Genomic DNA, 57,671 nt, shown 5'->3' with positions numbered 1-57,671 from the left:
GCGACGGTGTTGAACGAAAACGGGCATCAAGTGCGGGAAGCATCGTCTGGGAACGAGGCCATGCGATGTTTGGAACAAGAGCCTGTGGATCTCGTCGTCCTCGACATTAAGCTCGGCAAGGAGAACGGACTCGAACTGCTTCAAGAGATCGTGCATCGGCATCCGCGCGTGCCCGTGATTTTGCTAACGGCGTACACGTCCTTTCAAGACGATTACACCTGCTGGTTGGCCACGCGCTATATTGTGAAGGAGACGGATGTGACGACCTTCCTTCGTGAAGTCGAGCGAGTCCTCAACGCGACTCGCCTCACAGCGTCCTAAAGGGAGGCGACGATGAAAGGCCGACGAGAAGACTTGATTCGCTTACTCGAAGCCGAGCTGGATATCCTCGAAGGTGGGGGATATGGGCGCTCGGTACGCGAACCATGGAAGCCGCGACCGATGTTCCAGCATTCGGTCGTTTGCATCAACCACTGGTTCGTCCCCGACCATCCTCCGGAATGCCACGAGGGATGCGTCCTCTTGGATTTCGTCCCGGAGGAGCACCGCCAAGAGCATCTCCCCTGCCACTTCATCCCATTGAATGAGGCGGGGGAGACGGTCGCTTCGCTCGAACGAACGGGGGATGAAGAGCGGCTGCAGGAGGCGGTGAAACGCTGGCTTCGAGCGACGATCCAACGCCTCAAAGAGACACCTCCTGAAGAGTCGGAGAAGGAAGAGGAGGTCTCCTATTAACCGACGGTGCTTCGCGACACCGCGACGAGGCCAGAAACTCTCAGCCGAGGAGGGCCACAATGAAGAAGAGACTCGTCGGGGCATTCATGTTCGGCGCGTTACTGCTCTTCGCCATCTTGATCGGAAACGATCGGCCGACGGACGCTCAAGTTGCTGTGAGCACCGGAGTGCAGATTCAGATCCTGAGCGCCACGGTCTCTCCGGAACGACGAGTGGTCGTGACCTTCCGGTTGACCGATGATCGCGGCCAGCCTCTGGATCGGACCGGCGTGCGAACCGAAGGCCGAGTGGAGATCAACGTGATCCTCGCTCGCATCAACCGAGGAGATCGGCAATATACGGCTTACACGACGCGCTCGCAGACGGGGGCCGTGCTTGGAACCGTGTCGCAGGCGTGGGTGGACACCGGCGGGACGTTCTCGGATTCCCCGGATGGGACCGTCGTCTACACGTCGGGGACAGTCCTGCCAGCGACCTATGATCCGACGGTCACGCACACGGTGGGGATCTCGGCCGTGCGCGATCTCACGGCGACCTTGGGGAAGCGATTCGTGGCCAACGCGACCTTCGATTTCATTCCGGCCGGCGGCCGAGTCTCGACGGTCCGGGATGTGGTGACCACAGCAGCTTGTAATCAGTGCCACGATCAACTGCAAGCGCACGGGGGACGCTACGTGACCGTTAAAACGTGCGTCCTCTGCCATCAACCGCAGACAGTAGACCCGGACACGGGGAACACGACAGATTTCGAGGTCATGATCCACAAGATCCACCGCGGGCGCGATCTGCCGAGCGTGCGCGCAGGAAGGCCCTACCGGATCATCGGCTTCATGGGACGAGTCTATGATTTCTCCACGGTCGGATTCCCTCAAGACATTCGCAATTGCACGACATGCCATGCCGCCGGAGCGACGCAAGCCGATAGTTATCTCACGCAACTCTCGCGAGCGACCTGTGGGTCTTGCCACGACAACGTGAACTTCGCCACGGGAGAGAACCATGCCGGCATCATCCAACGCGACGACACGCGCTGCGGCCGCTGCCACCTCCCCACATCGGGCGAGGAGTTCGATCTCTCGGTAGCAGGCGCGCACGCGATCCCCTTTAAGTCTCGGCAGCTCCCGGGCGTCGTTTTCGAGATCACGGGCGTGACGGACACGGCACCGGGGCGCGCGCCGACCGTGCTCTTCAAGATTCGGGACCGCTCGGGTCGCCCCATCGCTCCGAGCGCGATGACGCGTCTGGCGCTCGTGCTCGGCGGGCCCACGACCGACTATGCATGGTGGGTGAGCGAGGATGCGCGCGGCGCCATCGGACCGGATCCCGAAGGGAATTACCGCTATACGTTCCGCACCCCTCTTCCGGCCGATGCGCGAGGGACTTACGTCGTGGGCATCGAGGGGTACCGGAACATCACGCTCAATCCGGGTCCGGCGGCTCCGGGGGATCCCGCGAACACGGTGCGCGATGCCGGAGATAACGTCGTCAGGTACTTCGCCGTCACTGACGCGCGGCCGATCGCACGGCGGCAGATCGTGGATCTGCGCAGTTGTCTGAAGTGCCACGATTCGCTTCGTACGCACGGGGACAATCGCAACAACAACATCGAGCACTGCGTCATCTGTCACAATCCGACCAGCACCGATGAGGTGCGGCGGCCCGCCGATCGAATGCCGCCCGAGAGCATTGATTTCAAGCTCCTCATCCACAAGATCCATCGAGGCGTGCAGTTGGAGCGCGAGTACACGGTTTACAATTTCGCGCGGCAGCCCGTCCCCTACAACGAAGTGCGCTTCCCGGCGAGCTTGAAGAATTGCCAGCTCTGCCACACGCCGGGAACGTATCTGTTGCCAGTGCGCGCCACGCGCGCGACGGTCACGCCGCGCGGTTTCCAGAACCCGACGCCGCCGACCTCGACCGCGTGTGTCTCCTGCCACGATAGTCTCTCGGCCGAAGCGCACGCGTTCATCAACACGACGGGATCAGTCGAGACATGCAACGTGTGCCACGGCGAAGGGAGGACCTTCGCCGTCTCGAAAGTCCATGCGCTTCTCGTCGGCGAGATTCGCTAGCGCACGCAAATGGACGAAAGGGTCCTTTCGTCGGGGTGCCCGGGAGGTCGTGGTTCTTCCTCCATGGCCGGGGAGTGAGACGGTGCTATAATGTCACGGGGGCGAGAATCAGGATAAGGAGGAGAGGATTGATGAAGCGAATCACGCACGGGATGCTGGCATTGCTCGTAGCAACGGGGGTTGCCCTTCCCTTGTGGGCGCAAGGGAAGGGAGATCCTAAGGTCGGGAAAGAGCTGCACATCAAACACTGCCAACGCTGCCATGGCGAGCAGGGAAAAGGTGATGGTCCCGCTATGAAGGCGGTCAGGACGGTGAAGCTCACGGACTGGACGAATCCGACAGCAATGGCCAAATACAGCGATCAGGACCTCTATAAGATCACGGCGGAAGGCGGAGCCGCGCTGGGGAAGTCCAAGCTCATGCCCGGGTATAAGGACAAGCTGAAGGAGAAGGAGATTTGGGACCTGGTCGCCTTCATCCGCTCGCTGGCGAAGAAGTGAGCCGCTGCTGAGGGGTTTCCGCACGCGTTCGCTCGACATGCGGAAGCCCCTCGCGACGCCTGCGACGCTGCGCTCTCTAGATGAGCGCAGCGATCCCTCCCACGATCCCGAAGGGGACTATGAGCAGAAAGAGGATCCCACGATTGAATCCCCTGCCCCATCGCCGCCCTTCCGGTCAACTCATGAACCCGCTTCGGCATATCGCACACCGCGTCGAGAGAAACTCTTCGGCGGGCTGAAGGAAAAGGCGATGGAGCGCATCATGCCGAGGATTCACGGCGTTGTCACGGGCGCGAGCTAAGTACCCTTCGCTCGACGGCAGAAAGTGGTGGATAACCGGCTCCATGTTCGGACGCAAGTGGCGGCAGCCACCGCCGCACGCCCAGACCGATGCCCACACGGGCAATGGCGAAGAGAACGAAGGCGAAGAAAAATCCCTCCGGGGTTCGCTTGAGGCGCTCATTCCTTTCACGCATGGCGTCTTTCCTCGCGCTCACTACTCGAACCGATTTGCGATTGGTCCATCGCCGTCGCGGCGACATCTACCTCGCCCTCGGCGGCGAAGACTGTGACCAAAGTCACAGCGGCGCTTCCTCACAGGAGGCCTGCGCCCATCCTAAAATCCTCGCACGCACACCGCACAACTGAGCGGGACCTGTGCGATCTCGCCCGCAATATAGGGTTTGGCAAACGACATCCCAGGCGGGCGATGGACGTCCTCTCGAAGACCAAAGAGCCTTGAGAGAGCGGGTGCCTGGCTGCACGGGCGAAGCTCTCGAAGTCCACTGCCGATCTCCAATATCGGGGAATCAGCCCCTTCATCGGGTGAAATTCCCTGCCATTGTCGCGAGAACGAGCTTCGAAGGGAGCGCTCGATTCACGCTGCAGCATTCTCGTCTCGGGAGTCCCCAAGCTCCCGAACCGGCGCTTCTTTTCCATACCCTGAGTGAGAAGGCCCGCTTCGGGTGTAATCCCCCACTCGGCATCGGTTATACTTGTGTTGGTCAACTCGATCATCTTGCGAGGAATAGGTCGGATTTCGGCGAGATAATCGAGGACGGCACGCGGCTTGCATACGCGATGTGAGCTCGATGACGAGAAGAACGGGGCAGATGAGGAAACCTCGTTGGCGCGAATGCGCGCGCGGTTCGTTCATTCTCGTTCTCTTGCTTGTTCTCTTGGCCCTCAGCTGGCCGACGTACGCGCAAACGTCCCGCCGCGCACCGGCTCCGCGGCCGAGCTCGGCCGAATGCTTGGCCTGTCACAATGATCCGAATCTGAGCAAGTCGGTGAACGGCCAGACCGTGAGCGTTCACGTCAGCGAGCGCGCGTTCAAGGCGTCGGTCCATGGCGCTTTCGAATGCGTGGATTGTCATACGGATGTTCGGGACTATCCGCATGAGCCGCCGCCGCAGAAAGTCTCCTGCGCCACTTGCCACCCGGACGCCGAAGCCGCCTATGCGGAGAGCCTGCACGCCAAGGCCACGCGAGATGGACGCGCGCGAGGGGCGAGCTGCACCGACTGTCACGGCAATGCGCACACGATTTTACCTTCGCGCGACCAACGATCGAAGACGCATCGTACGAATATCCCTCAAACCTGCGGGGCTTGTCACGGCGTGCAGTTCGTCGTGGAGCCTGCGGGGATCACCACGCAGCCGTTCTTCGCCTATCAGCAGAGCGTTCACGGGCGAGCGGTCGCGGCCGGATCCACGCGCGCGGCGGTGTGCACCGATTGCCACCACAGCCACGACGTGCGTTCGGGAGCAGATCCGAAGTCGCCTATCTTCAAATTCAATGTGCCAGGGACCTGCGGCCAATGCCATGCGAGCATCCGCGACGAGTTCATGGAGAGCATCCATGGCCAGGCCATTCGCCGAGGGAATTGGCAATCGCCCGTATGTACGGATTGCCACGGCATTCACCTGATCAAGCCGCATATTGATCCGACCTCCCCGGTCGCGCAACAAGCACTCGCGCGCACGACGTGCGGACAATGCCACGAAGGCGTTCGCCTGACGCAGGAATTCGGTGTGCCGGGTGGACGAGTGAGCACCTATCTGGACAGCTATCACGGACGCGCCTCGCGACTCGGCTCCACGGTCGTCGCCAACTGCGCCAGTTGCCATGGCGTCCATAACATCCTTCCCTCCTCCGATCCGCGCTCCATGGTGCACAAAGCCAATCTCGTGCGCACCTGCGGGCAATGTCATCCGGGGGCCAGCGAGAATTTCGCGCGCGTGAAGATTCATGCGGAAGTCCCCGTCTCCGAAGACATCGGGAGCATTGCCAAACAATGGGTGCGACGTCTCTACCTGTGGCTCATCGCCATCACCATCGGTTTGATGGTGTTGCACAATGGGGCGATGTGGCGAAAGAAAGCCCTAGCGCGGCGCGCGCTCGAGGACCGTTCGATCATTCGCCTGACGTCGCGACAACGATGGCAACACCTGCTCCTTCTGACGAGCTTCTTCACGCTCGTGCTCACGGGCTTCGCGTTGAAGTATCCGGATTCTTGGTTAGCGTGGCTGCTCGGTTCCAGCGAAGCCTTCCGTCGAATCGCCCATCGAGTGGCCGGTGTGGTGTTGCTCGGCGTTGGAGCCTACCACCTCGTCTACATTATAGCGACACCCGAAGGCCGACAGGTTTGGCGCGACATGCGCCCGGGGCGGAAGGACCTCGCCGATCTCATTCAAAACATGCGCTACTATTTCGGTCTAAGCCCCAACCGTCCGCTGTTCGATCGGTGCAGCTACATCGAGAAGTTCGAGTACTGGGCGCTCGTCTGGGGAACGATCATCATGGGCGTGACGGGATTGATGGTGTGGTTCAAGGCGCAGACGACGCGATGGCTTCCGGGATGGGTCGTGGACGTCGCCCTCGCGATCCACTTCTACGAGGCCGTGCTGGCGACGCTTGCCATCTTCATCTGGCACCTCTATCACGTCATCTTCGATCCGGATGTCTATCCCATGAACTGGGCATGGCTCGACGGGCGCGTCTCGGCTCGATGGTATCAGCATGAGCATCCGCTGGATTACGCGCGCCTTGCGACGGCCAGCCCGGCGGAAAACGTCGAGGCTGCTCCCCGTGATGTGGCTCCGGAAGGCGCGGCAGTCTCTGCCCACCCCCTCGCTCCTTCGGAAGACTTGGTGGAGGCTTCGGCAGAGGTCACGGGGAATCCGCATAGGGATCCCCCCGCTTCGGGAGAGGAAGCAAGATGATCGGTGGGATGATCAAACGTTTGAAACTATGGTTCTGGGACCTGATGCGCTTGGTGGGCCGAAACTGGATCACGGCTTTGGGAGGAACCCTCACGACCATTAGCGCCCTGCTCATCCTCGCGTTCATGATCCTCGGCCTGCTCGGCTTCTATGACACGCCGTACATCGGGATCATGGCGTTCCTCGTTCTGCCGGGAGTGTTCGTCTTCGGGCTCCTTCTGATCCCCGTTGGTCTGTATTGGGAGCGAAAGCGGATGCTCAAGCGCGGTGCTTCGACGAATCCAACTTCGCACGATCCCTATCCGTGCATTGATTTCAACCGCGCCTCGGTACGACGCACGGCCGGGATCGTGAGCATCCTCACGGTCGTCAATCTGTTCATCATCTCCCTGACGACGTACAAGGGCGTGACCTACATGGATTCGGTCGAATTCTGCGGCACCGTGTGCCACACCGTCATGGAACCGGAATATACGGCCTATCTCGGCTCGCCGCACTCCCGCGTGAAATGCGTCGAGTGCCACATCGGTCCCGGCGCCCCGTGGTTCGTGCGCTCGAAGCTCTCGGGCGTAGGACAGGTCTTCGCGACGGCGCTCAACACGTACTCGCGCCCGATTCCGACGCCGGTCGAAAACCTCCGTCCGTCGCGCGACACGTGCGAGCAATGCCACTGGCCGGAGAAATTCACCGGAGATCGGGTTAAGATCATCACGCGCTTCGCCGAAGATGAAGCGAACACGCCACTCAAGACCGTCCTCCTCATGCATATCGGCGGCGGCACGTCCGGCTACGGCGGCATCCATAGCTGGCACATCGCGCCGAACCGACAGACGATCTACATCGCCGCCGACAAGCAGCGACAGATCATCCCCTGGATTCAAGTGCGCGAGGCCGACGGACGCGTCACGGAATTCGTCGCCCAGGACGCGCAATTGACGCCTGAGCAACTGGCTCGTGCCGAACGTCGCGTCATGGATTGCATTGACTGCCACAATCGCCCGACGCACATTTTCAAGCTCCCGGATCAAGCGATGGACGAAGCCTTGGCCGCCGGCCGCATTGATCGCACGCTCCCCTACATCAAGAAACTCGGCGTCGAAGTCCTGCGCGCAGCGGCCAACACGTCGGGGGATGCGGCCGAAGAGATCGCTCGGCGCGTCCGCGCATTCTACCAGGAGAAGTATCCCGACGTCTTCCGCTCCCGCCGCGAGGTGATCGAGGCCGCGATCCGCGAGCTGCATGCCATCTACCGCCGGAATGTCTTCCCCTCGATGAAGGTGACCTGGGGGACATATCCGGATCACATCGGACACACGCGGTTCCCTGGCTGCTTCCGCTGCCATGACGAGCAACACGTGAGCAAAGACGGGCGGACCATCAGCCAAAGCTGCGACCTCTGCCATACACTTCTGGCCATCGAAGAGCCGAATCCGCCGATCTTGCAGCAGCTCAACATTCGGGAGAACGTCAACGGTGTGAGGTGAGTGATGACGACGCGCGCCCACTCCCTTTCGCGCATGAGGCGGGACCTCGGACGCGTCCTCCTGCGCCCCAGCGTTCTCGCCGCCGTGCTCCTTGGACTGACACTTGGCTTCGTCCTCGGCACCGAACGAACGGTTCGATCGAAACCGGGAACAGCGCCTCCTGAGCGGACTGACGTTGGTGCGCGGTGGACGTCATTCCTCTCCTCGCAACAACCGGAGAGCCCCTATGCTGGGTCCGAAGCCTGCAAGATGTGCCACGAAGACCTCTATACGCATTTCACGCGAACGGCACACTTTCTGACCATCACCAGTCCGAAATATAAGGAGGCGGAGAAAGGGTGCGAAGCGTGTCACGGGCCAGGTCGAGAGCATATCGAAAGCGGGGGCGATGCGACGAAGATCTTCTCGTTCCGCGGGCGCTCCGTCTCCGAACAGAACGCGCGCTGCATCACCTGCCATGAGCGGCAAGAAGAGCGGCATAATTTCCGTCAATCCGAGCATGGCTTGAGCCAGGTCGCGTGCACCGATTGCCACTCCGCGCATTCGCCAGCTCTCCTGGAGGACCTCCTGACAAAGCGCTTGCCCGAGCTGTGCTACGAATGTCACGGCGAGGTCCGCCAGGACTTCACCAAACCTTTCCGTCATCGCGTCCACGAAGGGGGGATGAGCTGCACGACCTGTCACAATCCCCACGGCGGGTTCAACGTGGCGCAGGTGCGCGACGTCTTGGGCGGGACGGACACGATCTGCCTGAAATGCCACACGGATAAACAAGGGCCGTTCGTCTTCGAGCACGTGCCGGTGAAGCTCGAGGGGTGCATGAGCTGCCACGTCCCGCATGGCTCGAACAATCCGCGACTCCTCACGCGCCCGCGCGTAGACCAGCTCTGCCTGGAATGCCATACGCTCACGCCGGGGATTTTGGGATCAGAACCGACCGCCTTTCACGACATTCGGCAACCGCGCTTTCAGAATTGCACGACGTGTCACGTGAAGGTTCACGGCTCCAACGTCAATCGCTTCTTCTTCCAATAGGAGGGGGAGATATGCGCGTTCCCAATGGCGAGGCCGATTCCGGCATTGCGCTTTCGGCATCCCGATTCACACCTCGCGCGAGGAGATGGGCCGTTCTCGCTCTGCTCATCAGCCTCTTCGGGCTGACGGCTGGAGAATCGCGTGCCCAGGAGAGCGCTGCCCAACCGGCGCAAGAAGGCCTCCGCCTGGGACGAATGATCGCGCAGAGCGAATTGGAATTCGGATGGCGCCAACTCTTCCTCGGAGGAAATCGCGATCTCTATCGCAGCCAGATCAACCTGGGTGAAGGAGCGCGCTTGCTCGGTCTCTCCTTCACCTCCCGATATCCGGAGAACACGGGATCGCTCTTCGATCTGCTCACCTACACGATGACGAGCTGGGGCGGCGATCCGTATAACGTCGCGAGCCTGCGCGTGGAGAAACGCGGCCTCTACCGTTTTGACTTCGGCTACAGCCGAATCGTGTACTACAACTTCCTGCCGACGTTCGCCAATCCTCTTCTGGGACGTGGAGAGCAACTCGGCCAGCACAGCATGAACACCGCTCGCCGCCGATCGGAATATCGCCTGACGCTCTTCCCCGATGCCGATTTCCGCATCCGTCTCGAATACGAGCGTAACGCGCAATTCGGCTCTGCGTTCACCACTTTCCCCACCGACTTGGATGAATTCGTGCTTCTGGATCCACCGCGCACGACGACGGACGATTATCGCGTGGGAGTGGATTTCCGTCTCGGGCGCCTGCACTTCACGGTGGAGCAAGGCTTTCGCGCGTTCAAAGACGATATTCACACGACTCAGCCCGAAGGGACGATCAATTTGGGGAATAGTCGGAATCCGGCCAATCCGACTTCGACCAACCCCCAACAGATCTTCCTGCAGACGTTCGCGCGCGACAGCGGGATTCGCGGCTTCGTGCCGACGACGCGCTTAGGGCTGCATGGGCATCTGCATCGCACGCTGCTGCTGAGCGGACGCTTCGCTTACAGCGACGCCAGCGTGGACTTCACGCGTCAGGAGCGGGCGACCGGCAATCTCTTCGACCTCTCCGTCCTTCGATACGTCACGGCGCAGACTTCGACGAGCCTCGCGCACGCTTCGCGTCCTAATGCTCTCGCCGACGCCAGCGTGAATTATCGTCCGCATCGGCGCCTCACCTTCACCAACACCGCGCGATTTCAGCATTTCACGATCGCCGGAGATGTGCGCACGCGCACGGAGCAACAGCTCGGCTCGAACCTGCGCGGCGCCCTTCCTTCGCCTCTCACGCGCTCGGTCGCGGAATGGTTCGGCGCGCGCACATCTGTGGATTCGTTCTCCAATTACGTCGAAGGCGCTGTGGAACTCACTCCGCGCATCGTCCTTCGCGCCGGCCATCGCTTCGCCCATCGGCGGGTTTCGTTTCACCGACCGGAAGCGGACGAGCGCGAGGAATCGGAGTTGAACGCGCATGCCGTCCTCGGTGGGCTCAGCCTCCGCGTGAGTCCCGCTTTTCGCCTCTTCACCCAAATCGAACGCGGCTCGAGCGACAACGTCTTCACCCGTGTGGCTCCACGTCGCCTCACGCGGCTTCGCACCCGTGCTCAATACCGCCCCCTCTCCTCGCTCACGTTCAGCCTCCAGCTTCTGGTGACCGACGCGCGCAATCCCAATCCGCTCGTGGATAACGTGCACCGAAATCGCGGCTTGACGCTCACGACCCTGTGGACGCCCAATGAACGCTTCGCCCTCTCACTCACCTACACGCGCGCGGATATCACGTCGGCGATCCTCGTCTTGCATCCGCGCTTGCGAACGATCGAATCCTCGCAATATGTGGCGAACGATAATTTCGTGGACGGCGACCTCATGGTCTCCCCGCTTCGCAATCTTCGGCTGGCCCTCGGGTATTCCATCGTGAATGCGCAAGGGACGCTCCCCCTCAACTTCCATCAGCCGCGGGGGATGATCGCCTACACGTTCCCGAAGCGGTTCACCTGGAGCGTCGGCTGGCGTTGGTACGGATACAATCAGAAGGGATTCGCCCTGGAGGACTATCGCGCTCACACGCTGACCGGCAGCCTGAAGATCGCGTTTTGAGGCGAGATCAAGGTGAGACCCCGAGAAGGACACGAAGGGCATACGTTCATTTTGATCTCGCCGGATCCGAGCCCGTGCGAAGGTTCGAAGAAGGAACCGAAGGTGACGTGAGTAATGGGAGAGCCCTCTTTCGCGCGGTTGCTCGTGGCGACCCCCCTCGAAGCGATGCGGCCCATCACTGGCGGATAAAGGCTCTCAGCGCGTTTCCCACATCGCGGGAGATCGCGCGCTTCGGGGAACGATGGCCTCCGAGGGAGGCTATTTCTTCCCCTCCCTCGGCTCGATGTAGCTGCGCCGGTGTTGGACCTCCAAGCGATCGTTATCGGGCTTGCCGTCGCCGTCCACATCCACCAAGACTTGAATCCGGCGTCGTTTCCCCTCGCGGCGAGGATTCGTCGGCGTATATCCGAGCGTGTATTGCGTGCGCAACATGACGGAGATGGATTCGAGCACGGAAGGCAAGGCGCCTTGAAATCGGACGCTATAGAAGCGGCCGCCCGTGACCTCGGCGAATGTCTTCAACGTATTCTGGGCTTGCAAAAAGGTGAGGCGCGATTCCGGCGGCAGCCGATGTTCGAGCAGAATATACGCCAACTCGCCGATGCCGATGGCATAGATGGGGACGCCCGCGTTCTCCACGATCCTGCGCGCCTCGTCGTAATTGATCTTGCTGAAGGTGTCGATCCCAATAGCGACGAGCAGGACGGCGGTGCGTCCTTCGATCTCCTGCAAGCCCGTGTACTCGGCACCGTCCAACTCTCCCCCGCGCAGGACGAAGTTCAAAGCATCGAAGAGATTGCTCTCGCTGAAGGCCGGATAGTTCCGAATGAGCAGATAGATGGCCTCGCGCAAGCGCGCCGGACTGTCGGTGAAATCCGTCAAGACCGCAGGCCGAATATCGAAGGCGACGATGGCGATGTAGTCGCCCGGCTTGACGAAGCGTGTCACGAAGAGCCCAGCGGGATTGATCACTTCCTCGCGGAACCACTCGATCTGCCGACTGTACTCGAGCAGCATCACGAGCGTGATCGGGGACTCCTCGCCACTGAACGTGACGATCTCCTGTTTCACGCCGTCCTCCAAGACGGTAAAATTCCCCCTCTTCAACCCGGTGTATACGCGCCCGGTTTTCTTGTCGAAGACCACGACCGGCACGGAGACCAGATCGGCTTTGAGGCGAATCGGTTCGCCCTCAGCCTGTGCCTCTTTCTGCGGCTGAGGGGAAGGTTTCTGCTCTTCACCGGATTGCGGTGTCGAGCTCGTGGGCTTTTGTGCATCCTCAGCGGGCTTCTCCACTGAGGGCGCCTGCGGTCGCTCGCGCCGTGGAGGGCGCCGACCGGCTTGCTCGTCCACGGTCGCCATGCTCCGAGAGGGCACGGACAAGACGCTCACCAAGGTGAACCCGATGAGGACGATCAGCGAGAGTGCGAAAGAAGGCATCCCGCGCGATCGTCGGATGTCGCCGGACGGCGTCCCGATCCTTCGTCGTCGGTTCATCATGGGCTCCTCCGTCGCCATAATGCTATCACCCCCGTCTGGGCGCGACAAGCAATGAGAGCACGCTTGACTTCCGAACTCGGCCCATGCCACTATCGGGTGCTTCGAATGCACGCGAGGTTGCCTGAAGAGGAGTGCAAACCTTATGAAGGTGTTCGTCATCGGTTCGGGAGGACGCGAGCATGCGATCGCATGGGCCTTGGCTCGAAACACGAGCATCGGGGAGATCGTCGCGGCGCCGGGGAATGGAGGCCTCGCCGAAATCGCTCGCTGCGTGCGCGCTGATGTTGGGAATCCGCGTGAGTTGGCGGACGTCGCCGAGGCTGAGGGCGTCGCTCTGACATTCGTCGGACCGGAGCTGCCGCTTGTGAACGGCGTCGTGGATGAATTCTCGCGGCGTGGGCTCAAGATCATCGGTCCGGATGCGCGCGCGGCCAGATTGGAGGGGAGCAAGGCGTTCGCCAAGGAATTCATGGCGCGACATGGCATCCCGACCGCGCGTTTCACCGTGTGCGATTCGGTCGCCGAAGCTCGTCGCGCGATCGCTGCTCGGCGATTTGATTTCCCCGTCGTGATCAAAGCCGATGGACTGGCAGCGGGGAAGGGCGTGAGCCTCGCGCATACGCCTGAGGAAGCCGAGGCCACGATCGAGCGGCTCATGGTCGAGAAGGCGCTCGGAGCCGCGGGCGAGCGCATCGTTCTGGAAGAATGCCTGACCGGACGCGAATGCAGCTTCCTGCTCTTCACCGATGGAGAGTTCATCGTGCCGTTGCCTCCGGCACAGGATTACAAGCGCGCGCAGGACGGCGATCAGGGGTCGAACACAGGTGGCATGGGGGCGATCTCCACACCGCATCTTCTCGATGAAGCGATGCGCGAGCGCATCCTTCGGGAAATCGCCTGGCCGACGATTCGCGCGGCCGCGCGCGAAGGTTTCCCCTATCGGGGAGTGCTCTACATCGGCCTCATGCTGACGCCCGAGGGCCCGCGCGTGCTCGAATACAACGTCCGCTTGGGCGATCCCGAAGCGCAAGCGATCCTGCCGCGATTGGAGAACGATCTGCTGGAGATCGGCGAAGCGCTCGCCGCCGGCGAACTCTCTCGTGTTCCCCTCCGATGGCGCGAGGATTCGACGGTCTGTGTCGTCCTGGCCTCCGGCGGATACCCGGGGACCTATCAAACCGGCTATCCCATCCGAGGACTGGAAGAGGCACGACGCCTTCCGGAGGTCGTGATCTTCCACGCGGGGACGACGCGCATGCCCGACGGATCATTCCTCACGGCTGGCGGTCGCGTCCTCAACGTCGTCGCAGGCGGTCGCACCCTCGCGGAGGCACGCTCACGCGCTTACGCGGCCGCTTCGCTCATCACCTTCGAACGGATGCACTACCGACGCGACATCGGCGCGGAATGGACGCCGGCATGAGCCCCTCGCAGAATGAGCAGAGCGCGCCTCCGAACACATAGAAAGCGCCGAAATCGAGAAGGCCCGGTTCGACCGCCTATCGAACCGGGCCGCGAGACCCCTTCTCCCGATCCACGAGCTAGAAGTTGAGCGTCGCGCGCAGATTGATCGTGCGATTGCCGGTCGGTGCGCCCACGACGCCGAACGTCGTGCTGAAGACGTTGGCATTAGGGAATCCCCACCGCGGATGATTCAGGACGTTATTGAAGCTGGCGAACAGCTCCAGGCGCGTCTTCTCCGCGAGCTGAAATTCCTTCGTGAGCGAGACGTCCCATTGGAACGTATTCCGATCGCGTAGGAAGATCAGTTGTCCGAACTCGCCTGGCGTGGAATTCGGGATCAGGAACTGTGGATTCGCTCGCCCATCTGGACCGACCAACCTTGGATCCACGGCGAGGCGCTGCAGATCGGTCATCCCCGCCCGACCCGTCAAGCGCTGGAGCGGCGCTTTGAACATCTTCTCGATCTGCTTCAGCGTGACTCCCGGAGCCAACCATACGCCACTGGCAGCCGGGTTGTTCGTGTTGTTGACCGTTTGGAACCCGCCGGTTAGTTGGATTGGCGCCCCCGTCTGGAACACGAAGATCGAGCCGAGCGTCCATCCCCCGATCACGGCATTGAGAACGCGATTATTGATGGACAGCCAACGTCCGCGCCCGATCGGCAAGTCGTACGTTCCGAAGGACTGAATGACATGGCGAATGTCGAAGGGCGAGACTCGCTTGTTCAAGCGAACGTTGCGCAAGGTCAGGAAGTCGAGGCTCTGATTCTGATTATCCACGGCGAGATTGGTGAGGCTCTTACTCCAGGTGTAGTTCGTCGTCCACGTCAACCCACGTCGTAGATGCTGCCGGAGCTGGATTTGCAACCCGTTGTAGCTGTGCCACCCCGTATCGTCCACATAGCCCAGACGTCCCGCGACGTACGGATTGGGCAAGAAGAAATTGATCGGGTAAGGACCGGGTGCGTTATAGCGGGGATCAATTCGCAAGCACGGGCTGAAGGCGCTCCCGAACATCCGGCATACGTAGTTCGGATTCGTGGCCAGCGTCGTCGCCAGCGCGCCGGCCGCTCCGGTTTGCAACTGGGTGATGAAGGTCGGATTTTGATACCCCGAACCAGGAGCAATGGGCGGAACTCCCCCGCGAGCCCCGAAAGCCGCATCGAAGATGGGCAACGGCACCTGACCCGGGAGCCCTCGATATTGGAAGCTATTGACGCCCGCTGCCTGATTGATGGCGAGATTCCGCTGCGCGTTCCTGAACTCCTCCAGAAATCCGTTCCTGAAGATATCCACCTCGTTCAAGTTGCTGGTGCGCCAAGAGAGCTTCGACGTGTTCCCCACATATCGGATTTCCAGCACCGAATCCTTCCACAGCTCGCGTTGGATGCCGAAGTTCCAGTTGATCGTGTACGGAGCGCGGAGCGTGGGATCGAAGCCATTGATCGTTCGCGCGAACGTCTGATCCGCCTGATTGACGACCTTTTTGTACTCGGTCGTGGTGAACGCGAATGAGGACACGGTCAAGGGATTCGCCACGATGTCCGAGAGCGTATAGAAGGCTGGCAGGTTCGTCTGCCCCGGTTGCCCTGGAATGAGGGTGATCGCGTTGATGAATTTCCCCACGTTGGGGCCCAGGTTGGCGGCGAAGAACTGCGTCCCTTCGTCATAGTAGACGATCCCATAGGACGCGCGGATGACGGTCTTCGCATCGCCCAAGAGCCTGCCCCAGAGGCCCGATGTTCGAGAGGGATTCCACGCGAAGCCGAAGTTCGGGGCGAGATTGCGCCAGTCGGTCTTGTACGGGATGCGCCCCACATAGAGCAGTGGCGCACCTCCACTCAGGACGCTCGCCATATCCGGGACGGCCGTGATCCCCTTACCGTCCTTCATCGGGCCCTGGATCTCCCACCGCAACCCGTAGTTCAGCGTGAGATCTCGTGTGACCCGCCAGCGATCCTGCGCGTAGACGCCCCCCATGAGAGAATTCGTCCACGTGTAGTTGATGAACCCGTCGTACCGGAAGGTATCCGGATTCACGACGCGGGTGAAGTTCGCGGCGGCCACTCGCCCCACCAAGAGGTTGTATAGAGCCAAGGGCTCTCCGAGCTGTGTGGGATTGATCCCTGGAATCGTCGCGGTCGTGAATGCCGTGGCCGCTTGCAATGGATCGCCGGAAGGCGTCCCCGTCGTGTACGTGGGCAGTGGGAAGACTTCGGCCGTGTCGTTCCACACGCTCCTCCGGAGACTGCCGCCGAGTGTGATCGTGTGCTCGCCCCGATGGAGCGTCAGCGTGTCGTAAATCGTCGTGATGTAGTGCCGTCCCGTCACGTTCTGTTGATCAATGAACGGAACCGTCACATTAAAGGGCAGTGTCGTGCCGATCCGCAGTGGCTTCCCGTCGAACTGATAGTAGAGACCATACTCGGCGCGTGTATTGGTATCGCCGCTATGCTGCACGCCATAGCGAAATTCATTGAACGTCCGTGAAGAGAAGGTAGACTGCAATGCCATGGACCAGATGAAGTAGCCCAAGCGGAAGGGATTGACGCGATTCACGCCCGGCACAGGAAGACGCCGTTGCCCCGGTTGCCAACTGTGGTAGTAGTTCCAGGTGAACGTGAATTGTTGCCCCGGTGTGATGTGGTAGTCGAATCGCACAGTGGGGAAATACTGATAGAGGTTGTTCTCCTCATCCCACGCATAGGTGTCTCGATTGAGATCATCATCGGGGATCCGCGTCGCGTACTTGGGGACTTCGTTGTGGAGGGCTAAGATGGCCTGGGTCACGCGATCCAAACGCGTGGGCAGGCCCCTGGCCGCCGCCAGCTCTAAGACGTTCACGGTTCGCACTTGGTCCGTCGTGCCGCTGACGATGTAGGCATAAATCCCGCGCTGCGCCTCCGGCGTTGGCACAGTGACCGTGCTCGCGACCCGCATGGGTTGCAACCGTCGCTCGAAGTTCACGAAGATGAACATCTTCTTCTTGAACGGACCGAAAGGAATCAAGGGGCCGCCAAAGTTCCCTCCGTAGTCGTGACGGCGAAATCGAACCCGCGGCAAGCCCTGGGCATTTCGAGCCCAGGTATTAGCATTGAACTTCTCGCTCTGCGGCTCGTAGAAGAGGCTACCGTGGTACTCGCTTCCGCCGCGTCGCGTCGTGAACTTAATGTTCGTACCGCTTTGTGCTCCGGAATCCGCACCTAATCCCCCGGTCTCAATGGAGACCTCCTCCACGGCCCCAAGTCGGACAGGAACAGTCATGTAGAAAACCGTCCCACCACTCTTATATCCGATGGAGGCATTGTTGATCCCGTCCACGGTGACGTTGAGCGCTCCACCCGCTAGATTGTTATACCGTGTGCTACCGCCCGTGGCCGGAGCAGCTCCTGGAGCGAGCCGCGCCAGCGCGAGCACATTGCTGCGATTGGCCAACGGCAACCGCGTGATCGTCTCCTTTGGGATCGTGCTCACCACCAATTGCGAGGTCGTCTCCAAAACGGGCGATGACCCGCCTACGACCTCGACGGTCTCGGTCATTTGACCGATTTCCAGGCGAATGCGCACGTCCGTCGTCTGGCTCGTCGAGACGATGATGTTGGGAACGACCGCCGTCTGGAACCCCGGCGCCGTCACCGTGATCTCGTACACCCCGCTGGCCAGGTCCGGGAAGAAGAACGTCCCTCGTTCGCTAGAGGTCGTCTCTTTCGTGATCCCGGTCTTCACGTCCTTCAACACCACTTTCGCATTCGGGACGACAGCCCCCATTGGATCCTCGATGACCCCGGAGACGGAACCGACAATGCGCAACTGCGCGAGGCCCGAAGGCCCGCTCAGCATCAGCGCGACGAACACGGCGAAAACGACGATTTTCCGACCCGACACCCCTCCATTGGTCGAAGAGGGGACAACCGGAAAGAAGGAGTGGAAGAGGCGGTGGATACTTTTCCAGTCACCCATGGTCGTCCCTCCTTAGTTGGTTATTGGTCTCCCGCCCGCCTTATTTAGCGCTCGCCGCCGATGTTGTCTTGAACGATCTGAAGATGAATTGAACAAAATTAAGGGAAAATTTTGGGAATTCCGCCGGGAGGGAAGGATGGACGACCCGCAGCGTTTCCGTGAAACGAAAGGTCATGGGGTGCGGGAGGGGACTTTTTTCGAACCGCTCTCAATGAAAGCCGACGCGGAGGTCCTGACGCGAAGGGATGACTCATTGCCGCTGCGGAATGCGTTCCGCTCGCTGCTTCAGGGTATGCTCGTACATGAGGCGCGAGATCTCTGCGATGAGTCGGTTGGCGCTTTGCTCCTCGGCTATCCCGCGCGTGAGGACGATGAGCACATAAGGTGGTCCCTCGGACGGATAGATGATCCCGGCATCGTGCGCGATTCGATGAATTGCTCCCGTCTTATGCGCCACGCGCGCGCTCGCCGGCAAACCGGCCGGGATGCCATCGTTGAACTCTTGATCGAGCAGGATGCGCACCATCTCCGCGCAGCTCTCGGGCGAGACGACGCGCCCTTCGGCGAGACGCCGAAAGATGACGAGCAACGCGCGCGCCGTCGTCGTGTTGTTGAGCCCCCGCTCGAACGCCCGGCGATCCTCCACGCCGCGGAGGACGCGCATCCCCGACGCACCGATCGCCTCCATCAATTCCTGCACGCGCGCGGCCGTGACGCGCTCGATGAGGAGATTCGTCGCCAGATTGCTGCTGCGCACGATCATGGCGCGCACCAATTCGCGGATCGGCACTGCGCGTCCGATCCTCTCATAGAGCGCGGGATCAGCGTCATTCTCCACGGCGAGGGAGAACGCGCTTCCATCGGCGAGACTCCGGAATTCGTTCTTGACGATGAGGTGATCGTCGAGAGAGAGCCGCCCCTCCTGCGCTTGTCGGAAGACCTCCATCATCACCGGTACTTTCATCGTACTCGCCGCATGGAACGGGTCGTCCGCTCGAAGGAGAATCTCCTCCCCGGTCGCGAAATCGTAGTAGGCCACGGCGACGGCTTCCGCGCCGCTGGCGGCGATCATCGCCTCAAGGCGTGTCCTCACGTCGGCTTGGCGAAAGGAGGCCGAAGGAGAAAGCCAGACCACGAGCAAAGCGATGGCGATCGCCCGCCGTCCGGCTCGCGAGCCGATCCCGGCTCCAACATGGCGTGCTGAGGCACTGTTCGGTCGCATCTGAATCCTCCATCGCTTCGGAGACCCGCTCGGTGAAAGGAGCGTACCACTGGTCCGGAGCGTCCGTCAACGTTCCCTCTTCCAGATACTCCCGCCATCCACTTTGTGATAAACTATGCTGGCGAATCCATCGTATGACGGATCGAAGGGTCTCCGTATAGGAGCCCGCGAAGCCTTAAGGAGGCTATGGCGACGATGTGGCAACGACTCAAGCGGCTCTTACGAGCCATCTTCGGAGGGCTCATCGAACGAGCGGAGGATCCGGAGCTGATCCTGCAGCAGGTTATCCGCGACATGCGCGACAAGCTCCCTCAGATGAATGAGAACGTCGCTCAAGTCATGGCCACGCAGAAGCTCTTGGAAAAAGAGGTCATGACTCTGGAGCGAGAGATCACGGAATTCGACGCCAAGATTCGCGCTGCCATCAAGCAAGGGCGAGATGATCTGGCAACAGCCTTCATCAGTGCGCTGCAGGAGAAACAGGTCGCCCTGGAGCGGTCGCGCCAGCAATTGGAGGCCGCCCGCCGCGCTTCGGAACAGGCGATTCGCTTCCGCGACAACTACATCTTGCAACTCAAGAAGCGACAGCAAGAAGCGATGCAACTGATCGCCGAGCATCGCCGCGCCCGTATTCAGGAGCAATTGGCGCAGACGATGGCCAGCTTCCAACTCGGCGATGAAGCCGGGACGTTCGAAGAGATGCGGGAGAAAGTCGCGCGGCGCGTTGCCGCGGCCGAAGCGAAGATGGAGCTGGCCGCGACGGGAGTCGAGAGTCAGATCGCCGAGATCGAGAAGGAAGCCCTCTCGATGCAGGTTCAGGATATGCTGATCGCCTATAAGCGACAGATGGGATTACTGCCCGAAGCCCCAGCTCCGGAAGCGGCTGCGCTCCCAGAGAAGACGCTCGGACCGGCCGAAGAGGAAGCGACGCGCTCCGAGCCGCTGAAGACCACGGAAGGATGAGCCGAATCCAACGAATCGCCACGCGCGCAGCTTTCCTTCAGCTCCGGCGATCCCTCGACGTCGCAAGGGACGGCCGAACGTCCTGCTGCGCCTGGCGTTGACGATCAGGAGTGGGGATCTCACGATGCCGAGAAGAATCGCTTACGTCTGGGAGGCGCTCAAAGAGCCGGTGAATCTCTGGGCGATCGTCGGCGTGCTCGCCGCGGCCGTTTATGCTCCGCCTCCTTTGGAGAAGCTCATCCTGCTCGGCGGCGCTGCCGCCGAGGTCCTTTATTTGCTGACGGTGCCGGCGACGACGGCCTATCAACGCTTGGTGGAACGCCGGCAGCGGCAACGCGCGGCCGCGGAACGCCAGCGGGCTCGCGAAGAGTTGATCAAATCGTTCGATCCGCGCGAGCGAGAAGCCGTGGAGTATCTCCGCTGGCTGAAGAAGCAGATCTACGCCAACTACATGCGTTTCACCCGTTCCAAGGACGTGCCCGCCGATATTCGCACGCTCGATGCGATGTGGGAACGCTTCGTGGATTTCCTCGATCTCTATCGGCGCTGCAAGACGCACCTCCGGGCGTTCAATCGTCAGGCCATCATGAACCAAATCGCCCAGGCGGAGCGTCAGTTGGCCTCGGCCGATGAGAAGACCCGGAAGGTGATCGAGAACAACCTGAACATCCTGCGGGCGCGCCTCGCTGAATATGAGAGCATTGAACGAGCGACGAAGCTCCTCGAAGCGCAACTTCAAACGATCGAGAATTTCTTCGGGCTGGTCAACGACAAAGTCATGACGATGTCTTCGGTCGAGAGCATCGCGGCGCTCGATTTCGAATCCGTGCTCTCGAGCATCGAGATGACGCGCTCGGTCCTGGAAGAGACGGCGCCGATCATGAGCGCCTTGGAGGCCCTGGAGCGCCAGCAAGCGCCGCCGCTGACGCCTGAGCGCCAATAGCGTCATGTCGCGACCAAAACCTTTTCTCTCGCTCGAAGAGATCGTGCGCCTGCCTCGTTGGGCGGGCGAATTGGTGCGAAAGTATTACGCTGGCGAAGCGAGTCATTTCCTCCTCCATCACAACATCTACGACCTCATTCCCGCCAACGGTCAATATGTAGATCTGCTCACGTTCCTGCAACGGAAGCTGCTCGGGAACAAGAACGTCGTTTTCTACAATCGGAGCGCGGGGATCACCTTCAGCTCCCCGGAGGTGGAGCGCCAATTCCTCGCTCACGCGCGCGTGGCCGATCCGTTGCTCGGCCGCGAGGCCCTGCGAGCGCTCCCTCGAGAGCCGAGTCGCGCTCTCCCGCTCATCGAGCGCTATCTCTTCCACGGCGATCAGGTCGCCGTCATCCTCACCTTCTTGGAGACGCTCGCTCCAGCCGGAGAGATCGGACACTTGAGCGGCGAGGATCGCCATGCCCTCGTGACGTTGCAGCGCTGGATCACCAGCGCGCGCCTCTTGCATTCGGACAACATCGTCATCCTCATCGCTGAGAGCCTCGCCGATGTCAACGCGCGCGTCCGACAGAATTCGCGCCTGGTGACGATCGAGATCCCCTATCCGGATGAAGCCGAACGCCTCGACTTCATCCGCCACTTCCGAACGCGTCATCCCCAAGTGAAGATGGAGATGGATGAGCGCCAACTGGCGCAGCTCACCTCGGGATTGAACCGCGTCCATCTGAACGCGCTCTTGCGAAGCGCGCAATTGGATCCGGACGGATTGACCTTCGAAGCGGTGCGATTGAAGAAGAAGGCGATCATCGAGAGCGAATGCTTTGGACTCATCGAATTCGTGACGCCCGAACACGGATTGGAGAGCGTGGGCGGGATGAAGAGCGCCAAGGAGTTCCTCCGCAGCATCGCCGAGACGATCCGCCAAGGGCGATGGGAGGAAGCGCCCATGGGCATTCTCATCTCGGGTCCCGTGGGGACGGGGAAGACGTTCCTGGCGGAATGCTTCGCGAAAGACTGCGGATTGAATGTCGTCGAGTTCAAGAACTTCCGGGAGAAGTGGGTGGGTTCGACCGAGGCGAACCTGGAGAAGATCCTCAGTTTGCTGCAGGCGCTAGCGCCCATCGTCGTGCTCGTTGATGAAGCCGATGCTGCGCTGGGGACGCGACGCACTGAGGGGGATAGTGGCGTGAGCGCTCGTGTCTTCTCTCGAATCGCGAGCGCGATGGGGGATACGCGGAATCGCGGGCGCATCCTCTGGATCCTCATGACCTGTCGTCCCGATCTCCTCCCCATTGACCTGAAGCGACAGGGCCGTTGCGAGGAGCACATCTCCCTCTTTTATCCGCAGAGTGAAGAGGAGCGATGGGAGATCGTGCAGGCCATGCTGCGGAAGAACAAGATTCGACACGCCATCGAAGATTGGTCGCCTATCACTCGGCATCCGCAGGAGCTCTCTGGCGCCGACATCGAATCCATGCTCATTCGCGCGCGCCGTCTGGCCCGACAAGCGCAGCGGGATGTCGTCCTCCCCGAAGATCTCGAACGCGTCGCCCGCGAATTCATCCCTGCGCGCGATGAGCTGGCGTTGGAATATCAAACGCTCGTGGCCATCTTGGAAGCGACCTCGCGCGAGATGATCCCACCGAAATACCGACACCTCTCCCCAGCGGAGATCAGTCGCCGCGTGGAAGAGTTGAAGATGCTCCTCGGCGAGTGAGCGGCGAGTCCTGTGAACTGGGACGCTTCTTGCGCCCAAGTGGCTTCCAAATGAGCCGGAGACATCCCTCGCGGGGATGAGACACCAGCTCCCTCCCTCTCGACGCGATTCGCCGAAAGTCTCCACGCTCCCACTGAGACTCTGCGCGCGGATAGCGGTTGCCCTCGGGCATGCCTCATGCATACAATTTGCGGCGACGAAGGAGGAAGGGCCGATGAAGAGCATGATGGCGATGAGCGCATGCTCGCTGGGCGTTCTGATGGTAATCCCCCTCTTCGCTTGGAAGACGATCGAATCGGGAACCGCCGCCCAAGACCGGTGGCAAGCCCGCTCGATGGTGATCTCGCGCCATGGCATCGTCGCGAGCGAGCATCCGTTGGCGTCGCAGGTGGGCGCGATGATCTTGGCGCGCGGGGGACACGCCGTGGACGCGGCGATCGCGGCTAACGCCATGATGGGGCTGGTCGCGCCGATGAGCAATGGGATCGGGGGCGATCTGTTCGCGCTCGTTTATGACGCGCGGACGGGTCGGCTCTACGGATTGAACGCCAGCGGATGGGCGCCATCGGGATTGACGATCGAATTCCTCAAACGCCAGGGGCATACGACGATGCCGCAGCGCGGCGTCCACACGGTGACGGTGCCGGGGACTGTAGATGGATGGGCGAAGCTGCACGCCCGCTTCGGGCGCTTGAAATGGGCTGATCTCTTCGCAGCGGCGATTCGCTATGCCGAGGAAGGCGTTCCCATCACGGAGCTGGTCGCCGCGCTATGGGCGGCCAACGAACGGCTGCTGCGCCAGGACGAGTCAGCCGCGCGAACATATTTGCCCGAAGGTCGCGCGCCGCGCGTCGGCGAAGTCTTTCGCAATCCCGATCTGGCGTGGAGCTATCGGCAAATCGCCACGCACGGCCCCGAAGCCTTCTACAAAGGTGAGATCGCGAGGCGATTGCTGAATACCCTCCGACGACACGGAGGGATGATGACGGCTGCTGATCTCGCGGAGTTCTCCAGCGAATGGGTTGAACCGATCTCGACGACCTATCGCGGATGGACCGTCTACGAGCTTCCTCCCAATGGGCAAGGCATCGCCGCTTTGATCATGCTGAACATCATGGAGCAATTCCCTCTGGGAGAGTTCGGACACAATTCGACGCGGGCGCTCCATGTTATGATCGAGGCGAAGAAACTCGCCTACGCGGACTTGATCCGCTATGTCGCCGATCCGCGCTTCGCGCGCATTCCTGTCTCCGGGCTTCTCTCGAAGGCGTATGCGCGCGAGCGCGCCCGTCGCATTGATCTCGCGAAAGCGCAATGCGAGGTCGAACCGGGGACGCCCGTGGATGCGGGGGATGAGACCGTGTATCTGAGCGTCGTGGACCGCGAGGGGAACATGGTCTCCCTCATCCAAAGCAACTACGAGAGCTTCGGATCCGGGCTCGTCGCCGAAGGAACGGGCTTCGCGCTTCAGAATCGCGGGGCGCTCTTCAGCTTCGATCCGGCGCACCCGAACGCGCTGGCGCCGAGGAAACGTCCGTTGCACACGATCATCCCGGCCTTCATGGAGCGCGGGAGCGTGCGCATCGCCTTCGGCATCATGGGTGGCTGGAATCAAGCGCAAGCGCATGCGCAGTTCGTCTCTAACATTGTGGATCACGGGATGAACATCCAAGAAGCGCTCGAGGCCGCGCGCTTCACCAAACGGACTTTCGGCGGCTGCGACGTGCAGATCGAAGCGCGCGTTCCCGAAGGGGTGCGCGAAGAGCTGCGGGCGCTCGGCCATCAGCTTCAAGTGCGTGGGGCTTACTCCTCACAAATGGGTGGTGGACAAGCCGTCGCGCGGGATTTCGCGACCGGGGTGAACTTCGGGGCTTCCGATCCGCGAAAAGACGGCGCGGCCATTCCGGAACCACTGCTGTGACGCTACGAGCGGCGCTCGGCCCCCACGCCTCTCGAATCGGAGGAGACTATTCCAGCCGTCGTCGGAATCGCCAGATGCTCACGCCGAAAACGGTCACCCCGAACGCTAGCAGTGCCACCATCTGCGGCCACAGGACGGCGATTCCCGTCCCCTTCAAGAACACCCCACGCACGATCTCTAAGAAATACCGCACGGGGTTGGCATAGGTGAGATATTGCACGAGCACGGGCATGTTGCGAATCGGAAAGGCGAATCCACTCAGCGTGAAGGCCGGCATGAAGAAGAAAAACGAGGCGAGCATCGCTTGCTGTTGCGTTCGAGAGATCGTCGAGAGGAGGACGCCCACCCCGAGTGTCGTCAAGACGAAGAGGATCGCTCCCAGCATGAGAACGAGCACGCTCCCTCGAAACGGAACGCGGAAGATGAGCAACGCCGCGCTCGTCACCAAGACGACATCAACGAGGCCGACGATGGCGAACGGTACGGTCTTCCCGAGGACGAATTCCACCGGACGAATCGGCGTCACGAGAAGTTGCTCCATCGTCCCCAGCTCGCGCTCGCGCACGATGGCCATCGCCGTGAGGATCAATGTGACAATGGCGATGATGTTGACCAGAACGCCGGGGACGAAATAATTCCGGCTGCGGAGATCGGGATTGAACCACACGCGCGTTCGCACATCCAGCTTGGGGACAACGATCGGGGCATCGCGGTCGAAGGCGAGCGCTCTCAGCGCGCGGTGTTCGCGCTCGGCCATCACCTCGTCGGCGTAGCGAAGGACGACGCGGGTCGCGTAGGTGGTGAGGATGGAGGCCGTGTTCGAGTTTGTCCCCTCAATGAGGATTTGCACGGCGGCCGTCTCCCCTCGCCTCACCTGCTCGGCGAAGCCCGGCTGCACGCGCACGAGCATGAGGATGCGCCCGCGATCCAGAAGCTCACGTCCCTCATCCTCGCGCGTTGGGGTGGCGACTATGCGAAAATGGGGCGATCCCTCAAAGGCCGCCCGCAAAGCGCGACTGGCCGGCGTCCGATCCCCATCCATCCACGCGATCGGCGCGCGCTCCACATCCAGATTGACGGCATAGCCGAAGATCATGAGCTGAATTACTGGCGGCAGAAACAGCAGGACGCGCATCCGCGGCTCGCGCAACGCCTGCCGCCACTCTTTCCGAATCATCTCCCAAAGGCGATCCCACATCTCACGCCAATCCTCGTCGCACGCGCCGTGTGGCGAGGGCGAAGACCGCTCCCGCGTATCCGATCAGAAACGCCACCTCCCCCACGAGCATCTCCAGGCTGATCCCCTTCAGAAAGAGACCACGCAAGATCACGATGAAATATCGCGCGGGGATGAGATAAGTCAGCCCCTGCACGATCGGCGGCATGTTCTCGATGGCGAAGATGAAGCCCGAGAGCAGGAAAGTTGGCAGGAATGACGTGATCACGCCCAATTGATACGCCAAGACTTGCGAGCGCACGAGCGCGGAGATGAACACCCCCCACCCAAGCGCGCCAAAGAGGAAGAGCCCCCCCATCAGGAGAACCTCAAGCGGATTGCCACGCAGTGGCACGCGAAAGAAGAAGACCCCCACCACGAGCGCGATGAGCAGATCGAGCACTCCGATGGTGAAGAACGCGAGCATCTTCCCGAGAACGATCTCAGAAGCTCGCACCGGCGTCGAGAGCAGTTGCTCCATCGTCCCCACCTCCCATTCGCGCGCGATGGTGAGCGAAGTGAGTAACGCGGCGATGATCATCAGGATGATGGCGATCAACCCGGGGACGATGTAATTGCGCGACCGAAGCTCGCTGTTATACCAGACGCGCACGCGCGGATCGAGCGGGGGCTTCATCGGCTGTCCCGTCGAACGCCGCAAGACGGACACTTGCCATTCCCCGGCATACGTCCGCAGCACGGTCTCCGCGTAGCCAAGAGCGATCGAAGCTGTATTCGAATCGCTCCCATCCAGGAGCAGTTGAATGGACGCCCGCTCCCCGCGAAGCCACCGGCGCGAATATTCGGAAGGGATCACGAGCGCCATCAAGCAACGGTTGCGATCCATCTCGCGCGCGATGCTCGCTTCATCTTCGACCATGCCGATCACCTCGAAGAAGCGCGAGCCGGCGAAGCGGGCGATCAACTCCCGACTCTGTGGGCTGCCGTCGGCATCTCGCACGAGCATGGGGATGCGATCAACGTCCAGGCGCAACGCATATCCGAACAGAAGCAATAAGACGACGGGCACGGCGAGCGCGAGCAGGAGACTCCTCGGATCGCGTCGAATGTGGAGGAACTCTTTCCGAGCGACCGCCCATGTCCGTCGCCACGTCACCGTTCGCTCCGCTCCTTCTCTTCGATCAGGGCTACGAAGACGTCCTCCATCGAAGGCGGGACGACTTCCAGTCGAGAGAGCGCGATCCCTCGGGCGTGCAAGAGTTGTCGAATCCGTTCGCTCGCCCGATGTGGATCGCGAACGCGAAGATGAAGACCGGGGCCAGAGAAAGCGATCTGTTCGACCGTCGCCTCCCGCTCGAGCGCCTTCGCGCTCTCCAACACATCCGAGGATTCGACGCGCAGGAACACCACCGAGGAGAGCGCTCGGGCGAGAGCGGCTGGGGCATCGAGCGCGACGATCCGCCCTCGGTGCATGAGGGCCAACCGATGGCACCGTTCCGCCTCGTCCATATAATGCGTCGTCACCAGGATCGTACGACCGGCCTCCGAGAGGCGCGCGATCATCTCCCAGAATTGACGGCGCGCGATCGGATCGACGCCCGCGGTCGGTTCATCCAAGAAGAGGATCGGCGGCTCATGCACGAGCGCGCAGGCGAGCGCCAATCGTTGCCTCAAGCCCCCAGGGAGCACGCGCACGAGCGCGCGCCGTCGCGCGGTGAGCCCCGCCATCTTCAGGACCTCCTCCAGGCGCTCGCGCCGGCGTTCGCGCGCGACGCCATAGAGGCCACTGAAGAACTCCACGTTTTCCTCGACGGTCAAATCCCCGTAGAGGGAGAACCGCTGCGACATGTAACCGATGCGCCGCTTGACGTGTTCGGCATGCGTCGGGACATCGAGGCCATCTACGCGCACCCGTCCCTCCGTCGGCAGGAGCAATCCGCAGAGGATGCGAATCGTCGTGGATTTGCCCGCACCGTTCGGCCCGAGGAGCCCGAAGATCTCTCCCCGCCGCACGCGAAAGCTGATGTGATCCACGGCGACGAACGCGCCGAATCGCTTAACCAATCCCTCGACCTCGATGGCCCAATCCTCTCCCCTCGATCCGCTCATGCGTCCCTCCTGAGTGGCTCGTGCTGGCGGATCAGAGCGATGAAGACGTCTTCCAAAGAAGGGACGAATCGTCGCACCGTCACCTCAGCGATCCCGTGGGCTTCCAGCGCGCGCTTGACAGTCTCCGGCGAAGCACACGTGGGATCGAAGAAGACACGAAGAGCGGCGCCGAAGAGTTCGACGCTCACGAGGCCCTCGCAGTGTTGAAGCACGCGTCGCGCCTTCGCGTGATCGGGCGTCAGGATCTCGCACCCCCGTTCAGAGAATTCGCTGCGCAGCGCTTCGGCTGGAGCGCACCTGAGCACCCGCCCGCGATACAGGAAGCCGAGGCGCGTCGCCCGCTCCGCTTCCTCGAGATAAGCCGTCGTGAAGACGATCGTCACTCCTTCCCTTCGCAACTCAGCCAGGAGCGCCCAGACGTCTCGCCGAGAGATCGGATCAATGCCGGTCGTCGGCTCGTCCAGAAAGAGGATCTGCGGACGATGTATGAGCGCACAAGCCAGTGCGAGCTTCTGTCGCATGCCGCCGGAGAGCTGATGGGCTCGGTATTGGCGAAACGGCTCCAAACGCGTCACGCGCAAGAGATCCCCCATGCGCGCTTCGCGCACTCGGGCCGGGAGACCATAGAGATCGGCATAGAAGCGCACGTTCTCCTCGACCGAGAGATCGTCGTAGATCCCGGGACGCTGAGCCACATAGCCGACGTGCTCCCGAATCAGCTCGCGCTGTCGGCGCACATCGTATCCGACCACCTCGATCTCCCCCGCCTCCGGCTCTAACACCCCGCAGAGCATGCGGAGCACCGTCGTCTTCCCCGCCCCATCGGGTCCCACGAGGCCGAAGATCTCCCCCCGCCGCACTTCCAGATCGAGACGCTCCACAGCCACTAACTCCCCAAAGCGCCGCGTCACCCCGCGTGCGCGAACGACGATGTCCGTGGAGATGCGTTCCATCGTGCTCCGGCCGCGTCTCCGCTTACGGACGCTCTAAGAGGATCTCGGCCGTGACCGGCATATTCACCTTGAGTTCCAAATTCGGGTTCTCGACCTCGATCTTGATCCGGTAGACGTAGCGGACGCGCTCTTCCGGCGTCTGAATCGGCTTAGGCGTGAACTCGGCCTCTGAAGCGATGAACGAGACGCGCCCCCAATAAATCCGATCGGGGAAAGAATCGGTCGTCACCCGAACGCGCGCGCCGAGCTTCACCCGTCCGAGGTCGCGCTCGCCGATGTAGGCCCGCACCCACGGGCGTCGTAGATCCCCGAGGGTGAGGATCGTCGCGCCCGCGGCGACGACTTCCCCCACTTCCGCTACCTTCGTCAACACGATACCGTCGAAGGGTGCCGTGACGACCGCCTCTCGCAACTGCGTCTCAATCAGTGCCAGCTCAGCGCGCGCGCGTTCGCGCTCGGCCTCGCGCATCGCCAATTCCTGCTCGCGGCGGCGCACCTCCAGACGCTGCGCTTCGGCCTGACGCATGGCCGCGCGCGCTCGCGCGACTTGCGCGCGCGCCGCCTCGATCTGCTCTCGCCGCGGTCCTTCCAGCAAAAGGGCCAATCGTTGCTCGGCCTGCTGGAGTTGAGCGCTCGCCTGTTCATAGCGCGTCCGCGCCTGGTCATAGTGCGCCGTCGAGATCTCATCGCGTTCATAAAGCGTCCGCGCGCGCTCCCAATCTCGCTGCGCGCGCTCCCATTCGGCGCGAGCCGCTTGTACGGCCGCGCGCGCTTGCTCGATCTCCTGCGTGCGGGATCCCGCGAGCAACTCCCGAAGTTGCGCTTCGGCTTGTTCGAGGGCGGCCTGCCGCTCGACGATCTGTGCCTCGACGGTCTCACGCAGATGAGCGATCGCCGTGCGTAGTTGCGCCACTTGCGATTCGGCGATACGGAGAGCAGCCACCGCGCGATCCCGCTGCCGTTCCAGAGTCTCGCGATCGAGCCGCGCAAGCACCGCTCCCCGCCTTACCATTTCTCCCTCGCGCACGGGAAGCTCCACGATCCGCCCCGAGACCTTGAAGGCGATCTCCACCTCCGTCGCCTCCACGTTTCCGAAGACGAGGATCCGATCTTCCAGCCCGCGCCCCCGCCAGATCAAGAATCCGCCAAGGATTCCCCCTCCCCCGAGTCCCACCAGGAGCACGATGAGCCATCGTCGTCTCATATCGGTAATGCGTCCACGAGATCTTCCTTCGCGCGATCGGCGACGAGCGCCCTCTCATCCCCCCTCGACAGCTCGCCCCACCATCTGGCGATATTGCAAGCGATAGAGTCGCGCATAGAGGCCATCTCGCCGCAATAGCTCCGCGTGCGTGCCGATCTCTCGGACGCGCCCTTTGTGCAATACGATGATCTGATCGGCTCGCTGAATCGTCGAGAGCCGATGCGCGATGATCAGACTCGTGCGCCCGACCAGCAGCGTCTCCAGGGCCTCGTGGATGAGCCCCTCCGTGCGCGGATCCACGCTGGCTGTCGCTTCATCCAAGATGAGGATCGGTGAATCGAAGCAGAGCGCTCGCGCGAAGGCGATCAATTGCTTCTGCCCCGTGGACAAGCGCGCGCCTCGTTCGCCCACCTCCGTGTCATACCCCCTCGGCAAGCGCTCGATGAGTTCCTGCGCGTGAACGCGACGCGCCGCTTCGCGCACCCGCTCTTCCGAGAAAGTCGTCTCGCCCAAGCGAATGTTCGTCACGATGTCGCCCGAGAAGAGGAAGACATCTTGCGGCACCAAGGCGAAAGCGCGCCGCAAGGCCTGCAGGTCCCACTCGCGGATGTCCACGCCATCGAGTAAGATCGCTCCTCGCTGCACGTCATAGAAGCGAAGCAGCAAGTGCGCGATCGTCGTCTTGCCCGCTCCCGTCGGCCCGACGAGGGCGACCGTCTCCCCAGGGCGCACCTCGAAGGAGACGTCGCGCAGGACCCACTCCTCCCCTTCATACGCAAACCACACGTGACGAAATGCGAGGTGCCCCCGCACATGCCGCGGCCGATATCCTCCTCGCGAGACAATCCCCACAGGCGTATCGAGCAAGGCGAAGATGCGCTCGGCGGCCGCCATCGCCGATTGCAAGATGTTGTACTTCTCGCTCAGATCGGAGATCGGCTGGAAGAACCGCTGCGAGAGTTGCACGAACCCGATCAACGCGCCGAGCGTCACCGAGCCGGCCAAGACCTGATGCCCGCCGTACCAGATGATGAGGGCGATTCCGATGGCGCCCACCAGCTCCACGGCTGGGAAGAAGACGGCGTAGTAAAAGATCGTCTCCAGATGAGCGCGACGATGATCGGCATTGAGGCGATCGAAGCGCTCGAAGCTCCGCCGCTCTTCATTGAAGAGCTGGACGGTCGCCATGCCGGTGATGTGTTCTTGCAAGAATGCATTGATGCGGGCGATGCGCGTGCGCACTTCGCGATATGCTCGACGCGCGTTCGTTCGGAACCACATCGTCACGAGGACGAGCAGCGGAAGGACCAAGAAGGCGGCCAGCGCCAAGCGCCAGTTCAAGTAGAACATGAGGCCGACGATTCCCAGCAGTAGGAAGATGTCCTGGACGAAAGCGACCACGCCGGCCGTGAACAGCTCGTTCAGCGCATCCACGTCCGTCGTCAAACGCGTCATCAATCGGCCCACCGGATTGCGATCGTAAAATCGCACGTCCACCCGCTGCAGATGATCGAAGATTTGCTGCCGGAGATCGAACATGAGCCGCTGTCCGAGCGTTTGCACGAGCATCGTCTGGCCGTAGGTGAGGGCGAATTGCACGAAGAGCGCGGCGAGAAAGAGCCCTCCGACCAGATGCAGACCTTCGAGCGGAGAGAGCGACCATCCCAGAGCTTGCCACAAGCGCTCGGCGAGCGCGGCCACAGGACTCACCGTGGGGCGAGGATGAATGAAGAGGTCCACGGCGATGACCGTGAGGGCAGGCCCAGCAAGTTGAACAAGCGATGTGGAGATGGTGAGGAGGACGGCCACTAGTAATATCCGCCGATGCGGCCGGAGATAGCCGAGGAGCCGTCGCATCAATCGGGCGTCATACGCTCGACCGAGAATCTCCTCCTCCGGAAAGACGTCCATATGCGCGCTCGAACCCGTGAAACTACCAATCCACCGGAGCGCGCGTCAAGCGCGAGGGATGCTCACCTCCTCGACGGCCCATCGCCTCGCGACCGCCGAGAAGAGGATGAGCGTGGGAATCTCCACGATCGGTTCGATCAACTGGCTGAGCGCGACGATCGGATGCTCGGGGAAGAGGACCACGGCAAGCGGCAAGACGAGTGGTGAATTCCGCGCCATCACCGTGCAGGCCAACGCCAACGCGCATTCCCGCGGAAAGCGAAGACTACGCGCTATGACCTGCGAGAGCGTCAGCGAGAGTATGTAGAAGAGCAGCATCGGAGGGGCGAGCCGCAGAAAGAGCGTGGGATGAGCGAGGACGATCCGCCCATGGCTGGCGAACATCGCCAGGACAACAAGGGCGAGCGCCCAAAACCCGAGGCGCGTGATGGCGGGCAGCTCCCCCCACCGCTTTCGAAAGAGCTGCGCGGCCACAAGCGGAATGACGGCATAAGCGAGCAATGCTCGCCCGATCTCTCCCATCTCCACCGGCAGCCACGCCGACGTGAAGAGCCAGAGATAGACGGGCAGGAGCGCGACCTGCAAAATCAGATTCCACGGCAATACGGCGAGATTGCGCGCCACATCTCCGCCGACCAAATGCGTGAAGATCAAATACCAATCCGTGCACGGCGTCAGTAGGGCCAAGAAGAGTCCGACGCGCAACTCCGGCACATCCGGCAGAAAGAGACTCCCCAGCAAGAAGGCGAGCACCGGCGCGCTCCCGAAATTCAGTCCGATGACCGTGAGCACGTATCGCCGATCGCGCGCCGCTGCGCGAAGCCGCCCCAGCGGGACGCGCGCGAAGATGGTGAAGAGGACGATCACGAGCAATGGCGTGATCGCGCGCTCGGCCATCGGCGTCACATCCGGCCATCTCAGGGAAGCGAGCGCGCCCAAGCCGGCGGCGCCCAATAGCGCCGCCGGCTCTTTCAAGTCTTCCCAGAGCGGAGATCGTCTCACAGCCTCGCCCTCGCGACCCTCGATTCTAGAAGACGATCACCCGGCGCATCAAGCGAGGGCTTCACCCGGCGCCCCACAGGCGCTCTCCCAATGAGCGTCACTGTAGCCCATCACCCCCCCGAACGGATATAATCCTCCCCGACTCTGCGAGAACGAAAGGAGGCGAATGAATGAGCCGACGGGTGGCCGAACGCTGCGAGCAGATCGGATTCTCTGAGATCGCGCAAATTCGCAATCGCATTCTGGAACTTGGGCCCGAGGCACGACTCCATCCCCTTCACGGAGGAGAGCCCTTTTTCGAAACGCCGGAATTCATCCAAGAGGCCGCCATTCGCGCCTTGCGCGAGCATCGCACGCGCTATGCGCCCTCAAGCGGTATCCCGGAATTACGCGCGGCGATCGCCGAGAAAGTGCGTCGGAGAAATCGAATCCCAGCTGAGCCGGAACACGCGACCGTCACCAGCGGTGGGCTTCACGGCCTGCTCGTCGCGTTCTTGGCAACTGTGAATCCAGGCGATGAGGTCCTCGTCTTCTCTCCCTATTGGACGCCAATCAGGGATGTCGTCGCGCTAGCCGGGGGACGACTGCGCCTCGTCAGTTGGATGGAAGCTCGTCACGAAGGGTTCCGACGCGCGCTCGAACGCCACGCGACGCCGCACAGTCGCGTCCTGCTGGTGAATACGCCAGCGAATCCGACGGGCACGGTCCTCACCGCCGAAGAGATGCGCGCGATCGCCGATTTCGTCCGCGAGCGCGATCTCGTGGTGATCTCCGACGAAGCCTACGAAGACCTCACGTTCGAGATGCCGCACATTTCGATCGCCTCGCTCCCGGAGATGTTCGAGCGGACGCTGAGCGTCTTCACCCTCTCGAAATCCTACGCCATGACGGGATGGCGCGTCGGATACGTTGTCGCTCCCGAACCGTGGACGAGCGCGATTCGAAAGCTCGTCCTCAACACGATCAATGTTGTGAGCACGCCAATGCAATGGGCTGCCGTTGCGGCGCTCACCGAAGGCGATGCTTTTCTCGAACACACACGCGCAGCATATCGCATGCGACGCGACCGACTCGTCCAAGGGCTTCGCGCGCTCGGCTTCACGTGCGATCTCCCGCAGGGGACGTTCTATGCTTTCCCGAACGTGGAGCGCGTCCTCGGACCGAAGAGCTGGGATGCTTTCGATCTGCTGCTCAAGCGAGCGGGCGTCTCGACCGTCCCCGGCGTCGTCTTCGGCCCGCATGGAGAAGGCCATCTGCGATTCACGTTCTCGGTCCCCATGGAGACGATCGAAGCGGCCTTGGGAGCGATGCGCACGATCGTGTGATCGCCGCGCGGGGATCACGCCGAGGGCCAGCGCCAGGTGGCGAGCACCTCAGCGATTTGGTCCAAAGCCCATGCCGCTTCTGCTTCGGTGATGACATATGGCGGCATAAAGTAAAGCACGTTGCCCAGAGGACGCAACAACAGCCCGCGTCGTAAGAATTCGGCGGAGAGCATTGGGCCCACGCGGTCCAAATATCCCTCGGCGGCCTTCGTCTCCTTCTCCCGCACCAATTCCACGATCCCCACGCCGCCGATGACGCGGACATCTCCGACATGCGGCAGCGCGCTGAGCGGCTCCAACCGTGCGCGAAGCTGTCGTTCCAGAGCCGCGACGCGCGCCAGCACTCCCTCCGTGCGAAACAGATCCAGACTCGCGATGGCAACAGCACACGCCAACGGATTCGCCGTATACGAGTGGCCATGGAAGAACGTTCGACGCCGATCCTCGCTCAGGAAGGCCTCGTAGACTTCCTCCGTCGTCGCCGTCACTCCCAGAGGGAGATACCCCCCGGTGATCGCCTTCGACAAGCAGAGAATGTCCGGACGCACGCCGGCATGCTCGCATGCGAACATACGTCCGGTTCGCCCGAATCCCGTCAGGACCTCGTCGGCGATGAGCAACGTGCCGAATTGGTCGCAGAGCCGTCGCACGCCGATCAAAAACTCGACGGGCCAAACGATCATGCCCCCCGCGCCTTGGAGCATCGGTTCGATGATGACGGCTGCGACGCGTCCCTCTTCCTCACGCAGCACGCGCTCGAGATCGCTCAAACACGCGATTTGACAGCTCGGGCGCGTCAACCCTATGGGACACCGATAGCAATACGGTGCGTGCGCCCGCCGCACGGGGAACAGCAACGGCGCGAAAGGCTCAGTGAAAATCGAGAGCTCGCTCACGGACATCGCGCCGATGGTGTCCCCATGATAGGCGTGGTGGAGGGCGACGAAGACCGCTCGCTCGGGATGGCCGCGATTTCCCCAATATTGATAGGCCATCTTGAGGGCCACTTCGACGGCCGTCGAGCCATTGTCGGAGTAGAAGATGCGCGTGAGACCAGTGGGCAGAATCTCCACCAATCGCTCAGCTAACTCGACGGCTGGCCAATGTGTGCACCCAGCGAAGACGACGTGCTCCAACACTTGTGCCTGTCGGGCCAGCGCTTCATTGAGCTTCGGATGGTTATGTCCGTGAATGTTCACCCACCAAGAGGAAATCCCATCGAGCACGCGCCGCCCGTCTTCGGTGTACAGATACACCCCCTCGCCACGTACGATCGGCAGGGGCGGGGGCGCTGTCAACATCTGCGTGTACGGATGCCAAAGGTGTCGGCGATCGCGTCTGACGAGATCACTCATCCCCACCACTCCAGAAGATGCCCTTTCGGATCCAACTCCACTTCCGCCCACGCGCGGAGCGCTTCCGCCGTGAGAGGATCGAAGATCGGCATTTCGCCCAGCACGATGACGTTCCCATACGTCTCGATCGCTTGGCGATTCTCCCGATCTGGCGGTCCGATCATAATGACTCCAGCGATGGGAATCGAACGATGACGCATGGCTTCCAATGTAAGCAGCGTGTGATTGATCGTCCCTAAGGTCGAGCGCGCGGCGATGAGAACGGGTAACGCGAGCTCACGGATCAGGTCCGCCATCAGCTCCAACTCATTGAGCGGAACGAGAACTCCTCCTGCACCTTCCACGATCCATCGAACGTCGCCGGAAGCGCGATCCCACAGCTCTCGAAGCGAGGATACGGTGATTCGCACTCCCGCCCAGCGCGCGGCCAGATGCGGAGAGACCGGACGCGGCAATCGCATCCCGCGATCGAAGACCTCGTGCTCGGCGCACGCCCCCAATACGCGTACCGTCGCCGTATCGTCGTCTTGCTCGATCCCGGTTTGCACAGGTTTCCAATAACAGAGCGGCACTTCGCGACGATACCGATGAAAGAGCGCCGCAGCGGTCACGGTTTTTCCCACGTTCGTATCCGTGCCTGTGACGAACACGCCGCGCTTCATCTCATCTCCCCCTCAGCATAAGTCAGCCGGATCTCAAGATCCGCGCCAACGCGGAGGCGAATCGCTCGGCAATGGCCTCATCCACACCCACATTGACCGAGATGCGCAACCGTGCCGTTCCTGCGGGGACCGTGGGCGGACGGATCGCACGGACATCAAATCCTTCTTCCTGCAACGCCGCTGCGACGGCCACGGCGCGCGCGCTCTCGCCGAGAATCACCGGGATGATCGGCGAATCTTCGAGCGGGATGGCGATCCCTTTCGCCATGAGCTGTTCTCGAAATCGAAGGGCATTCGCGCGCACGCGCATGCGCCGTCCGGGTTCCTCGGCGATAAGCCTGAGCGCCTCATCCAGCGCAGCCGCGAGCGCCGGTGGAGGAGCCGTCGAGAAGACGAACGAGCGCGCTCGTTGGATCAGATACTCGATAGCCCACGCCGGACCGACGACGAATGCCCCGCAGACCCCAAGCGCCTTCCCCGCTGTATTGATCGAGAGGAACACCGCGTCGTCCACCCCCATCTCCTCGATCAATCCACTCCCCCGCTCACCGTAGATCCCGACGGCATGCGCCTCGTCCACGATCAAGGCCGTGCCCGTCTCGCGACACAGCGCGGCATAATCCTGAAGTGGCGCGCGATCCCCATCCATGCTGAAGAGGGATTCGGTGACGAGAAATTTCTGCCCGGGGCCTTGCTCCGAACGCAACAAGTGCGCCAGCGCATCCACATCCCGATGCGGGAAGATGACGCGCCGCGCGCGCGTCAAGCGCATGCCGTCGATCAGGCTGGCATGGTTCCGCTCGTCCGAGAAGACGACGTCATCGGGCTCCAGAAACGTCGTGAGGACACCGAGATTCGCCGCATAGCCGCTCGCGAAGTAGAGTGCGGCTTCTCCTCCCTTGAACGCGGCGAATCGCCGTTCGACATCAGTGAAGATCTGGCGGTGACCGCGAAGCAGACGCGAGGCCGTCGCTCCGCACCCGTAGGTCTGGACCGCTTCCACCATCCGCCGCACCAAACGCGGGTGCGCCGCTAGCCCCAAGTAATCATTCGAGGAGAGATCAATCCCCGACGGCGGATGCAGCGATCGTTTCAGCCCCATCGCCTCCCATGTGGCTAACCGGGCGAGTACCCGCTGACGCAGTTCCTCAAGGTGTGTCATCGCTTCCCCTCGCGGTTGCCTCTCTATTCCCGAAGCCGCATGCCCAACCGATCCAACAAGGCGCGGTCTCGATCCGGTTCGGGATTCGGCGTCGTGAGCAACCGCTCGCCGATGAAGATCGAATTCGCTCCAGCGAGGAAACACAGGGCTTGTGCTTCATCCGAGAGCGAAAGCCGACCCGCACTCAACCGCACGATCGAGGCCGGCATCAGGATCCGCGCCGTCGCAATCATCCGCACCAACTCCAACACATCCAACGGAGGCGCTTCCGCCAATGGCGTCCCTGCCACTCGCACGAGCAGATTGATGGGAACGCTCTCTGGGTGCGGCCGCTGTGTCGCCAATTGTTCCAGCAAGCGATACCGATCCCATCGGCTCTCGCCCATGCCAATGATTCCACCGCAGCACACTCGAATGCCCGCGCGCCGCACGTGTTCGAGCGTCCTCAGGCGATCGCGATACGTGCGCGTAGTAATGATGTGGCCGTAATATTCCGGCGACGTGTCGAGGTTATGGTTATAGGCGGTCAGTCCGGCCGCTGCGAGCGCGTGTGCCTGTTCCTCAGTGAGCATTCCCAACGTACAACACACTTCCAGACCGAGCCCTCGCACGCGTCGCACCATCTCCAACACGCGTTCGAAGGGCGGCCCCGATGGCACTTCGCGCCAGGCCGCTCCCATGCAGAACCGCGTTGCCCCTCGTTCTCGCGCCACTTGAGCTGCCGCGACGACGTCTTCGACCGACATCAAGTCGGTACGGACGACGCCCGTGCGATAATGCGCCGACTGCGGACAATAGGCACAATCTTCCGGACATCCTCCCGTCTTGATGCTCAAGAGCGCGCACGCTTGCACCTCGTCCGGACGATGAAAACGGCGATGCACGCTCTGCGCTCGAAAAATCAACTCAGGCAGCGGCAGCGTATAAATCGCTTCGATCTCCGAGAGCGTCCAGGTATAGCGAAGCTCAACACGATCCTCGCTCATGTCCTCGCCTTCTCCCACGAGGCGGGAAACTTTAGCAGAGACGTTCGCGAAGAGGCAAGATACTCGACTAGCGCATGGATCGAAAGCGCGGAGAGGGATCAGGCGTGGACGCGCGTGCCGTCTCGCCGTCGCTCATTGCGACGCGCCGACGTCGCGCGAGCGTCCCCTGAGCACGCGCCGTCCCTCGATGCGATAATTCCCGCTGAGGACGAGAGCGACGGCTTGCACGTACAGCCGATGCTCCTCGGCCAAGATGCGCGCCGAGAGAGTCTCCACCGTATCGTCATCGTACACGGGGACGACCGCTTGCAGGATGATCGGACCGTGATCCATCTGCTCGTCCACGAAGTGGACGGTGCAGCCGGAGAACTTGACCCCATATTCGAGGGCTTGGCGCTGCGCTTCCAGACCTGGGAAAGCCGGCAACAGTGACGGATGGATGTTCAAGACGCGGCCGGGGAATTCGCTGAGGAAATATGGGCTCAGCAGCCGCATGTACCCCGCCAGACAGACGAGTTCGACCTGACGCTTCTTCAACTCGGCCACGATATGCCGCTCATGTTCTTCGCGACTCATCCCTTTGTGACTGATGACCAGGGTTTCGACGCCGTGCGCCCGCGCCTTCTCCAGCCCCGGGGCCCCTTCGACATTGCTGATGACGATGGCGACCTCCGCATCCAATTCCCCGCGTTCGGTCGCCTCGATCAGCGCGAGCATGTTCGATCCGCGACCGGAGATCAAAATGCCGATCTTCTTCTTCTCGCCCATACGCCCTTTCGATCAAGGGACGCTGATCACGACGTCGCGCGCGCCCGCGGTGACGCGCCCGATCACGTATCCGGGTTCCTCCCTGCGGCGGAGATCGTCGAGGACCGTCAGGACGTCCTCCGCAGCGACGATCGCCATCATGCCGATCCCCATGTTGAACGTGCGATACATCTCCTGCGGCTCGATATTCCCCAAGCGTTGAAGCAGGCGGAAGACGGGGAGAATGGGCCATCCCCCCTCCTGGATCTCTACCGCGCAGCCTTCGGGGAGAAGGCGCGGAATGTTCTCCAAGAAGCCGCCGCCCGTGATGTGCACGAGTCCTTTCACCAACCCGCGCTCCACAAGGCTGATGAGCACGGGGAGATAATTCCGATGCGGTTTGAGCAATTCGTCGCCGACGGTTCCCCCCAACTCCTCCACATACGTGTCGAGCGTCCATCCGGCGACTTCGAAGAAGAGCTTGCGAGCTAGGCTGTAGCCGTTCGTGTGTAAACCCAACGATGGGAGGCCGAGCACGACATCTCCTGGTTCGATGCGCCGACCATCGAGAAGGCGCTCGCGCTCGACGACCCCTACGATGAATCCGACCAGATCGTATTCGCCGGGCGCATAGACGCCGGGCATCTCGGCCGTCTCCCCTCCGACGAGCGCGCAGCCAGATTCGAGACATCCCCGCACGATCCCTTCGACGATCTGCGTCACGACGTCCGGCACGAGCTTCCCCATGGCGATGTAATCCAGAAAGAAAAGCGGCCGCGCGCCGTGCACGAGGATGTCGTTCACGCAATGGGCCACGATATCGTATCCCACCGAATCGTGTCGCCCGGCTAAAGCAGCCACCTTCAACTTCGTCCCCACGCCATCCACGCTGGAGACGAGGACGGGATCGCGATAGGCGGAGAGGTCCGCGCGAAAGAGGGCACCGAATCCCCCGATGTCCATCAAGACCTCGGGGGTGAACGTCGTCCGGGCGAGCTGCTTGATGGCCTCTTTCGCCGTGCGCGCGGCTTCGATGTCCACACCCGCTTCGCGATACGTGATGCGTCGCATGGACGGAAACCTTAGCATAGGAGCGAGACGTTCGCCAAGCGAAGGTGCTGAGATCGCCATCCGCGCTCGATCCGGCCCAATTGCGCCAGGGTCGTGATGGTGGTATACTGTCGCCCGGTCATAACCGTTGCGGGTTTTGAGTGGCATTCGGCTCATAACCCTCGACGGGTTATGAGCCGATTTTTCTTTGACGCTTCGAGAGCGTCGAGAGCAAAGGAGAGGAGAAGGATGGGCCAACGAGCCGAAAAAGGAAGTATCGTGCGCGTCCATTACACGGGACGCTTACGCGACGGGTTCGTCTTCGATTCCTCGGAGGGCGGTGAGCCCCTGGAATTCGTCATCGGTGCCGGCATGGTGATCCCCGGCTTCGAGCGCGCCGTCATCGGCATGCAGGTCGGAGAGAAGAAGACCGTCGAGATCCCTCCCGAGGAAGCCTATGGGGCTTACGTCGAAGAGTTCGTCAAAGAAGTGCCGCGCTCGGAGCTGCACGTGGATTTCGAGTTGGTGGAAGGCATGACCCTGGAGCTGCACACGGAATCCGGGCGAGTGATCCCCATCACGGTGGCGAAACTCACGGAGGATACGGTGACGCTTGACGCCAACCATCCGCTCGCGGGACAAACGCTCATCTTTGACATCGAGCTGGTCTCAATCGCCTGAAGACTACGTGGCCGCTTCATACGGGGCGCCGGCGTGGGCGCCCCCGCGTCGCTCGTCATCTCGCAGCTCCTCCGCTGTCGAGTGAGGAAGTCCGTCCTTTGATGAAGGGCTACTCGCACCGAGGTGAGAAATGATCATACCCGCGCGGGGCGAGTAGTTCTCGCTGCCCAGCGCGCTCCAGGTACACCTGACCGGCCTCCGAGATCGTGCGTCCGATGCACGTCAGCGGGAGATCGGGGAATCGCATCCGCACTTCCTCAAGCCGCGGCATGTGCTCCTCCCGCACGGTGAAGAGCAGTTCGTAATCTTCCCCCCCGTGCAGAGCGAGCGTCAAGGGATCAACGCCAAACGCGCTCGCTTCCGCGACCACTGGAAGCGCTTCCGCATGGAGCACGGCTCCCACGCGGCTCTCCTCACAGAGACGGCGAAGGTCGGAAGAGAGCCCATCGCTCAGGTCAATCATCGCGCGAGCCACTCCCTCCTCCGCCAGGTATTGACCGAGCGAGAGTCGCGGCTCTGGCGCCAGATGCGCCAGGATCGGACGTCGCAGATGCTCGGGCAACGCATCGCTCAACCGATGTCCGGCAGCCAAGAGTCGCAAGCCCAGAGCGGATAGACCGAGCCATCCTGTGACGTAGATCGCCTCTCCAGGCATAGCCCCATCGCGACGCACGGCACGATGCGCCGCGCACTCGCCGATGACGGTCACATGAGCGCTGAATCCCCGAGGCGATGCCGCGAGATTCCCGCCGATGAGGACCACGGCATAGCGATCGGCCGCCGCCATGATCCCGCTCAAGAACTCCTCCACATACGCGTCCTCGACGTCCTCGGGGACAGTGAGCGAGAGCACGAAGAACCGAGGTCGTCCCCCCATCGCCGCGATGTCGCTCAGATTCACGGCGAGCGCCTTGTGACCGAGCAGCCGCGCGGGCGTATATTCGCGACGAAAGTGAACGTCTTCGACGAGGGCGTCTGTCGTCACCAACCACCATTTTCCCGGAGAGCACTTGAGGATCGCGGCATCATCGCCAATTCCCAGGATGACTTCGGGAGCGAAGCGGCGTGCCATCTCCCGGATCTTGCGGATCCACTCGAGTTCACTCCTCATGTGAGGCTCCGACGGAGCGGCCTCCGCGCAGGGCGGATTCCAGCGGGATCTGGTACTTTTGGAGCTTGCGGTAGAGGGTGCGCCGATCAATGCCGAGGATCTCCGCGGCTTTCGCGTGATTCCCCCCGGTCTCCTCCAGGATGCGCAAGATGTGCCGTTTCTCGACTTCCGCGAGCGTGCGAGGCTCGCGCTCCGGAGGCGCCGATCGCTCCAGTGGCGCGATTCCGCTGATATGCGGAGGGAGATCGCGAATCGTGAGAATGGGCTCGCTGCTCATAGTGAGCGCGTATTCGACGGCATTCTGCAGCTCGCGCACGTTCCCCGGCCACGAATAGCTCATCAGCAGCCGCATGGCTTCGGTGGAGAATCGCCGCAGCGGCTGCCCATTCTCGCGAGCATAGCGCTCCAGGAAATGTTCGACCAACAGCGGAATGTCCTCGCGCCGCTCGCGCAGCTCGGGCAGATAGAGCGTGACGACGTTGAGTCGATAGTAGAGGTCCTCGCGGAACTCACCGCGACGCACAGCTTCCTCCAGGTCTTGATTCGTCGCCGCGATGATCCGCACATCCACCGGGATGTTCTCTCGCCCTCCCACGCGGCGGATGACTTTCTCCTGCAGCGCGCGCAAGAGCTTCACTTGCAAGTCCGGCTTGAGCGCATCCACTTCATCGAGGAAGAGCGTGCCCCCATGGGCGACCTCGAACAATCCGGGCCTCGACTCGGTCGCTCCCGTGAACGCTCCACGCACGTGACCGAAGAGTTCGCTCTCCAGCAGTTCCGCTGGCAACGCCCCGCAATTGATGTCTACGAACGGCCCATTCGCGCGAGGACTATTGTAGTGAATGGCGCGAGCGACCAGTTCTTTCCCCGTTCCCGTGCGCCCGACGATCAACACGGTCGCCGAGGAGCGCGCCACGCGCTCCAAGACGCGGAACAGTTCTTGCATCGGCTTGCTCTTGCCGATGATGTTACCGAAGCGATAGCGTTCGGTGAGCTGCTGTTGGAGATCGGCCACGCGCGCTTGCAGGCGCCGTCGTTCCAAGGCACGCTCGATCCGCATTTTCACATCGTCCAGTTGCAGCGGCTTGCTCAGATAGTCATCCGCCCCCAAGCGCACCGCCTCCACGGCCGAATCAATCGAGCTGAAGGCCGTCATCATGAGGACGATCGTCTGCGGGAAAGCCCGCTTGATCTCCTGAAGGACCTCGATGCCGGAACGGTCCGGGAGTCGAATGTCGCTCAGGACGATGTCGAAGACGCGCGCGAACATCTTCTCCAAGGCCGTCCGAGCGTCGGCCGCCGTCTCGACGTCGAATCCTTGCCGGCGCAAGAAGCGGGCGAGCACGTCCGCCAATTGTCCATCGTCCTCGATGATGAGCGCGCTCAATTGCTCCATATGCCCTCCGGAAAGTGTGCGCGAATCGCGCGCATGAGCGCAAGCGCCGATCCCCTCTCAGTCCTCTAGGATCGTTTGTGCGATCCGCGACCGTCCTCGGGTGAGGACGTCCTCGGAACAAGCCTCATCCAGATTCGCCCGCGCTGACGCGCGCGGATTCCGCCCGAAGGGGAAATCGGAGGCGAAAGCGCGTTCCCTTTCCCGGCGTGCTCTCCACTTCGATCGTCCCCTCGTACGCTTCCACGATCTGGCGCGCGATGGCTAAGCCTAATCCCGTTCCCCCTCGATCTGCGCGCGTGGTGAAGAAGAAGTCGAAGATGCGAGGGAGATATTCCGGCGGAATGCCCGTGCCCGTGTCCTCGACCGTGAGATGAATGGGCGTGGGCGTGCCCGCGAGCAACTCCGTGCGCACGATCAAGCGTCCTCCTTCGGGCATGGCGTGGATGGCGTTCGTGAAAAGGTTCAGCAAGACCTGTTGAATCTGTCCTTCGTCGGCCCACAAGGGCGGCAGATCAGGATCCAAATGCGTGATGACCTCAATTCGAGCAGCGCGGAAACTATGGCGCAGCAGCGCGAGCGTCTCCTCAACGAGGGCGTTCACATCGAGCGCGCGAAACGCCGGCGGCGCTTGACGCACGAAGTCCAACAGCCGACGCAGCATCTCTGCGATGCGCCGCGCTTGCGCCGCGATGCTTCGCAAATCGGAGGCCATCGAGCTGTCTGGCGGCACATCCCAAAGCAGCGCTTCCGCGAGATTCGCGATGACCGACAGCGGCGTGGCGGCTTCGTGAGCGATGCCCGAGACGATCTGCCCGGCCAACACCATGCGTTCCGCGTGACGCGCTTGCCATTGGAGATGCCGCTCGACTGTGACGTCGCGGAAGCTATGCACGAGCCCCTGGATCTCCCCGCGCGCCGATTTCACCGGCATGATGCGGACGCGAAATGTCCGTCCCGTCTCCGCTTCATGCACCTCCTCCTCGCACGGCGCTCCAGTAGCTAAAACCCGTTCATGAGGACACGGGCCACGTCGCCCCAATCGCTCCCACACGTTGGAGCAGGATCGCCCCAACCATTGCTCTCGCTCCACACCGAAAAGCCGCGCAAACGCCTCGTTCGTTTGCTCGATGATCCCTCGGGGTGTTGTGAGCATCAAGCCATCGGTGATGGCGTTGAAGGTCGCTTCCCAACGCGCGCGCGCAGCCCGCACTTCATCGAGCAGCAGCCCTTGTCCTGAGAGGGCGCGTTCGAGCAAATCCGTCCGCTCAGCGACTTTCGCTTCCAAAAGCCGTTCCCATCGTGCGCTGGCCATCGCCCAGACCCGCACGCGACAAGCCCATTCGGCCTCATCCTCGATCGGGAGGACATCATCGGCTTCAAGGTAGTGCCATGCGCACTCGCGCTCGGAGAGGCCATGGAGCAAGATGGGCACGGGCGTCATCTGACTCCGCACGCGCTCGATCCAGGACCGAACGCGATCAGAAGCCGCGCGTCCATCCACGAGAACGATGCGCGCGTTCGAGAGCAGAAGCTCCAGCTCTTCCGTTCGGCTCGCTTCGACGTCCCCCCATGTCGCCGAGAATCCGAGCTGCTGCAGGCGAGCACAGAGCCGCTCACCTTCGATCGGATCCGCCGCGATGACGAGCGCCAATGGCCGTTCGATCGCCTCGCGATTTCTCATGAGACCCATCGCGGGAGCCGCTCCGATCGAAGGCAACGCGTCCCGCTCGCGCGCGCTCACTTTCGCAAGAACTCCGTTATGCCGCGCGCGAAATCCTCCGTCAATCGCGCCAGGACATTCACCTCTACCGCCGCCTGCATCGCCGCCTCGAATCCCATGCCATCAATTTGATACAGGATCTGCTTGGTCAGCCGCATCGCTTGCGCGCTCTGCTTGGCCAGTTCAGCGAGAAACTCCTCGGATTTTTGCTCGAACGCGTCATCGGGGAAGACGGACGTGACGAGTCCGAGACGTTCCGCTTCGACCGCCGTGATCCGACGCCCGCTCAGCATCAGCTCCGCCGCTTTCTTCTCCCCCACCGAGCGCCGCAAGAGCACGCTGACGATGGCCGGGACGAACCCGATTCGGACCTCGGGGTATCCGAATTGCGCGCTCTCAGCCGCCAGGACGACGTCACAGGCCGTCGCCAACCCGCAGCCACCTCCTAGCGCACGCCCGCGCACCAACGCCACGATCGGCTTCGGCAGTCGCCGCATCAAGAGGAAGAGTCGGACCAAGCGCTCGGCGTCCTGCATCTTCTCGAACACGGCCGGATCAGCCGTCGGCTGCAAGGTCGTCACATCGAGCCCCGCGCAGAAATCCGTCCCCGCTGCTCCGAGCGCGATGACTTTCACGGCCGCGTCTTCTTCCGCGCACGCGAAGGCCCGCGGCAGCTCCTCCAATGTCCGCGGATCCAGCGCGTTGCGCTTCTCCGGCCGATTCAACGTGATGCGCGCGATGGCCCCCTCCACCGCATAGAGAATGCGCTCGAAAGACACGGGCGCCGACATCACTCTCCCTCCGCATCCAGCAATCCCAAGCGTCGCGCTTGTTCCTCTTCCACTTCGATCTCCATCCGCAGGAGCGCCGTGCTCAACGTCTTCCCCTGCGCATCGAGCCGCAACGAAACCGTTCCTCCGCCTCCGAGCGCGCCATGCAACAGGAAATTGAGAGCATGGAGATTCGGCAGCTCAAACCGCTCCACTGGGCCGTGACAGATCCCGCGAAAATGTTCCTTCACGCGATCAGCCGTGACATGCTCGACGAGGAGCGGATAGTATTCGGGCTTGTAGGCGATGAGCCCGATATTCGCCATATCCCCCTTGTCCCCCGAACGCGCGTACGCCAATTTGTAGAGCGGCACTTTCACCGTCGTTGCGCTCCCGACAGCTTATTATACACCCACGCCAGAAGCGCCCCCGCAATGAACCCATAGATCACGCTCCAGACGAACCCGATCACGCTTCCGAGATACGTCACGCGATATCCCGGATAGAGAAGGCCTAAGCGGCCGAGATGCTCCCCTCCCGCGCCCCTGATGGCGACGATGAGCGTCATCGCGAAGATGATGATCCCCCACACAAGGCCCACGGCGAAACCAAAAGCTCGTATTTGAAGCGGCATCGCTCCCCTCCTCGTGCGTCTTCGAGGGAGGATTGCGCGTTCCTCCCGTCGGGGGCTACGATACCATCTCCATTGGAGGGGATGTCAAGAGATGACGTGCTCTCGGCGCCTCATCCGAAGGCCGTGCGTCTGTGGCGCATTCGCCCTGTCGGAGTCCCCATGTTGATGCTGGCCACGCCCGCGCGTTGCCAGAGCGCAGCGTGATCGAGTAAGATGATAAACTGCTATGGAAGCGTTCGCGCATAAGTTCACGCCGACTATGCAGCGAACGAACCTGTTCGCCGGCTGAGGCCGATCCGGCCTCCGTCCTCTCCGACTAACCCCTCGAAGCGCCATCTTTTCCCCAAAAAGGAGGAGCGTATGGACATCAAACTGCCACAGATCAAAACGGAGCTTCCAGGACCGAGGGCTCGGGAGATCGTCGAGAAAGACGCGCGATATGTCTCCCCCTCTTACACCCGGCCGTATCCGCTCGTCGTGCGACGAGGGTTCGGAGCGATCGTCGAGGACGTGGACGGGAATTACTTCCTCGACTTCAACGCGGGTGTCGCTGTTTGCAATACGGGACATGCGCATCCAAAGATCGTCGAGGCGATCGCGCGACAGGCAGCGGAGTTCATCCACATCGCCTCGGCCGATTACTACTACCCGCATCTGGTGCAGCTCGCGGAGAAATTGCAGCAGGTCACACCGGGCGATTTTCCCAAACGCGTTCATTTCGGGAATTCCGGGGCAGAGGCCATCGAAGGGGCGTTGAAGGTCGCTCGCTACGCGACGCGGCGCGATAAATTCATCGCCTTTTATGGTGGCTTTCATGGCCGCACGCTCGGCGCGCTCTCGCTGACCTGCAGCAAGACGACACAGCGGCGAGGATTCGGCCGTCAACTCCTCGACGTCACGCATGTGCCGTACCCGAATCCCCTCCGATATCCTTACAAGACCGATGGCGAGGATGTGGGACGAGCGTGCATTCGTTTCATCGAGGAAGTCGTCTTCAAGACGGCCGTCCCTCCGGAAGAAGTCGCCGCCATCGTCGTCGAGCCGATTCAAGGAGAAGGAGGGTATATCGTCCCGCCGCGCAGCTTCTTCGAGGGCCTGAACCACTTGCGGGAGAAATACGGCATCCTCATCATCGCCGACGAAGTGCAATCGGGGATGGGACGCACAGGCCGAATGTGGGCGTGCGAGCATTTCGATTTCGTCCCCGACATCATGGCGATCGCTAAGGCCATCGCTTCGGGGCTACCCCTTGGGATCACGCTCGCCCGCGCCGATTTGATGGAATGGCACGTGGGGGCCCATGCTTCGACCTTCGGTGGCAATCCGGTGGCGATCGCGGCAGCGCTCGCGACGTTCGAGTTGCTGGAGAACGGACTCATAGAGAACGCACGCGTGATGGGGGAGCGCTTGAAACGGGGACTCGAACAGGTCGCCGAACGGCATCCCGATTGCATCGCCGATGTGCGCGGCCTCGGCCTGATGATCGGCGTCGAGATCGTGAGAGATCGGCGGACGCTCGCTCCAGATCCTGAGCTGCGCGATCGCATCGTCCAGGAATGCTTCCGACGCGGGCTCGTGCTGCTCGGCTGCGGTGAGACGGCTATTCGATTCTCCCCCCCGCTGGTCGTGGACGCCGAACAAGTGGACTTCGCCGTAAGCGCATTCGAGGATGCCGTCGCAAGCGCCAAGTCCGCTTCCTCGGCACGTTCCGCAGCACGTTCGCGGTGAGCGAGCGCAAGGCGGACATCGCTCCTTCCGTTTGATCTCGACTCCGGCGGGGTCCCCAGCCGCTCGCCGTGGCAGGCGCTCTGCGAGAAGGGATAAGGGGACCGCGCGTTCGTGGTCCCCTAGATCCCTGAACGCCAGATTCATTCCCCTCCCCACTGTGAACAATCCGGCGCGTTCGCGGTCCCTTGGATCCCTGCTCGACTAAGGCACGCCGATCAACGGGCGCCCATTCCAGCGCTTCATCTGCGCATCCACGCCTTTTTGATCTTGGCGCGCACTCGTTGAGCGCCTCACTTGAGCCGGGCAAGCAGCGCCCAGAACACTACGTGTTCAGCGCCTACATCGAGGGCGATAGGCGAGATTGGAGCCCGCCTGCTGTTTGCGGCGAGCCACCTATAGTCGGAACTCCTGAATGCCCCCAACCAAAGGGGTACACGCCGACACCTCTCCACGACTACCCGCTATGTCGCCGTCCCGAACGCTCTCAACCGAAGGGGCACATAGCTCCCGAATCTGGGATGACGGCGAGAGACGGGTTTGCCCGGAGCAAAGGGGTATGATACCTTAGCCCCCTAAGGAGAGCGCATATGAGGCCGAATGTGGTGATCCTTGCGGCGGGATTAGGGACGCGAATGCGGTCTCGGCGGGCGAAGGTCTTGCACGAACTGGCTGGGCGTCCGCTCATCGCTCACGTGGTACGAGCGGCGCTGGGCGCTCACCCATCCCGCTTGATCGTCGTCATTGGGCATCAGGCGGAGGACGTGCGGCGCATCGTAGAGCGAGAAGTCGCGCGAAACGCCGGCGAGCCGAGCCCGCGCCTTTTGTTCGCCCTTCAGCATGAGCCGTTGGGGACGGGGCATGCCGCCCTGATGGCGCTGGAAACGCTGGGCGCTGAAGAAGGGCCGCCTCACGCTCCCACCGCCGTCGCTGAGAGCGAGGCGCTTGAACAATGGGAGAAATGGGAAGAGGCCCCGGTCTGGCGGGAACCGCTGGTGCTCCTTTACGGCGATATGCCGCGGGTGCGATCGGAGACGATCGCGCGGCTCGTCGCGGCGCACCTTGAGGGACGTGCCGTGGCGACGCTCATGACGTTGCGGCTGGAGGATCCGACCGGATACGGACGAATCGTGCGAGATGCTCAGGGTGAGGTCGTGCGAATCGTCGAGGAGACGGAGGCGCGACCTGAAGAGCGCGCGATTCAGGAGGTCAATGCGGGACTCTACTGCTTCGATCCGAAACCCCTCCTTGGAGCGCTGCGGCGATTGAGACCGGAGAATCGAAAGGGGGAATACTATCTGACGGACGTCGTGGGCGTGCTCACGAGCATCGGGTATCGCGTTCGAGCGATCGAGAGCGAGCATCCGGAGGAACTCTTGGGCGTCAACACGCGAGAGGACTTGGCGCGACTCGAAGCCGAGCTGCGACGAGAGATCTGCGCGCGATGGATGCGCGAGGGGGTGACGATCCGCGATCCGAACACGACATGGATTGATGCCGATGTCGTCATTGGAGCGGATACCGTCCTGCATCCCTACGTGCACCTGGAGGGGGAGACGCGTCTCGGGGAAGCCTGCGAGGTTCATGCTTGGACACGGATCGTGGATTCGCAGCTCGGAGATCGCGTCATCGTTCGGAATTTCACGGTGATCCAAGGGAGCCGAATCGGCAACGACGTGCGGATTGGGCCGTTCGCCCACTTGCGAGGCGAGGTGGAACTGGCCGATGAGGTGGCCATCGGCAATTTCGTCGAGGTGAAGAAATCGCGCATCGGACGACGAAGCAAGGCGATGCATTTGGCATACTTGGGGGATGCGACCGTGGGGGAGCGAGTGAACGTTGGGGCGGGCACGATCACCTGCAATTACGATGGGAAACGGAAGCATCCGACGATCATCGAAGACGATGTGAAGTTGGGGAGCGATACGATGCTCGTGGCCCCTGTGCGAGTGGGGCGCGGGGCGATGACGGGAGCGGGGGCAGTGGTCATTCGCGATGTGCCCGAGCGCACGTTGGTCGTGGGAGTCCCAGCCGTGGAGAAGAAGAAGGTAGAGGAGGAGAGCGCCCCCGAACCATCGGCTTCCCTTCCTGCGGATTGAACGATGTCGGGGATCATCGGATACGTCGGACCACGGCAGATCATCCCCATCTTGTTGCACGGCTTGCGGCGGTTGGAATATCGCGGCTATGACTCCGCCGGATTAGCCGTCGTGGATGAAGGCCGTTTGGAGGTGCGTCGCGCGGCGGGTAAGCTGCGACAGCTAGAAGAACTGATCCGTCTGCAGCCGCTCGACGGCACCTATGGGATCGGACACACGCGCTGGGCCACTCACGGACGACCGACGGCGGAGAACGCGCATCCGCATTGTGATTGCTCCGGGCGCTTGGCCGTCGTTCATAATGGCATCGTGGAGAATTACCTCGCTCTGAAGCATCAGCTCGCCGAAGAGGGACACACGTTTCGGACGGAGACGGACACGGAGGTCATCGCCCACCTGATCGAGAAATACCTGCAGGAGCCGACGACGCGCGCGCTCGATCCCGAAGTCAGTTTGGAGAAAGCTGTTCGCGCGGCCGTGCGCGAGATGACTGGAGTCTTCGCTATGGCCATCATCTCGGCGGATGTGCCGGAGACGATCGTCGCTGTTCGACAAGGACCCCCGGTGGTGATCGGCCTTGGCCACGAAGAGTACTTCGTCGCCTCGGATGTGCTGGCCCTCCTCTATTACACGCGAGACGTCTTCTTCCTGGAAGATGGGCAGATCGCTGTCCTCACGCGACGGGGAGTGCGCGTCAGCGATTGGGAGGGGAATGCGGTGACGCCTCGCTTGGAGCGCATCGGATGGGAGCCCATCCTCGTCGAGAAGGGGGGGTTCCCGAACTTCATGCTCAAGGAGATTTACGAACAGCCCCGAGCGCTCCGCGAATTGCTCAAAGCACACACGTCTCCGGAAGGACGAAGCGTCCACTTCGAAGAGCTGGAGATGACGGAGGAACAGATCCGGCAGATTCGCACCATTCGGCTCGTCGGATGTGGAGGGAGTTGGCATGCAGCTTTGGCGGGAGAGTTCCTGATCGAACATCTGGCGCGCGTGCCGACGGAGGTGGACTATTCAAGCGAATTCCGGTATCGCGATCCGATCCTCGAGGAGGGGACGCTGGTGGTCGCCCTGAGTCAGTCTGGGGAGACGGCCGATACGTTGGCTGCCGTTCGGGAGGCACGACGTCGAGGGGCTCCGGTACTCGCCATCTGCAACGTGCGCGGCGCGACGCTCACGCGCGAGGCCAACGGCACGATCTTCCTACAAGCTGGGCCAGAGATCGGCGTCGCTTCGACGAAAGCCTTCACCGCCGAGCTGATGGCGTTGTATCTGTTGGCCATCTATTTGGCCGAGCAGCGTGGAACGCTCACGACCGAGTATCGAGAGCGACTGGTCCGCGAGGCATGGCTGATCCCGGAGCAGCTCGAGCGCGTGCTCGCCAAGGACGATGCGATTCGGGAACTCGCCCGATCATTCGCCCGCGTGCCCGCGGCGTTTTTCTTGGGACGCGGCCTCTTTTATCCGATCGCCTTGGAAGGAGCCTTGCTGCTGAAAGAATTGGCCTATCTGTACGCCGAAGGGTATCCGGCCGGGGAGTTGAAACATGGACCGAACGCTCTCATCGAAGCGCATCTCCCCATCGTCGTGATCAACGCGCGCGATCCGGAATCGCCGCTCTCGCAGCTTCTCTACGAGAAGACGCTGGCCAATATCATCGAGGCGAAGGCGCGCGAGGGACGCGTCCTCGGGATCGTCACTGAGGGCGATGTGGAAGTTCGCCAGGTCGCCGACGATTTGCTGGAGATTCCGACCACGAGCTACTGGCTCCTCCCCATCCTCGCTACCGTTCCCCTTCAACTCCTCGCCTATCACACGGCCGTCCTCAAGGGGTGCGATGTGGATCAGCCCCGCCATCTGGCGAAATCGGTGACCGTGGAGTGAACGCCTTGGCGGATCCCTGCAGGATCTCGAGCAATCCCTGGATGTGATGGCGGAGGATTTGAATGAGGAGCGCTTCCGTCACCGGGATGCGCCGCAGTTTGACGCGCGGCCCGCATTCGTATGCCGCGGCCTCGCGCGCGGACCACGGTCCCCTTCGGGTTGGAAACTCCTCTTCCGAGCGCTCCCCGAGCGACCAATATTCGAACCGTTCGTCTTCGCGCAACAGCGCGAGGAACTCGGCGAACGTGGGCGGAGCCATCCATGGACACTCCTGTTGAAGGCGCATCCAGAGCTTGCGCACGGGGACGAGCACTTGCGGATCCTCTTCCACCATTCGCTCGACGCGATCCAGAAGCTCCTTCGTGCGACTCGAGCGCTCCATCGCTTTCGCTCCGGCGAGCCAGATTATACTCCCCTTGCGACGGGGCAGCAACCGATCCGCCAGAGGTCCTCGCGTCGAAGACGCAGAATGCGGTTCTCTTGCCCCACGAAATGCTCCGCTGGTATCTTTGGCGCGTTATGCGCCAATCGGACGCTGTCGTCTTGCGCGTGCACGAGCTGACGAAGGAGTTCGATGGAATCGTCGCAGTGGATCACGTGAGCTTCGCGATCTCGCGTGGAGAGATCGTCGGGCTATTGGGAGCCAATGGCGCGGGAAAGACGACGACGTTGCAACTCATCCTCGGTCTCATCCGCCCCACCTCGGGTCGCATCGAGATCTTCGGCCAGGACCTCGAACACCATCGGATCGAAATCCTCCGCCGGATGAACTTCTCCTCAGTCGGTGTGAACCTGCCGCCGAATCTCACGGTCTGGGAGAACTTGTGGCTCTTCGCCCAACTCTACGCTGTGCCGCGTGCCGAGGAGCGCATCGCTGAGGTGCTCGACCTTCTGGAGATCGCCCATCTTCGGGATGCGCGCACGGGACGTCTCTCCAGCGGCGAGATGACGCGCGTGAACCTCTGCAAGGCACTGCTCAACGATCCGGAGCTCCTGCTTTTGGACGAACCGACGGCCAGTCTCGATCCCAACATCGCCGATAAAGTGCGACGCTTGCTCCGCCAGATCCAGCGCGAACGACAGATCGCCATGCTCTACACGTCGCACAACATGCGGGATATCGAGGAGGTGTGCGACCGTATCCTCTTCCTCCACCGCGGACGCATCATCGCCGAAGGGCCTCCGCGAGAGATTCTGCGGCACTTCCGCACGCGGACGCTGGAAGAAGTCTTCATCCGGATCGCGCGAAGCGGCGAGATCCTCGTCGGGCAAGAAGACCGATGAACTTGCGGCGCGTGGGCATTCTGGTGCTCCGATACGTCTTCGTCTATCGGCGAAGCGTCATCCGATTGGTGGAGGTGTGGTTTTGGCCGACGATGGAGCTGTTGCTGTGGGGCTACGTGACCCTCTTTCTGCAGCGCGTGGGGGAAGGAGCGGTGCCGCGCTTGGTCATGTTTCTGATCGGGGCGATGATCCTCTGGGATGTGCTCTATCGCGCGCAGCAAGGGATCACGCTCTCGTTCCTCGAAGACGTGTGGGTGCGGAATCTGCTCAACATCTTCTGCGCGCCCGTTCGGCTGAGCGAATACATCGCGGCGACCTTCCTCTTTGGGCTGGTGCGCGTCGGCGTGACGCTCGTGTCCCTGGCGGCTCTCGCGTGGGCGTTGTATCGCTTCGATCTCTTCGAGATGGGCTTCGCCCTCATTCCGTTCATGGCGAACTTGCTGATCTTGGGATTGGCCCTGGGCATCATCACAACGGCCATCATTCTGCGGTTCGGACAAGCCGCGGAAGCGCTCGCCTGGGCTGTTCCCTTCCTCATCCAACCTTTCGCTGCCGTCTTCTATCCGGTCAGCGTCCTCCCGCCGAGTCTGCAGGCGATCGCGCGAGCAATCCCGTGCACGTATGTCTTCGAGGGCATGCGCGAGGTCCTGCGCTCGGGGACATTTCGCTGGGACCACTTCGGGTGGGCGCTCGGCTTGAACGTCCTTTATCTGGCGTTCGGCATCTGGCTGCTCGTGCGCATGTTCGATCTGGCGCGCGAGCGCGGGTTACTCGGCCGTCTGACGATGCAGTGAGCCATCTTCTCCACAATGGCTTCAGCGAGCGAAGAGATGGTACAATCAGGCGCGATGTGGACGAAAAGCCGGATTGGAGGACATCCATACGCACGTCTCCGTCCCGAATCCAATAGCTGGCAGCGCGTCCGTCGGAAACTTGGGATCGCGCTCCTCGTCTTTCTCGGCTTCGCCGAGGTGCGGCTGGCGTTTGGCCAAGATTCCCCAGTGGCACCCACGGGCTCACCTCAGCCTCTTCCCGCGCTAGACGTGGTGCATTACAAGGTTGAAGCGGATGTGAATCCGACCGAGTCCTCGCTCACGGCTCGCTCACTCATCACGCTGCGCGTGGGGGCGGCCACCCGTTCGGTCGTGTTGGAGTTGAACGGTTCCCTTATTGTCTCGCGCGTGCAGAATGTCGAGACGAACGAAACGCTCACGTTCCTCCAAGATCGGTTCGATCAACTCAACGTGCGTGTTGACTTGGGAAAGACGGTCGAAGCTGGGACGCAGCTCACGCTCCTTTTCGAATACGCGGGGGCGCTCCGCGGGCCGGAAGGAGGACCGATCCCTGATCGGCGATTGGCATATATTGGTCCGGAAGGCGGCTATCTCTTCTACGCCGCGCGCTGGCTTCCCTTCCACGAATATGCGGCTGATCGCGCGAGCTATGAGATCACGGTGCGAGTGCCGCAAGGGATGATCCTGGCCGGCTACAGCGAGCGGCCACTTCAAGCGCAACCGGTGGTGGAACGGCCGACGCCCGCTCCCCCACGGGGAGCGCGACGTCCGGCTGAACCGGCGGAAGCGCCTTCGCCGCGAACGCCTCGGGTTGCGTATACGCTTGTCTCGGCGCAACCGGTGCTGGCAGGTTCGTTCGCCTTCTCGAAGTACATCACCAAAGAAGTGCGCACTCCCGGAGGCTTCACCATCGAACTGTTCATGAAGCCCGGCGACGAAGGACGCATGGAATCCCTGGCCGATCCCATCGGGCGCATGCTCGAGGTCTATCAATCTCGGTTCGGTCCGTATGCCTTCGGCGACCGCCTGCGCGTGGTCGAGATTGATGACGAGTCCCTGGAGTATTACGTCGGCCCGGGGACGCTCTTCCTGGCGCCGCGCGTGCTGACTGGCGATCGCACCCTCGACGTGGGACGCCTGGCGCGCGAGGTCGCCTTTCAATGGTGGGGACAAGCTGTCGCTGTGAGGAACTTCGACGACGCTTGGATCTCGCAAGGGCTCGCGCAATACAGCGCCCTCCTATTTCGCGAATTCGCAGGATCGCGCGCCGAGTACGAGCAAGCGGTTCGCGAAGTCCTCGAGCGCGCCTTGGCCTTCGAATCGGCGACCTCGATCGCGCGCGCTCCGCGCGAGCTGTATGATCTCTCGCCGAGCTATCGAGCCATTGTGTATGACAAAGGCGCCTTTGTGTTCCGCATGCTCCGTGCGGTGCTCGGCGATGAGAAGTTCTTCGCCCTGCTGAAGACCTTCTATCAGACCTATGCCGGTAAGAACGCGAGCATCGCCGATTTCGAGGAACTGGCGGGCCGAGTCGCCGGACGCAGCCTGCGCAGCTTCTTCGGCCTCTGGGTGGATTCGACGGGCGTGCCGGAATTCCGCGTCGAGTACACGATCTTGCGCACGCGCGATGGGCGCTTTAAGGCGCGCGGGACCGTCAAGCAAACGCTCGAGCTGTTCGACATGCCCGTGGATCTGCTCTTGCGCGCCGAGGGGGATCGCACCGAGCGGATCACGATTCCCATGAAAGGAACGGAGGCGAGTTTCGAGATCCCCTCCGAGACGCTCCCGCGCGAGATCGTCGTGGATCCGGATTTTCAGATCCTCCACCTCACGGATGCGGTTCGCATCGCCGTTGTCGTCCGGCGAGGGATCGAGCACCTCAAGAATCGCGAATATCCGGAAGCGGAGCAACAATTCCGAGCGGCCTTGGAGCTGGACGCGCTCAGTTCATGGGCGCATTACAACCTGGGGTTGCTGTACTTCGAGCAGCGGAATTTCCAACGGGCGCTCGACGCGTTCACCGATGCCCTCAATGGAGATAAGCGTCCGCCCTGGATCGTCGTCTGGAGCCACATCTACCGCGGGAACTGCTATGATGCCCTCGGAGAACGGGAGCGCGCCGTCGCCGAATACCAAAAGGCGCTGGAGACCAAGGACGATTACAACGGCGCTCAAGACCTAGCCCGCCACTACTTGAATCACCCCTATGCGCCGGCTCGCACGCGCGCCAGCCGATGAACGCCGAGCACGCGCCTTCTTCCGCAGGTGAGGAATGCGGTACAATGGCCCCGAATGAGGGTGGGGGAGATCAAGCAGTGTGGGAGGCGGTCGCATGAATTGCCGATGGGTATGGCGCGCGTACGAGGAGGGTGTGGCGGCGACGCTCAGTCGGGAACTTGGACTTCCTCGCGCCATCGCTCGACTTCTGAGCGCGCGCGGGGTGACGACGCCAGAAGCTGCTGAACGTTTTCTCAGGCCACGGCTTGACGATCTACACGATCCCTACTGCATGGCGGGCATGAACGAGGCGGTCGAGCGCATTTGGCGCGCTCTCGCGCGCGAGGAACCCATCGTCATCTACGGCGATTACGATGTGGACGGCGTGACGAGTGTGGTCCTCCTTCAAAAGGCGCTCACCTGGCTGGGCGCTCGCGTCTTCTCCTACGTCCCCGAACGATTGCGCGAAGGATACGGGATGCATGCCGAAGCCATTGAGGCGCTCGCCGCTCGCGGCGGACGCTTGCTCATCAGCGTGGATTGTGGGATTCGCGCCCATGAGGTCGTCGAGCGGGCGAAGGCTCTTGGCATGGAGACCATTGTGACCGATCACCATCTCCCCGAAGCGGAACTGCCGCGCGCGGTAGCCGTGTTGAATCCGAAACGTCCCGATTGCGCTTATCCTGAGAAGAACTTGGCGGGCGTAGGAGTGGCGTTGAAACTCGCGCAGGCGCTCCTTGCGCGAAGCAACCGGAGCGCGCAGTTGGTGCACTTGCTGCCGCTGGCGGCCATCGGCACGATCGCCGACGTCGCGCCGCTTGTGGGAGAGAATCGCACGATCGCGCGCTTGGGATTAGCGGAACTCCGAACGCCCGAGCAGGTCGGGCTGCGCG

The 57,671-nt window shown here is 62.1% G+C and carries 47 protein-coding genes (1 of these 47 running past the window's edge); 23 read left to right on the top strand and 24 right to left on the bottom strand.

Going from position 1 to position 57,671, the window contains the following annotated elements; all coding sequences use genetic code 11:
• The 4 genes from NZ746_08165 to NZ746_08150 form a co-directional block, all read left to right on the top strand.
• Positions 1–321: the 3' portion of a response regulator gene (locus NZ746_08165; GenBank protein MCS6817339.1), read on the top strand. 51 nt of this gene lie to the left of the window's left edge; only the last 321 of its 372 coding nucleotides appear in the window; its start codon lies off the left edge, out of view; the stop codon is at positions 319–321.
• Between the two features lie 12 nt (positions 322–333).
• Positions 334–735 (top strand): hypothetical protein, encoded by a 402-nt coding sequence (locus NZ746_08160; GenBank protein MCS6817338.1) that lies wholly within the window; start codon positions 334–336, stop codon positions 733–735.
• A 59-nt stretch (positions 736–794) separates the two neighbouring features.
• Positions 795–2,807, top strand: a complete 2,013-nt coding sequence (locus tag NZ746_08155) for an OmcA/MtrC family decaheme c-type cytochrome (protein ID MCS6817337.1) — start codon at positions 795–797, stop codon at positions 2,805–2,807.
• Between the two features lie 131 nt (positions 2,808–2,938).
• The gene (locus NZ746_08150; GenBank protein ID MCS6817336.1) at positions 2,939–3,307 is read left to right on the top strand and encodes a c-type cytochrome; all 369 of its coding nucleotides are present in this window, start codon (positions 2,939–2,941) and stop codon (positions 3,305–3,307) included.
• Between the two features lie 284 nt (positions 3,308–3,591).
• Here the strand turns inward: NZ746_08150 and NZ746_08145 are convergent, their stop codons facing one another.
• Positions 3,592–3,783, bottom strand: a complete 192-nt coding sequence (locus NZ746_08145) for a hypothetical protein (protein ID MCS6817335.1) — start codon at positions 3,781–3,783, stop codon at positions 3,592–3,594.
• A gap of 636 nt (positions 3,784–4,419) precedes the next feature.
• On the opposite strand from NZ746_08145, the gene NZ746_08140 reads away from it, so the two are divergent.
• The 4 genes from NZ746_08140 to NZ746_08125 are packed head-to-tail and all read left to right on the top strand — an operon-like array spanning position 4,420 to position 11,128.
• Positions 4,420–6,531, top strand: coding sequence for a cytochrome b/b6 domain-containing protein (locus tag NZ746_08140; protein ID MCS6817334.1), 2,112 nt, complete (start codon positions 4,420–4,422; stop codon positions 6,529–6,531).
• Complete coding sequence (locus NZ746_08135; GenBank protein ID MCS6817333.1) at positions 6,528–8,015, top strand: NapC/NirT family cytochrome c; 1,488 nt, start codon at positions 6,528–6,530, stop codon at positions 8,013–8,015. Before NZ746_08140 ends, NZ746_08135 begins: the two co-directional genes overlap by 4 nt.
• 3 nt (positions 8,016–8,018) lie before the next feature.
• Positions 8,019–9,050 carry a DmsE family decaheme c-type cytochrome gene (locus NZ746_08130; protein ID MCS6817332.1) on the top strand — a complete coding sequence of 344 codons (1,032 nt, stop codon included), beginning with the start codon at positions 8,019–8,021 and terminating at the stop codon, positions 9,048–9,050.
• Positions 9,051–9,061: 11 nt separating this feature from the next.
• The gene (locus NZ746_08125) at positions 9,062–11,128 is read left to right on the top strand and encodes a hypothetical protein (protein MCS6817331.1); all 2,067 of its coding nucleotides are present in this window, start codon (positions 9,062–9,064) and stop codon (positions 11,126–11,128) included.
• 258 nt (positions 11,129–11,386) lie between these two features.
• Here the strand turns inward: NZ746_08125 and NZ746_08120 are convergent, their stop codons facing one another.
• Entirely contained in the window at positions 11,387–12,625 is a 1,239-nt protein-coding gene (locus NZ746_08120) for a VWA domain-containing protein (GenBank protein ID MCS6817330.1), read from the bottom strand.
• Positions 12,626–12,770: 145 nt separating this feature from the next.
• Between NZ746_08120 and purD the strand changes: the two genes are divergently transcribed.
• Positions 12,771–14,051 (top strand): phosphoribosylamine--glycine ligase, encoded by a 1,281-nt coding sequence (gene purD / locus NZ746_08115; GenBank protein ID MCS6817329.1) that lies wholly within the window; start codon positions 12,771–12,773, stop codon positions 14,049–14,051.
• A gap of 118 nt (positions 14,052–14,169) precedes the next feature.
• Here the strand turns inward: purD and NZ746_08110 are convergent, their stop codons facing one another.
• Positions 14,170–18,051, bottom strand: coding sequence for a carboxypeptidase-like regulatory domain-containing protein (locus NZ746_08110; protein MCS6817328.1), 3,882 nt, complete (start codon positions 18,049–18,051; stop codon positions 14,170–14,172).
• A gap of 250 nt (positions 18,052–18,301) precedes the next feature.
• Positions 18,302–19,273, bottom strand: a complete 972-nt coding sequence (locus NZ746_08105; protein ID MCS6817327.1) for a class A beta-lactamase-related serine hydrolase — start codon at positions 19,271–19,273, stop codon at positions 18,302–18,304.
• 186 nt (positions 19,274–19,459) lie between these two features.
• Between NZ746_08105 and NZ746_08100 the strand changes: the two genes are divergently transcribed.
• The 4 genes from NZ746_08100 (at position 19,460) to ggt (ending at position 24,820) form a co-directional block, all read left to right on the top strand.
• Positions 19,460–20,236: a PspA/IM30 family protein gene (locus NZ746_08100; GenBank protein ID MCS6817326.1), complete on the top strand. Its 777-nt coding sequence runs from the start codon at positions 19,460–19,462 to the stop codon at positions 20,234–20,236.
• A 124-nt stretch (positions 20,237–20,360) separates the two neighbouring features.
• Positions 20,361–21,179, top strand: a complete 819-nt coding sequence (locus NZ746_08095; protein MCS6817325.1) for a hypothetical protein — start codon at positions 20,361–20,363, stop codon at positions 21,177–21,179.
• A 4-nt stretch (positions 21,180–21,183) separates the two neighbouring features.
• A complete protein-coding gene (locus NZ746_08090) occupies positions 21,184–22,899 on the top strand; it encodes an ATP-binding protein (GenBank protein ID MCS6817324.1) in 1,716 nt (571 codons plus the stop codon).
• A gap of 214 nt (positions 22,900–23,113) precedes the next feature.
• Entirely contained in the window at positions 23,114–24,820 is a 1,707-nt protein-coding gene (gene ggt, locus NZ746_08085) for a gamma-glutamyltransferase (GenBank protein MCS6817323.1), read from the top strand.
• A 46-nt stretch (positions 24,821–24,866) separates the two neighbouring features.
• On the opposite strand, the gene NZ746_08080 is transcribed toward ggt, so the two are convergent.
• From NZ746_08080 to NZ746_08050, 7 genes are read right to left on the bottom strand one after another with little or no spacing between them, the layout of a single operon-like run.
• Entirely contained in the window at positions 24,867–26,018 is a 1,152-nt protein-coding gene (locus NZ746_08080; protein ID MCS6817322.1) for an ABC transporter permease, read from the bottom strand.
• Position 26,019: 1 nt separating this feature from the next.
• Positions 26,020–27,153 (bottom strand): ABC transporter permease, encoded by a 1,134-nt coding sequence (locus NZ746_08075; protein MCS6817321.1) that lies wholly within the window; start codon positions 27,151–27,153, stop codon positions 26,020–26,022.
• Positions 27,150–28,106 carry an ABC transporter ATP-binding protein gene (locus NZ746_08070; GenBank protein ID MCS6817320.1) on the bottom strand — a complete coding sequence of 319 codons (957 nt, stop codon included), beginning with the start codon at positions 28,104–28,106 and terminating at the stop codon, positions 27,150–27,152. The genes NZ746_08075 and NZ746_08070 overlap by 4 nt, the downstream gene beginning before the upstream one ends.
• Positions 28,103–29,059, bottom strand: coding sequence for an ABC transporter ATP-binding protein (locus NZ746_08065; protein ID MCS6817319.1), 957 nt, complete (start codon positions 29,057–29,059; stop codon positions 28,103–28,105). The genes NZ746_08070 and NZ746_08065 overlap by 4 nt, the downstream gene beginning before the upstream one ends.
• A 22-nt stretch (positions 29,060–29,081) precedes the next feature.
• On the bottom strand, positions 29,082–30,263 hold the full coding sequence (locus NZ746_08060; GenBank protein MCS6817318.1) for an HlyD family efflux transporter periplasmic adaptor subunit: 1,182 nt from the start codon (positions 30,261–30,263) through the stop codon (positions 29,082–29,084).
• A gap of 54 nt (positions 30,264–30,317) precedes the next feature.
• Positions 30,318–32,174, bottom strand: coding sequence for an ABC transporter ATP-binding protein/permease (locus tag NZ746_08055; protein ID MCS6817317.1), 1,857 nt, complete (start codon positions 32,172–32,174; stop codon positions 30,318–30,320).
• Positions 32,175–32,219: 45 nt separating this feature from the next.
• Positions 32,220–33,176: a bile acid:sodium symporter gene (locus tag NZ746_08050; GenBank protein ID MCS6817316.1), complete on the bottom strand. Its 957-nt coding sequence runs from the start codon at positions 33,174–33,176 to the stop codon at positions 32,220–32,222.
• Positions 33,177–33,346: 170 nt separating this feature from the next.
• On the opposite strand from NZ746_08050, the gene NZ746_08045 reads away from it, so the two are divergent.
• Positions 33,347–34,501, top strand: a complete 1,155-nt coding sequence (locus NZ746_08045) for an aminotransferase class I/II-fold pyridoxal phosphate-dependent enzyme (GenBank protein ID MCS6817315.1) — start codon at positions 33,347–33,349, stop codon at positions 34,499–34,501.
• A gap of 14 nt (positions 34,502–34,515) precedes the next feature.
• Here NZ746_08045 and bioA read toward each other — a convergent pair whose 3' ends face one another.
• From bioA to purM, 6 genes are all read right to left on the bottom strand, one after another.
• The gene (bioA, locus tag NZ746_08040) at positions 34,516–35,856 is read right to left on the bottom strand and encodes an adenosylmethionine--8-amino-7-oxononanoate transaminase (protein ID MCS6817314.1); all 1,341 of its coding nucleotides are present in this window, start codon (positions 35,854–35,856) and stop codon (positions 34,516–34,518) included.
• On the bottom strand, positions 35,853–36,518 hold the full coding sequence (gene bioD, locus NZ746_08035) for a dethiobiotin synthase (protein MCS6817313.1): 666 nt from the start codon (positions 36,516–36,518) through the stop codon (positions 35,853–35,855). The genes bioA and bioD overlap by 4 nt, the downstream gene beginning before the upstream one ends.
• Before the next feature lie 22 nt (positions 36,519–36,540).
• Positions 36,541–37,680 (bottom strand): 8-amino-7-oxononanoate synthase, encoded by a 1,140-nt coding sequence (locus tag NZ746_08030; GenBank protein ID MCS6817312.1) that lies wholly within the window; start codon positions 37,678–37,680, stop codon positions 36,541–36,543.
• 23 nt (positions 37,681–37,703) lie between these two features.
• Positions 37,704–38,666 carry a biotin synthase BioB gene (bioB, locus tag NZ746_08025; protein ID MCS6817311.1) on the bottom strand — a complete coding sequence of 321 codons (963 nt, stop codon included), beginning with the start codon at positions 38,664–38,666 and terminating at the stop codon, positions 37,704–37,706.
• Positions 38,667–38,798: 132 nt separating this feature from the next.
• Entirely contained in the window at positions 38,799–39,434 is a 636-nt protein-coding gene (purN, locus tag NZ746_08020) for a phosphoribosylglycinamide formyltransferase (GenBank protein MCS6817310.1), read from the bottom strand.
• Between the two features lie 12 nt (positions 39,435–39,446).
• Positions 39,447–40,484 carry a phosphoribosylformylglycinamidine cyclo-ligase gene (gene purM / locus NZ746_08015; protein ID MCS6817309.1) on the bottom strand — a complete coding sequence of 346 codons (1,038 nt, stop codon included), beginning with the start codon at positions 40,482–40,484 and terminating at the stop codon, positions 39,447–39,449.
• A 228-nt stretch (positions 40,485–40,712) separates the two neighbouring features.
• On the opposite strand from purM, the gene NZ746_08010 reads away from it, so the two are divergent.
• Entirely contained in the window at positions 40,713–41,144 is a 432-nt protein-coding gene (locus NZ746_08010) for a peptidylprolyl isomerase (GenBank protein ID MCS6817308.1), read from the top strand.
• A 109-nt stretch (positions 41,145–41,253) separates the two neighbouring features.
• Here the strand turns inward: NZ746_08010 and thiL are convergent, their stop codons facing one another.
• The 6 genes from thiL to NZ746_07980 all read right to left on the bottom strand — a co-directional run bounded on the left by thiL (position 41,254) and on the right by NZ746_07980 (position 46,775).
• Positions 41,254–42,255 carry a thiamine-phosphate kinase gene (thiL, locus tag NZ746_08005; protein MCS6817307.1) on the bottom strand — a complete coding sequence of 334 codons (1,002 nt, stop codon included), beginning with the start codon at positions 42,253–42,255 and terminating at the stop codon, positions 41,254–41,256.
• Positions 42,245–43,651: a sigma-54 dependent transcriptional regulator gene (locus NZ746_08000; GenBank protein ID MCS6817306.1), complete on the bottom strand. Its 1,407-nt coding sequence runs from the start codon at positions 43,649–43,651 to the stop codon at positions 42,245–42,247. Before NZ746_08000 ends, thiL begins: the two co-directional genes overlap by 11 nt.
• 124 nt (positions 43,652–43,775) lie before the next feature.
• Positions 43,776–45,341, bottom strand: coding sequence for an ATP-binding protein (locus NZ746_07995; protein ID MCS6817305.1), 1,566 nt, complete (start codon positions 45,339–45,341; stop codon positions 43,776–43,778).
• Between the two features lie 47 nt (positions 45,342–45,388).
• The gene (locus NZ746_07990; protein ID MCS6817304.1) at positions 45,389–46,162 is read right to left on the bottom strand and encodes an enoyl-CoA hydratase/isomerase family protein; all 774 of its coding nucleotides are present in this window, start codon (positions 46,160–46,162) and stop codon (positions 45,389–45,391) included.
• Complete coding sequence (locus NZ746_07985) at positions 46,162–46,521, bottom strand: hypothetical protein (GenBank protein ID MCS6817303.1); 360 nt, start codon at positions 46,519–46,521, stop codon at positions 46,162–46,164. The genes NZ746_07990 and NZ746_07985 overlap by 1 nt, the downstream gene beginning before the upstream one ends.
• Positions 46,518–46,775, bottom strand: a complete 258-nt coding sequence (locus tag NZ746_07980) for a hypothetical protein (GenBank protein ID MCS6817302.1) — start codon at positions 46,773–46,775, stop codon at positions 46,518–46,520. Before NZ746_07980 ends, NZ746_07985 begins: the two co-directional genes overlap by 4 nt.
• Positions 46,776–46,856: 81 nt before the next feature.
• On the opposite strand from NZ746_07980, the gene NZ746_07975 reads away from it, so the two are divergent.
• The 4 genes from NZ746_07975 to glmS all read left to right on the top strand — a co-directional run bounded on the left by NZ746_07975 (position 46,857) and on the right by glmS (position 52,483).
• Complete coding sequence (locus NZ746_07975) at positions 46,857–46,979, top strand: hypothetical protein (protein ID MCS6817301.1); 123 nt, start codon at positions 46,857–46,859, stop codon at positions 46,977–46,979.
• A 156-nt stretch (positions 46,980–47,135) separates the two neighbouring features.
• On the top strand, positions 47,136–48,503 hold the full coding sequence (locus NZ746_07970; protein MCS6817300.1) for an acetyl ornithine aminotransferase family protein: 1,368 nt from the start codon (positions 47,136–47,138) through the stop codon (positions 48,501–48,503).
• A gap of 587 nt (positions 48,504–49,090) precedes the next feature.
• Positions 49,091–50,599: a bifunctional UDP-N-acetylglucosamine diphosphorylase/glucosamine-1-phosphate N-acetyltransferase GlmU gene (gene glmU / locus NZ746_07965; GenBank protein MCS6817299.1), complete on the top strand. Its 1,509-nt coding sequence runs from the start codon at positions 49,091–49,093 to the stop codon at positions 50,597–50,599.
• Positions 50,600–50,602: 3 nt separating this feature from the next.
• Positions 50,603–52,483 (top strand): glutamine--fructose-6-phosphate transaminase (isomerizing), encoded by a 1,881-nt coding sequence (gene glmS / locus NZ746_07960; protein MCS6817298.1) that lies wholly within the window; start codon positions 50,603–50,605, stop codon positions 52,481–52,483.
• Here glmS and NZ746_07955 read toward each other — a convergent pair.
• Positions 52,425–52,865 carry a hypothetical protein gene (locus tag NZ746_07955; GenBank protein ID MCS6817297.1) on the bottom strand — a complete coding sequence of 147 codons (441 nt, stop codon included), beginning with the start codon at positions 52,863–52,865 and terminating at the stop codon, positions 52,425–52,427. The genes glmS and NZ746_07955 overlap by 59 nt on opposite strands.
• Positions 52,866–53,002: 137 nt before the next feature.
• Between NZ746_07955 and NZ746_07950 the strand changes: the two genes are divergently transcribed.
• The 4 genes from NZ746_07950 to NZ746_07935 form a co-directional block, all read left to right on the top strand.
• Positions 53,003–53,767 (top strand): ABC transporter ATP-binding protein, encoded by a 765-nt coding sequence (locus NZ746_07950; GenBank protein ID MCS6817296.1) that lies wholly within the window; start codon positions 53,003–53,005, stop codon positions 53,765–53,767.
• A complete protein-coding gene (locus tag NZ746_07945; GenBank protein MCS6817295.1) occupies positions 53,764–54,561 on the top strand; it encodes an ABC transporter permease in 798 nt (265 codons plus the stop codon). The genes NZ746_07950 and NZ746_07945 overlap by 4 nt, the downstream gene beginning before the upstream one ends.
• A 54-nt stretch (positions 54,562–54,615) precedes the next feature.
• Positions 54,616–56,799, top strand: a complete 2,184-nt coding sequence (locus tag NZ746_07940; protein ID MCS6817294.1) for a M1 family aminopeptidase — start codon at positions 54,616–54,618, stop codon at positions 56,797–56,799.
• Between the two features lie 94 nt (positions 56,800–56,893).
• Positions 56,894–57,671 (top strand): DHH family phosphoesterase (locus NZ746_07935; GenBank protein MCS6817293.1); only part of this gene is annotated, 778 nt, incomplete at its 3' end.

Source organism: Blastocatellia bacterium, assembly GCA_025055075.1.
GTDB lineage: Bacteria > Acidobacteriota > Blastocatellia > HR10 > HR10 > HR10.
This window is presented reverse-complemented; position numbering and strand designations above follow the sequence as displayed.

Excerpts from the sequence above, each read along its gene's own strand:
- NZ746_08125 (MCS6817331.1), top strand. The coding sequence starts at position 9,062 with ATGCGCGTTCCCAATGGCGAGGCCGATTCCGGCATTGCGCTTTCGGCA.
- NZ746_08045 (MCS6817315.1), top strand. The coding sequence starts at position 33,347 with ATGAGCCGACGGGTGGCCGAACGCTGCGAGCAGATCGGATTCTCTGAG.
- NZ746_08105 (MCS6817327.1), bottom strand. The coding sequence starts at position 19,273 with ATGCGACCGAACAGTGCCTCAGCACGCCATGTTGGAGCCGGGATCGGC.
- bioB (MCS6817311.1), bottom strand. The coding sequence starts at position 38,666 with ATGAGCGAGGATCGTGTTGAGCTTCGCTATACCTGGACGCTCTCGGAG.
- ggt (MCS6817323.1), top strand. The coding sequence starts at position 23,114 with ATGAAGAGCATGATGGCGATGAGCGCATGCTCGCTGGGCGTTCTGATG.
- NZ746_08000 (MCS6817306.1), bottom strand. The coding sequence starts at position 43,651 with ATGGAGCAATTGAGCGCGCTCATCATCGAGGACGATGGACAATTGGCG.
- NZ746_08030 (MCS6817312.1), bottom strand. The coding sequence starts at position 37,680 with ATGACACACCTTGAGGAACTGCGTCAGCGGGTACTCGCCCGGTTAGCC.
- glmU (MCS6817299.1), top strand. The coding sequence starts at position 49,091 with ATGAGGCCGAATGTGGTGATCCTTGCGGCGGGATTAGGGACGCGAATG.
- NZ746_07950 (MCS6817296.1), top strand. The coding sequence starts at position 53,003 with ATGCGCCAATCGGACGCTGTCGTCTTGCGCGTGCACGAGCTGACGAAG.
- NZ746_08070 (MCS6817320.1), bottom strand. The coding sequence starts at position 28,106 with ATGAGCGGATCGAGGGGAGAGGATTGGGCCATCGAGGTCGAGGGATTG.
- NZ746_08080 (MCS6817322.1), bottom strand. The coding sequence starts at position 26,018 with ATGTGGGATCGCCTTTGGGAGATGATTCGGAAAGAGTGGCGGCAGGCG.
- NZ746_08110 (MCS6817328.1), bottom strand. The coding sequence starts at position 18,051 with ATGGGTGACTGGAAAAGTATCCACCGCCTCTTCCACTCCTTCTTTCCG.
- NZ746_07945 (MCS6817295.1), top strand. The coding sequence starts at position 53,764 with ATGAACTTGCGGCGCGTGGGCATTCTGGTGCTCCGATACGTCTTCGTC.
- NZ746_07980 (MCS6817302.1), bottom strand. The coding sequence starts at position 46,775 with ATGCCGCTTCAAATACGAGCTTTTGGTTTCGCCGTGGGCCTTGTGTGG.
- purM (MCS6817309.1), bottom strand. The coding sequence starts at position 40,484 with ATGCGACGCATCACGTATCGCGAAGCGGGTGTGGACATCGAAGCCGCG.
- bioD (MCS6817313.1), bottom strand. The coding sequence starts at position 36,518 with ATGAAGCGCGGCGTGTTCGTCACAGGCACGGATACGAACGTGGGAAAA.
- NZ746_08065 (MCS6817319.1), bottom strand. The coding sequence starts at position 29,059 with ATGGAACGCATCTCCACGGACATCGTCGTTCGCGCACGCGGGGTGACG.
- NZ746_08090 (MCS6817324.1), top strand. The coding sequence starts at position 21,184 with ATGTCGCGACCAAAACCTTTTCTCTCGCTCGAAGAGATCGTGCGCCTG.
- NZ746_08060 (MCS6817318.1), bottom strand. The coding sequence starts at position 30,263 with ATGAGACGACGATGGCTCATCGTGCTCCTGGTGGGACTCGGGGGAGGG.
- NZ746_07990 (MCS6817304.1), bottom strand. The coding sequence starts at position 46,162 with ATGTCGGCGCCCGTGTCTTTCGAGCGCATTCTCTATGCGGTGGAGGGG.
- NZ746_08145 (MCS6817335.1), bottom strand. The coding sequence starts at position 3,783 with ATGCGTGAAAGGAATGAGCGCCTCAAGCGAACCCCGGAGGGATTTTTC.
- purD (MCS6817329.1), top strand. The coding sequence starts at position 12,771 with ATGAAGGTGTTCGTCATCGGTTCGGGAGGACGCGAGCATGCGATCGCA.
- NZ746_07970 (MCS6817300.1), top strand. The coding sequence starts at position 47,136 with ATGGACATCAAACTGCCACAGATCAAAACGGAGCTTCCAGGACCGAGG.
- bioA (MCS6817314.1), bottom strand. The coding sequence starts at position 35,856 with ATGAGTGATCTCGTCAGACGCGATCGCCGACACCTTTGGCATCCGTAC.
- NZ746_08055 (MCS6817317.1), bottom strand. The coding sequence starts at position 32,174 with ATGGACGTCTTTCCGGAGGAGGAGATTCTCGGTCGAGCGTATGACGCC.
- glmS (MCS6817298.1), top strand. The coding sequence starts at position 50,603 with ATGTCGGGGATCATCGGATACGTCGGACCACGGCAGATCATCCCCATC.
- NZ746_08095 (MCS6817325.1), top strand. The coding sequence starts at position 20,361 with ATGCCGAGAAGAATCGCTTACGTCTGGGAGGCGCTCAAAGAGCCGGTG.
- NZ746_08010 (MCS6817308.1), top strand. The coding sequence starts at position 40,713 with ATGGGCCAACGAGCCGAAAAAGGAAGTATCGTGCGCGTCCATTACACG.
- NZ746_07940 (MCS6817294.1), top strand. The coding sequence starts at position 54,616 with ATGTGGACGAAAAGCCGGATTGGAGGACATCCATACGCACGTCTCCGT.
- NZ746_07955 (MCS6817297.1), bottom strand. The coding sequence starts at position 52,865 with ATGGAGCGCTCGAGTCGCACGAAGGAGCTTCTGGATCGCGTCGAGCGA.
- NZ746_08155 (MCS6817337.1), top strand. The coding sequence starts at position 795 with ATGAAGAAGAGACTCGTCGGGGCATTCATGTTCGGCGCGTTACTGCTC.
- NZ746_08150 (MCS6817336.1), top strand. The coding sequence starts at position 2,939 with ATGAAGCGAATCACGCACGGGATGCTGGCATTGCTCGTAGCAACGGGG.
- NZ746_08120 (MCS6817330.1), bottom strand. The coding sequence starts at position 12,625 with ATGAACCGACGACGAAGGATCGGGACGCCGTCCGGCGACATCCGACGA.
- NZ746_07975 (MCS6817301.1), top strand. The coding sequence starts at position 46,857 with ATGTCAAGAGATGACGTGCTCTCGGCGCCTCATCCGAAGGCCGTGCGT.
- thiL (MCS6817307.1), bottom strand. The coding sequence starts at position 42,255 with ATGAGGAGTGAACTCGAGTGGATCCGCAAGATCCGGGAGATGGCACGC.
- purN (MCS6817310.1), bottom strand. The coding sequence starts at position 39,434 with ATGGGCGAGAAGAAGAAGATCGGCATTTTGATCTCCGGTCGCGGATCG.
- NZ746_07995 (MCS6817305.1), bottom strand. The coding sequence starts at position 45,341 with ATGGGTCTCATGAGAAATCGCGAGGCGATCGAACGGCCATTGGCGCTC.
- NZ746_08160 (MCS6817338.1), top strand. The coding sequence starts at position 334 with ATGAAAGGCCGACGAGAAGACTTGATTCGCTTACTCGAAGCCGAGCTG.
- NZ746_08130 (MCS6817332.1), top strand. The coding sequence starts at position 8,019 with ATGACGACGCGCGCCCACTCCCTTTCGCGCATGAGGCGGGACCTCGGA.
- NZ746_08140 (MCS6817334.1), top strand. The coding sequence starts at position 4,420 with ATGAGGAAACCTCGTTGGCGCGAATGCGCGCGCGGTTCGTTCATTCTC.
- NZ746_08135 (MCS6817333.1), top strand. The coding sequence starts at position 6,528 with ATGATCGGTGGGATGATCAAACGTTTGAAACTATGGTTCTGGGACCTG.
- NZ746_08100 (MCS6817326.1), top strand. The coding sequence starts at position 19,460 with ATGGCGACGATGTGGCAACGACTCAAGCGGCTCTTACGAGCCATCTTC.